Genomic DNA, 57,671 nt, shown 5'->3' with positions numbered 1-57,671 from the left:
TCCCACTTAATCGTTTTAATTCTTTTTTATCGTTTTCAATCATTCGTTTCAGAAAGTTTGCCATTCGTTTATCTTACTCCTTTATTTCTTTTCATTTTCTATTTTTTGATAGAAACCCGCTAGTATATTTTATCATTAGTCCTTGAGAAAAGAAACTTCTCATAGCGAATAAAGGGCGACTTATACAATGATTAATCTTTTTCAGAGACTTTCCTTTACAACAAGGCATACAGAGGTTCTTTTCATTAGAAAAATCTGGCTTATTCTAAAACTTAATTTTCAATGAAAATAAAAAACCTTCCAGCATCAGCTGGAAGGCAATAAATTTCTGTTAATCAGTTTCAATCAAACCATATTTACCATCTTTACGACGGTATACAATACTTGTACCATTTGTTTCAGCATCTTCAAAGATAAAGAAATTATGTCCAAGCATGTTCATTTGTAGGACTGCTTCTTCGCTGCCCATTGGTTTTAGTGATAGACGTTTTGTACGAACAATTTCTAATTCAGATTCCTCTGATGAATCTTCTGCATTCACTAATACTTCTACTTCGCGTTCAGGGACACCCTTTTCACGAGCTTTGCGGTTAATTTTTGTTTTAAATTTGCGGATCTGACGTTCTAATTTATCCACAACCAAATCAATACTTGCATATAAATCTGGTGAAGTTTCTTCCGCCCGAAGAACTAAGTAAGGTAATGGAATCGTTACTTCAACTTTTGCTGTTTTTTCTGTGTATACTTTCAAATTGACATAAGCAGTTGCGTCCGGAACATCAGTGAAGTAGCGTTCTAACTTTCCTACTTTCTTTTCAACGTAATTGCGGATAGCTTCTGTAACTTCGATGTTTTCCCCACGAACATTATATTTGAACATACGTATTGCCCCTTTCGTCTTGCCAACTGAAGATAGGAGGAAGGACCACTCTTACCTCTTCTTCTTAACTCTATTATATCGAAATCTAATCCTTTTGCAAAGTAAATCGCTATCAATTTCAAAAGCAAAATGGATGCATTTTAGCGAGCAAAAGTCAAGCTTTTCACCGTTTCTGCACCATTTTTATAAAGTAATTCTGCCGCATGGAACAGTGTACGTCCAGTGGTATAAACATCATCTACTAATAAAACTCTTTGATTTCTAATTTTTTCTTTTGATACTTTCAATTCAAAAGGTTGGGTCATTTGCAAACGCTCTTCACGTGATTTTTCTGATTGAGGCGCCAACTCAACTCGCTTCAGCAAAGCTTCATAAGAACATCTTGTCAAATCCAAGCAGCCACAAACTTGATTGAAGCCTCTTTGCTCGAAACGTTCTTTTGAAAGAGGAAGCGGACAGATTAAATATCCACGAAAAAATTGGAGTGTTTGTGTCAATTCTACTAAAAAGGCGCCTCTCAACCGGTAATCTCCTATAAATTTATAGCGCTCGATCCATTGTCGAAAGCCCTCATCGTAATGGAATAAGCTTATATTATTCATAACAAAGCCAAGTTTTTGCTCCCACAAATAGCAATCTTGGCACAACTCTAGTGAGTTAGAACGACCGCAACCTGGGCATGCCGTTTCTTGATCAATTTTAGAAAACAATTTTTCACAATAATAGCAGCGTCGATTACTTGAAAAAAACAGTTCCCGTAACGTTAAATTGTTAACCAATTCTTCTTGACAACAACTACAACGCATCAATTAGTCCCTCCTTGAACGCCTGACGATTATTTTCTTCGATTTCGACGATTGCCTTTCTAATCGATATAGTTACTTCACTGCTGATAAAAAGGACTTCAGCTTTCGTATAATGCCCCTTACGGTCCGCCCTTCCAGCAATTTGAACCAATGCCGATTTATTAAAGACACGATGTGATGCCTGTAAAACGATAACTGAAACTTTTTCAAAAGTTACACCTCGTTCTAAAATCGTCGTTGTCAGCAACAATTGATACTTTCCGTCTCTCATATTTTCAACTTTAATCAATCGTTCCTTATCTTGTGAGTAAACCGTCGTTAGTTTTATATTCGAAAATGTATTTTGAATAAAATTCGCCATTTTCGCTAATAACGGGATGTTCGGGCAGAAAAGCAATACATTATTTTTCTCAAGTAGTTCAGCTATTTTGACCATAATATTTTTAGGTAACTTTCCCTTGCTTAAATATTTTTCTAAGCGCCAAGAAAAAAATAATTTTGGAACCGGCAACTTACGACGATGATAACGTGCTGGCAAATAATAGAAATGATCGACCTCTTTCTTTAATTGTTCATCTGGCGTTGCACTTAAATAAATGCGGTTGCCCTCTTTTTTTTGTGCATTATTTACCGCTCGTTTTAGTAAGGGATCTGATGAATAAGGAAATGCATCTACTTCATCTACAATGACTAAATCAAAATAATCATGATAACGTAAAAGTTGGTGAACTGTGCATACAACAAAAGCATCCCCATTATCTTTGCGATCTTCTCCATGAAAAAGACTGATCTTTTCTTTTGGAAATGCATGGCAGAAACGTATGTAAAGCTCGTTACAAACATCAATTCTTGGTGATGCCACAGCAACTCTTTTTCCTTGTTCAAGTGAGGCTTTTAATAGAAGAAATAAAATTTCAGTTTTTCCTGCACCAGTCACTGCCCAAAGAAGAAAAGTATTTGCTGAAGTCTTGTCTTCTAGAAGCTTCTCCGCAATTTTTCTTTGTGCAGAAGAAAGCTCCCCTGTCCAAACAAGCATTATTTTCCTTGCAGGCAGCTTTTTAACTGGAAAGTAATAAAGAAAACTTCTGCTATCAACACGACCTAAAACTAAGCAATGAGGGCAATAAAAGAAATTAGCAGGCGTTTTTTCCCGTGACACTTCTCCACAGCGTTGACACATCCAACCTTCTTCATTCTCTTTCATTGCCGGTCTTTTTTCGGCAGCTTTCAAATTTATATTAGGATAAAAAGCTTCCCATTCTCTTCGCAGCAAATGCTGACCAGTAATCACCATACACACTCTCCTTTTTCAAAAGTACGCAATCAACACTTCCAAGCTTTAGGTTTAGCTTCTTTCTATAGTACAAAAAAGGAGGCACAGCAATTGAATGCTGCACCTCCTTTTTATGTATTTTTCAGTTTTTCATGAGCCAACTTGATTTTACTAGTTTATTGAAAACCACATATTCTTTGTCTAGATTTACTTGTACTACTTCATAGTTTGCATTTAACCAGCCGTAAGCTCCCTTTTCTGGATGACGGTAATCATTCGCCCACCAATCAAGATCCTGTCGAGCAGTGTGCGGCAGACCACTGCGAGGGAACAACAGCTCATCAAATTGTGTAAAGGTTAGCGTCACCTGTGAGCCATTATTACTTTTTAAATAATGTGTTATGCCATCGTATTTTTTTACTCGTGTCATTCTCATCCCTCACCTTTAAACAAAAAATAGTTTGTCAAATAACCAATAGTTGAAACCCACACCATATATCTCCTATACTATAATAGAGAAAATTAAAGTGAGGCAAAATTATGCTGCAAAATTATCGAACCATCAAAGAAGACAATCAACATGAAATCGAAATAAAAAAATCTCGCTTCATTTGCTTTTTAAAGCGTATTGAATCAGAAGACGAAGCGAAAAACTTTATTCAACAGATCAAAAAAGAACATTGGAAAGCCAATCATAATTGTAGTGCGTTTGTTTTAGGCGAACACAACGAAATTCAACGCTCATCAGACGATGGTGAGCCTAGTGGAACTGCTGGTGTTCCAATGTTAGAAGTGCTGAAAAAAAATAATCTAATAAATGTTTGCGCTGTGGTTACTCGCTATTTTGGCGGAACTAAACTCGGTGCTGGTGGTCTAATTCGTGCATATTCAGGTGCCGTCGCTCAAGCAATAGCCTCTACCGGCATTGTAGAAGGACGTCTACAGCAAGAGGTTTTTGTCCAATTAGACTATCCAAATTGGGGAAAAATGGAGAACTTTATCACCAACGAACAAGTAGTGGTAAAAGATACCCAGTTCACCGATCAAGTTATTGTTACCTGCATGGTCGATGAAAACCACGTTGAAACTTTCGAATCTAAAGTTATAGATTTATTAAATGGACAAGTTCACTTCAAAACTGGAGAAACTACTTATTTCGAGCAAATGATCCAAGAGGCATAGACTCTTGGATTATTTTTCTAAATAAAATTCAAAGCGACTGCCAACATATTGCGTTCTCACATATTCAAATGGTCGTTCATCCGCTAAATATGACACCTGACGTAAACGTAAAATCGCATCTCCGCGCTTTACGTCTAAGAACTCAGCAATTTGCTCTGAAGCCAGAATAGCTGACACAGTTTGATTTGCTCGCCCTATTTCGAATCCTTTTTCTTGTAAACTATGATAAAAGGAGTCTGTGATTTCTTCTTTGCTGAAGCCTTCTATTAATTTTGCGGGAATACTGGCCACTTCGAAACAAATGGGCACATCATCTGCATATCGAATTCGTTCCATCCGCAATACCTGCTCACCCTTTTCCAAGCCAAGTTTCTCTGCTTCACTAGAGCTTGCTCGTGAGTGGAAGAAAGAAATTGTTTTACTTGAAGGCACTTTGCCTAACGATTCCATAATATCGGTAAAGCTTGTGGTTCCACTCATTTTTTCTTGGACTTTCTTACTTGCAACATAAGTACCTGATCCAATTTTTCGTTCTAAAATCCCCTCATCCGACAATGTTTGAATCGCCTGACGGAGAGTCATCCGACTTACTCCAAATCTTAACGATAATTCTCGTTCAGAAGGCAAGCGAGCCCCAATCTTCCATACACCCTTTTCAATTTCATGCTTCAATTGATCATGTATTTGAATATAAACTGGCACCTGATTCGCCACGTTCCGTCACCCCGTTCAATTTTTTCTACTTTCATTATAACTGGTATATACCTAATGCACAACAAAAATCCTTTGCTCTTTCTTCTCCTTCATCTTTTCTCTAAAAACAAAAGAGCAGACCTATTTTAATTGGTCTACTCTCGACGTTAATTTTTAACTTCTTCTTTTAATTGTTTATTGGCTGTAGCCATCATCAAACGAATACGATTTAGCTGATTTACGATTGAAACACCTGGGTCATAATCAATAGCCGCAATATTTGATTTTGGATATTGATGACGCAGTTCTTTGATAACACCTTTACCAACGACATGGTTTGGCAAACACCCAAATGGCTGCATACATACAATGTTATTTACCCCTGTTTTCAATAAATCAATCATTTCGCCAGTCAAGAACCATCCTTCACCTGTGTGATTCCCGATGGAAAGAATTTTACTAGCATCTTCAGCTAGTTGATAAATAGAATGGATGCCTGTAAATCGTTTAGAGGCACGCAATGCTTTATCCATTGGTTTTTCCACTACCTCAATCAATTTAATGGCCATTTCAGCAATCGTTTTGTTTTTCTTCGGCATTCCCATGTTGTCGTATTTCCAAATTTGATTATACAAAGAGTAGTTCATAAACCCGATTAAATCTGGAACAACTGCCTCCGCACCTTCTGCTTCCAATAAACGAACGATGTCATTATTGGCTGTTGGGGAATATTTTACTAAAATTTCTCCAACAACGCCGACTTTCGGCTTCACTTCATTTGAGATTGGTACTGTATCAAAATCTTTGATGATTTTTTTCATATTACGATTAAAAATTGTCAGAGAACCATTGCGAACATTGCTCTCCACTTTCTTCAACCATTCATCATGTAGCGCATCAATTTGCCCTTTTTCCAATTCGTAAGGACGTGTCCTATACACTACTCGCTCAAATAGATCTCCATAAAGAATTGCAACGACAATCCGTTTCAACATAGGTAACGTATATTTGAAGCCAGGATTGCTTTCTACCCCTTTATTTCCAAGGGACACGGAAACAACTGGGACTTGCGGGAACCCAGCATCGTTCAATGCTTTGCGTAATAATGGAATATAGTTCGTCGCACGACAGCCTCCACCAGTTTGACTCATCATCACACTTGTATTGTCTAAATCATACTCACCGCTTTGCAAAGCCTCAACTAGTTGACCAATAGAAATAATCGCCGGGTAACAAGAATCATTATTGACAAATTTTAACCCCACATTGATCGCTTCTCGATCCATCGCCGGTAAACAAACCACATTATAGCCTGAAGCCTCCAATGCAATATCAAACAAGCCTGATTGATGAATTGGACTAAGCATTGGCAATAACAAGGTATGCTTTTTGCGCATTTCTTTCGTAAAGACGATCTTTTCAGGCTCTTCAAAACGTCTTACTGGTTCGAAATTAGATTTATCACGTTCGTTAACCGCCGCCTTCAATGAACGCAAACGAATTCTGATAGCACCAAGATTTGATCCTTCATCAATTTTTAAAACGGTATAGATTTTACCGTACTGCTCCATGATTTCTTCAACTTGATCCGTCGTTACAGCATCCAAGCCGCATCCAAAGGAGTTTAGTTGAACAAGTTCTAGACTTTTAGATTTTGCTACTACTCGAGCTGCAGCATACAGACGAGAATGATATACCCATTGATTCACTACGCGAAGATTTCCCACGTCGCTTAAATGAGAGACACTGTCTTCTGTTAATACATGAAATCCTTCTTGGGTAATCACTTCTGCAATACCGTGATTGATTTCTGGGTCCAAATGATACGGGCGGCCAGAAAGAACGACACCGCGTTCCCCTTTTTGATTAAGCATTAATAAGGTTTCTTCCCCTTTTTGGCGAATATCTTCTTTAAATGCTTCTAATTCTTCATAAGCATGATGCAATGCTTGGTTGATTTCTTCTTGTGTAATCCCTATATCTTGGAAGCATCTTCCTAAAACAGCAGCAACAGATGCTTCATTTGCTAGATTTAGATACGGATTACGATAGTCAACTTTTCCTTCACGGATATCATCAACATTGTTCCGTATAACATCAGGATAACTTTGAACAATTGGACAGTTAAAATGATTATCCGCTTCCTTTGACTCTTCCCGTTCAAAAACAACTCCAGGGTAGAAAATCATTGGTATACCATCATCAATCAAGGCTTGGATGTGCCCGTGAGCAATTTTCGCTGGGTAACAAGCAGTATCACTAGGAATTGTTTCCATCCCTTGTTCATACAATTCTTTGTTTGAACGAGGTGATAATTTTACTCGGAAGCCTAAGTCGCTAAAAAATGTATGCCATAATGGATAATTTTCATACATGTTCAGCACACGTGGAATACCAATTTCACCACGAACAGCCTCTTTCTTTCTTAACGGACGGTATTTGAATAGACGACGATATTTGTAATCTACCAAGTTGACTTTTTTATCTTCTCGCTTCACTTTAATCCGAGCACCACGTTCACACCGATTTCCAGTAATGAACTGACGACCATCAGAAAACAGTGTGACAGTCAACATGCAATTGTTTTCACATAATCCGCAATGTGTAAATTCTTTCTCAGCAGTGAAACTATCAATTTCAGCTAAAGATAGCGTTTCGGTTTTTTCACCGACCTCATAATTTTCTAGCGCAATCAATGCCGCTCCAAACGCACCCATTAACCCAGCAATTGATGGTCGGACAACTTCTCGTCCTGTCACCATTTCAAAAGCTCGTAAAACAGCTTCGTTATAGAATGTTCCACCTTGACAGACAATTTTCTTACCAAGTTCCTCTGGTCGACGCACTTTGATTACTTTGTAAATCGCATTCTTGATCACCGAATAAGACAAGCCAGCAGAAATATCGCCAACAGAAGCGCCTTCTTTTTGCACCTGTTTGACTTTAGAGTTCATAAAAACGGTACAACGAGAACCTAAATCAACAGGTGCTTTTGATTTCAATGCGGCTTTTGCAAAATCTTCTACATTATAATTCAATGATTTGGCAAAGGTTTCAATAAACGAACCACAGCCAGACGAACAGGCTTCATTTAATTGAATGGAGGACAACGCACCGTCTTTGATGGTCATCGCCTTCATATCCTGACCGCCGATATCCAAAATGAAATCAACACCTGGTTGGAAATGATTGGCAGCCTTATAATGGGCCATCGTCTCCACTTCACCGATATCAACTTTTAAAGCATTCTTTATTAGCTGCTCTCCATAGCCAGTCACTGCTGCTTTTCCGATAAATACATGCTCAGGTAATTTTGAATAGAGATCTTTCAATACGGTCATAGTCGTTTCCAATGGTTGGCCTTGGTTATTGCCATAAAATGAATACATTAAGTTTCCGCTATCGTCAATCAATGCTACTTTGGTTGTTGTTGAACCGGCATCTATTCCTAAGAATGCCACCCCTTCATGGTCGGTTAAGCTTTTCTCTTGTGCTTGGGCTTGCCCGTGTCGCATTCGAAAATCAGCTAAATCAGTTTCATCAGCAAATAATGGCTCTAACGTGTCTGATGGAGACAAGTGCCCTTCTTCTGCCGTTGTCAAACGGTGCAACAGCTCCTTAAGAGAAGTTGTCTCTGCCTCCTCTGAATAAAAGGCAGCACCCATAGCGACAAAAAGCTGTGGATTTTCTGGAAAAATGACATTCTCTGGCGCGATATTCAAGGTCTCAATAAATCGTTGGCGCAGTTCAGACATAAAGAATAAGGGACCACCAAGAAACGCAATGTTCCCTTTAATTTTACGACCGGCTGCTAAACCAGCAATTGTTTGATTAACCACTGCTTGGAAAATACTCGCAGCAATATCTTCTTTGGCCGCTCCTTCATTAATCAACGGCTGTACATCAGTTTTAGCGAATACGCCACAACGAGAAGCAATTGGATAAATCGTTTTATAATTTTTAGCTAACTCATTTACCCCATTGGCATCTGTTTTTAATAGAACAGCCATTTGATCGATAAAAGCGCCTGTACCTCCTGCACAGCTACCATTCATACGTTGCTCGAGAGCACCTTCAAAAAATGTAATCTTTGCGTCTTCTCCGCCAAGCTCGATTGCTACATCCGTTTCAGGAATAACTTCCTCAACAGTGCGTGTACACGCGATTACCTCTTGCACAAAAGGAATCTCCAAAACATCTGCTAAACCCATCCCACCGGATCCAGTGATGCTCATAGTCATTCCTTGACTACCAATTACTTCTTCAGCTTCTCGCAACACACGTTCTGTGGCAGCTTTCACATCTGAAAAGTGACGTTCATACTTCGCAAATAAACTATCGTTTTGTTCATTCAAAATGACCAACTTGACGGTTGTAGAGCCAACATCAATCCCCGCTCGTAATGTCATAATTATTCCTACCTTCCATTTTTAACAACACATGTTGATTAACTTACAAAGTGTTTGTTATACTACTCACGTATATTCTAAAAACATTTCAAACGTTATGCAATACTCAAAACCATTTCATTCGTGTGATAAGCAACATTCTGAAGCGATCTGTTGTAAAATGAAAGGAATTATTATGGTAAAAAAAATTGACCTGCGTGTAAAGCGAACCAATAAAATGATTATGGAGGCTTTTATCCATCTAGTGGAACAAAAAGGGTATGATAACATCACCGTGCAAGAAATTGCCGATGAAGCAATGATTAATCGAGCGACTTTTTATGCGCATTTTAAAGACAAGCAAGATCTCTATGACCATATTTTTAAACAAGCTATTGATGCTTTTGCCGCAGTGCTTGATCCTGATCAAATTGTTCAAGGCAATCGATTAAAAGTTCGTAAAATTGAAATGGTTCTGAAAAACATTTACGAACAAATTCAAGCAAATCGAAAATTCTTTTTGACTATTATGGATGCTTCTGGAAATGAAATCCTGCGGAAAAAAGTTGCGGAAATTTTAAATGAAAAATATGCCCACGTATTCAAGCGACTGAGGATTACTGAAAATGATATCGAAGTCCCATTAGATTTTATTATTGAATACATGACATCTATTTTTGTAGGCACCTTGCATTGGTGGATCACCAGTGAGACGACAATGGATGCTGACAGCCTTTCTAAATTAGTCATTAAATTAGTTGGCAATGGTCATTTGACTGTTCTAGGCATTGAGATTGACCATTAAAAAGAAGCGCCCAGAAATTCTGAGCGCTTCTTTTTAATCAATGATTTTTTGCCTTCCACTTAATAGTATGGCGAGTTGGACGAACAGAACGTACACGAGGCACCTGTCCTTTTTCTTTTGTTACTTCTAATGAACTGTCTTTAATCGTACTATAAATTTTTGCCACAGTCTCTGTTAACATTTCTTTGACTTCTTCTACTTTATTCATTCATTTCTTCTCCCTTCTCATTTAAAAATTCACAGACTTCTAAAGGTAGTTTTTAACATAGCCTACCACTTGCAATTCTGTTTGATTCTCTCTTTGCTTCTTCCATTTAAATGTAGCGTATATTTTAAAGGGCTTCAAGTGAGAAACCTTTTACTTCACTATTTTTTTGTAAAAGCTTGATTTGACAAGACTCTACGCAAAGTAGAATGGCTATTTCATCAAATTCCCTATTCATTTCCTTAACAATTCGCTATGCTTAATTTATCAACAAGAAAGAGGAAATCAAATGGACAATTTTTTAGGGACGCAATTAAGAAATTATCGTCAACGAAACGAACTAACACAAAAACAACTCGCAAATATCTTATATGTATCCGATCGAACGGTTTCTAAATGGGAGCGCGGGGCTGGGTACCCTGATATTGATACGCTAAAACAGATCGCGCAATTATTGGATATTTCGTTAGACAACTTGCTAAATGAACGAGAGCCGACGTTGTATTTTGAATATCGTTCAGAAATTATATTGTTTCATCTGCCCTTGCTGCATATAATTATTCCAAATCTTTCAGAACTGTTGTGGCATAATCGTAGATTCGCACTCAGTACAATGAGGCATAAGAAACAATTAATTCCCGTTGCTCGAGGGATTTTTAGTGTAGGTTTCTTCTCATCAGGAGTTTTTTCATTAGGGATTTTCACGAAAGGGATCTTCTCGCTCGGGCTGCTTTCTCTGGGGATATTTTCAGCAGGAATTTTGACATTGGGCTTTTTCAGTGCTGGAAACCTTGCATTAGGAGCTGTTGCTTTTGGAAATCTTGGTATCGGCTTATTGGCTTTAGGCAACTTGGCCCTTGGCGGTGTAAGTATAGGTAATTTTACATTAGGTTACCTATCTATCGGCAACAAAGCGTTCGGAAGTTATACCAGTATTTTACCAGAGCATAGTAATCTACCAGAAATATCACAAGCTTTTAGTCTTTTACGCCATGAAGTCCAACAAGTCATAGACAAGTGGATCATTGGTCCATTTCTAACAGTGACCAATACTTCAATATTTCTCTATGCCGCAATATCTTTATTGCTTTTTATAGTTTTCTTGCTTTGTGTTGTATGCCTGTGGGGACTTATGAAGCTAAGACGACTTACGGTCAACCATTAGTTACTAATGAGCAGCTGAGAAGATCAGCGGCTCTAAATAATTGTTATATAAAAACAAAAAAAGTGAGCTGCTTTTGCAACTCACTTAACAACTGGGGTAGCTGGATTCGAACCAACGCATGAGGGAGTCAAAGTCCCTTGCCTTACCGCTTGGCTATACCCCAATGGTGGAGGAGAGTGGATTCGAACCACTGAACCCTAAGGAACGGATTTACAGTCCGTCGCGTTTAGCCACTTCGCTACTCCTCCAAATAGGTTTTTTTATTATTTAAAAACCCGACTCAGTTATAATACCTAATCTTCAAAAAAAATGCAAGTACTTTTTTCAAAAATTATTCATGTAAGTTCCAGTTACGAATTAAGGCTTCGATCCCATCATCTAATGACTTGTAATTCCCTAAAAGATGTCCATCATTATAGGCTTGAAAATTTTTGTTTTCTGGAATAATTTCACCAATAACTTTTTTACCAATCATTAATTGAGTAATTGCTTGTTTCTTTCCATCAATAACACGCTCTTCTTCAGTAACCTGAACTTGGATATCTTTGTTCTTTTTAGACATATATTCCCCTCCGTCCAAAACATTTTATCATACAATAAAAGAAAAGGACAACTGATCACTCAGTCGTCCTTTCATTTAAGGTTGTGTGATTATGGCTTTCAACACTTCATAACCATTATCCGTCAATAGCTGCTTAATTTCTTCAGTTTCTTTGCTAGCTAGCTGAATTTCTAAAATTGTCGCATTGACTTGATGATCTACGATAACAGTCAGGATACTGAAATCATGATCAGCCAAAATCTTCGCTACTCTTGCTAGCACACCTTTTTTGTCTTCTAAGATTTTTAGTTGAACCCGAGTCCCACCTTCATAATACCCTGTGAGTTTTAAGAACGCATCAAATATATCATTATTAGTAATAATCCCAACTAATTTCGTCCCATCAAGGACAGGCAATACATTAATTTTGTTTTGACGCATCAGATAGATGCCATCTTCTAATTCCGCATCTGGGGAAATTGTTTTAACATCCTTGATCATCACATCTGAGACAACTGTTTTATTTAATAAGTAATTGACTTCATGAACACTTAAGCTGGTAGCTTTTGAAGGAAGTGCTTCTTGAATTGTTCCTTCAGTAATCAAACCTACCAATTGTTCCTCCTCCATAACCGGTAAACGATGAATATCATATTTCTTCATTAAATCGACCGCATCAAATATTTTTGTCTTTGGTGTGACCGTCACCAAATCTTCTGTCATAAAATCCTTTACACTCATGTTTTATCCTCCTAGATAAGCTTTCTTCACTTCTTCACTCTCTAGCAATTCTTGACCAGTCCCTGACAAGACTACTTTACCTGTTTCCAACACATAGCCACGGTCAGCAATTGACAATGCCATCTTAGCATTTTGTTCAATCAATAAAACGGTCGTTCCTTGTTTTTGAATCTCTTGTATGATGTTAAAAATTTCTTGAATAAAAATTGGTGCCAATCCCATTGAAGGCTCATCGAGCAATAATAAACGCGGTTTAGACATCAAAGCCCGTCCCATTGCTAACATTTGCTGTTCACCACCGGATAAGGTGGACGCGTCTTGATTCAAACGCTCTTTCAAGATAGGAAACTTTTCATAAACATGTTCATAATCTTGTTGAATATCTCCATCTTTGCGTAAATATGCCCCCATCTCTAAATTTTCCAAAACAGTTAATCCAGGAAAAACATGTCTTCCTTCTGGAACCTGTGAAATCCCTTGAGCAACAATTCGCCTTGGAGCTTTCTTTTGGATAGGAGAACCTTCAAAAGTAATAGTCCCTTTAGAGGGTTGATTTAAACCAGAGATCGTTCGTAAAATGGTCGTTTTCCCTGCACCATTTGCTCCGATCAGAGAAACGATTTCTCCCTGATTTACTTCAAAGCTAACATCCCGTACAGCCTGGATCATGCCGTAATGAACCGAAAGATTATCAATTTTCAGCATTATAGCTCACCTCCAAGATAGGCTTTGATAACCTCAGGATTATTTTTAATTTCTTCTGGAATACCTTCTGCTAAAATACGACCATATTCTAAAACATAAATTCTTTCGCAGACGTCCATGACCAAACTCATGTCGTGCTCAATCAGCAAAATCGTAATTTGAAATTCCTTTTGGATCTTTCGGATCAGCAATGTTAATGCCGCTGTTTCCTGTGGATTCATTCCAGCCGCAGGTTCATCCAAGAAGAGAATTTTTGGTTTTGTAGCTAATGCACGAACAATTTCCAAGCGTCGTTGTTCACCATAAGGCAAATTACGAGCCAAATTTTCTGCTTTGTCTTGTAAATCAAAAATCGTCAATAATTTCAATGCTTCTTCTTTTAACTTATCCTCTTTGTTATAAAACGCTGGTAAACGCAAAACACTAGAGAAAAAGCTTTCTTTATTTTTACTGTTCATAGCGATTAAAACATTGTCTAAAACCGTTAAATCCTTAAACAAACGAATATTCTGAAAGGTTCGACTTAAACCAAGATCAGCAATAGCGTATGGCTTTTGACCATTCAATCGATGAGTTTTTCCATCCGCCTCTAGTAAAACGTCTCCTTCACTTGGTTCGTAAACACCTGTAATCAAATTAAACAGAGTTGTTTTCCCTGCACCATTCGGCCCAATCAATCCCACTAATTGATTTTCTTCTAACGCGATATTGACATTGGAGACCGCCGCCAAACCGCCAAAGTTTTTAGTTAAATCTTTAATTTCCAACAGAGGCATTCTGGTCATCTCCCTTTTTAAACTTATCTAAAATCTTCTTCACAGACAATTCTTTTGTGCCTAACAATCCGCCAGGTTTGAAAATCATCAAGATAATTAATGCTAACGCGTAAATAATCATCCGTAATGTCCCAAAATCCTGAAGATACATATTAATAATGCCTAAAAGAACTGCTGCGATAAATGTTCCTGTCACACTACCAATTCCACCTAATACGACTAAAATTAAAATATCAACGGACTTTGTAAAGGCAAAATCCTTTGGTGCAATTGATTGTAAATATCCAGCGTACAAAGAACCAGCAATACTTGCCGTCATCGCGCCAAAAGCAAAAGCCATTACCTTGTATTTCGTAGTATTGACCCCCATCGCTTCCGCCGCAATCTCATCTTCACGAATTGCCATCGTCGCACGGCCAGCACCTGAACGTATATAGTTAACAATAAATAATGTAGTGATCGCCATGAAGCCATAAACCATTTGCCAATCAACAAAAGGTTCGATACCAAATAAACCAGAAGGACCATTCGTAATCTCTTTAAAGTTAATTAATAAAATACGAATAATCTCCGCTACACCTAGTGTGGCAATCGCTAGATAATCACCGCTCAAACGCAATGTTGGAATTCCAACTGCTACAGCAACAAGACCGGCTAAGATCACACCAACAGCCATTCCTAAGAAAAAACCGCCATAAGTCGGTGTGTTCATTGAAATCAATGCAGCCGCATAGGCTCCGATCGCCATGAAGCCAGCATGTCCTAAAGAGAACTGACCCGAAAATCCAATAATAAGGTTCAAACCAACTGCTAAAATGATATTAATACCGATTTGAACGAGAATATTGTCTAAGAACAAGTTGACCATTCCAGCAGAATAAGCTACGTATAAAACTACGTATCCAATTACGATCAAAGCTAGCCAAATCAAATTGTATTTCAAATTCTTTTTCATTTGATCCACCTACACTTTCTCTTTCACATGTTTGCCTAAAATACCGGCTGGACGAATTAACAAAATCAAAATCAATACTGCATATACGACTGCGTCTTTAAAATCTGAAAATCCCAATGCTGTTGTCAATGTTTCTATTAAACCGATGACAAATCCACCAATTGCAGCACCTGGAATAATACCAATTCCACCTAAAACTGCGGCGATAAATGACTTCAGACCAGGAATATATCCCATCATAGGATCAATGGAGTTGTAATACAACCCAATCATCATCCCTCCAGCAGCTGCTAACGCTGAACCTAAAGCAAAAGTAAAGGAGATCGTACGGTTTACGTCAATTCCCATCAACTGTGCGGCATCTGTATCAACACTCACTGCACGCATCGCCTTCCCCATCTTGGTTTTCTGAACAATCAGGTTTAAGGCAATCATTAAAAATAAAGACAAGCCTAAAATCAACAATTGAATATTTGAAATACTCAGAAATCCAAGTTTGTAAACTTGTAGTTTAATCGCCTGTGGAAATGGACGAGTTGTTGAACTGAAAAAATAAATCATCGTATTTTGCAATAGGTAGGAAACACCGATTGCAGTAATCAAAGCAGCAATTCGAGTAGAATTTCTTAATGGACGATAAGCCAAAAATTCAATAACGACTCCTAAAATTGCACTTCCTGCCATTGATAATACCAAGGCGGGAAAGAAGCCCATATTAAACTGATTGATTAAAAAGTAGCCAATAAACGACCCAATCATATATATTTCGCCATGGGCAAAGTTGATTAATTTAATAATCCCATAGACCATAGTATAGCCAAGCGCCATCAGCGCATAGACACTACCTAGGAATAGCCCATTGACGATTTGCTGAATAAATACTTCCATCTTTATCACTTCACTTTTCAAAAAAATAGAGTAGCCGATCCGATTACGACCTTAATTTTTAAAAGGGAGTGTGCCAACAACCATCGGCACACTCCCTTGTCTGCATTCACCGAGTAATTATGGATTAACGGTTTCGGCAGAAGTTTCTTTCCCATCTGTCAGACCAAGAACTACTGCTGATTTTACAGGATTATGTTCCTTGTCCATTGAAATCTTACCAGTAACACCTTCAAAATCTTTCAAATTCGCAAGTCCTTTGTCGATTGCTTCTGGTGTCGCTTTTCCTTCATCCTCAATTGCTTGTTTGATCATGTAAACAGAATCGTAAGCTAAAGCATTGAATGAAGATGGCTGTTTGTTATACTTTTTCTCGAAAGCTTCTACAAATGGTTCCACTTTATCAGTTGCTGGTGCTTTTGTTGAGAAGTGCCCTGTATAATAAACATTTTTGACATTGCTTGCGCCAGCTGTTTCAACTAATTTTTCATCACCAAAGCCGTCAGCCCCGATAATAGGTTGTTCAATTCCCATTTCACGAGCTTGTTTGATGATTAGACCCGCTTCTGTGTAATAGCCTGGGATATAGATAACATTGAAGTCTTTATCTTTGATTTTTGTCAGCATTGCTTGGAAATCTTTATCTCCTGCAGTAAAGTTCTCCTCAGCTACGATTTTACCTTTGTAAGTATCCTTAAAGGCCTTCTTCAAGCCATTTGCATAATCACTTGAGTTATCACCTAAGATTACTGCTTTGTCAGCTTTCAAGTTATCATCCGCATATTTCGCTAAGACAATTCCTTGGAAGCTATCTTGGAAACAAGAACGATAAATATAATCTTGAACCTTACCTTTTTGTACAGTAATTGCATCATCTGTTCCTGATGGTGTAACAGCAGGAACTTTAGCTTTTGATAAGTTTGGTAACGTTGCTTTTGTCGCACCTGAAGTTGCTGGACCAATAATTGCTACTACTTCATCTTTTGTTGTTAAGTTTGCTGCAACAGATGCTGCTTCATTATTATCAGACTTATTATCTTTTGAGATATACTCAATTTTCTTTCCATCAATTCCGCCATCTTTATTAATTTCTTCAACGGCTAATTTAGCTCCTTCATTTTCCGCTTCACCATAAGCTGCTACAGCTCCTGATAATTCGAAGTTCCCGCCGATTTTGATTGTCTTGGCATCTTCTCCACCACTGCTATCGTTAGCTTTAGGCGAACCACACGCGCCAAATAGAAACAACCCTGCTGCTAGAGCAACTACTGTTCTTTTCTTCATCCTGTTTCCCCCTAATAAAATAATGATAAATCGTTAAGATAATAAAGAATATATAGGAAAAAACTCTCACTGTCAATTAAATTTTCTGAATATTTTAATAATTCAGCAATAATCAAACAATTTATAGCGCTTACACTATTTCCTACAGCTCATACAATAACAAAAAAAAGACCTGATTAACTTACGAAAAGTTAATCAGGTCTACATAAAATAACTTATTTAATTTAAAAGCAAACGATTTTTACGATTAATTATGAAACTTACATTCACCATAGTAAAAGATGCTTTTACTTATTTTAGAGCTATTTGGCTATTTAACTTATCTAAATACTTAAAGATACTATCTTGTCTTACAATAACCTCAATCACATACCTTTTAATCGTATTCTTTATTGTTTAACTCACTATTTTACCTAAAAAAATAAATGGACCTCCCAAATTTCTTCAGAATTTTAACTTTTCTACTTTTTCTTCTGCTCTTGGTAATTTGGTTCTTCTCTATCTTTCAAATTTTTCCGTAATGAAAACCTTATCGGCACGTAATCCAACCCTGCTTTGGCAAATGGATGACATCTCAATATCCTTGAAATACCCATTAAGCTTCCTTTAAAAGCGCCATGAACTTCAATCGCTTTAATCATGTAACTAGAACAAGATGGATAATATCGACAAGATGGTTGTGTTAACGGAGAGATAAAGCGCTGATAGCCTCGTACTAAGAAAACTAGACCTCTACCTATAATATTCATTCTCTCACTCCAAACTATCCTATATCAACATTGATCTATTTATACATTTCTTTTTTTAAAGCTGCAAATTATTTGCTTGTCTCTTTCCTATAATAAGACGAATAAAAAAGAGATCGCACCATAAATTGGAACAACCTCTTCTTCAATAATCAACAAAGATTTTGCTACAGACATTAATGAACAAAATCTAAAATATGGCGCCAAACATCTGGCAATAGTACTTTAAATGGATTCCCTCCACCCATTGCACCATAACCAATCATACTACCGATAATAAATAGCAAGACACCCGCAAGTAATATCGCTACAATCCGAATCAAGCTTCGTAAGATATGTTCGCCTGAACTCATATACTCACTCCTTATGCTAAAACAGTTGTTGCATCAATTGCTTTTTTGCTTTCATTATCTACGCGTTCTACATCAGCACCCAATTGTTGTAATTTTTTATGAAATTGATAATAACCGCGATCCAAATATTTCAAGTTACGCACACGAGTGATACCGTTTGCCCGTAGTCCAGCTAAAACCAACGCTGCTGCTGCACGTAAATCCGTGGCATAAACTTCTGCACCTTGTAATTCTGTCGCGCCCTTAATTAAGGCAACATTATTATCAATTTTGACTTGTGCATTCATTCTGCGCATTTCTTCTAAATGTTGGAAACGATTTTCAAAAACAGTTTCTGTCGTCGTACTGATTCCGTTAGCAACTAATTGGATAGCAGTCATCTGAGCTTGCATATCTGTTGGGAAGCCAGGATGAGGCATTGTCTTAATATCCGTTGCTTTCAAATTCTTAGGACCAATCACACGTAAACCATCGTTTTCTTCCGTTACCTTAACACCCATCTCAATCAATTTAGAAATCAACGGACGATTATGTTCTGGAATTGCACCATCAATCAGAACATTTCCTTCAGTCATCGCAGCGGCAACCATAAATGTACCAGCTTCAATCCGGTCTTGGACAATTGGATGAGAAACAGCATGAAGATGGTCTACCCCTTCAATACGCATCGTTTCTGTCCCAGCACCATGAATACTAGCACCCATTTTATTCAAGAAATTAGCCAAATCAACAATTTCAGGCTCGCGAGCAACGTTTTCGATCACTGTTGTTCCTTTAGCCTTTACAGCAGCCATCATAATGTTTTGAGTTGCACCGACACTTGGGAAATCCAAATAAATGGTATCACCAATCAATTCATCTGCAATTGCTTCAATGTAGCCATTTTTTTGGATAATTTTCGCTCCTAAAGCTTGGAAACCTTTCAAATGCAAGTCAATTGGACGTTTACCAATAGCACACCCGCCAGGCATTGCAACCTTCGCATGGCCATTTCTCGCTAATAAAGGTCCCATTACAACGATTGATGCGCGCATCTTGCTTACATATTCATAAGGAGCTTCCACATTTAATTGACGTGTAGCATCCACTGTAACTTCTTTCGTTTCTTCATTGAACTCAACATCTGTATTCAAATAACGAATCACTTGATTCATGGTAAAAACATCAGATAAAATCGGAACATTGCTTAACGTTGATGTTCCTTCTTCTGCCAATAAAGTCGCAGCAAGAATCGGCAATACGGCATTTTTTGCCCCTTCAATATGTACAGTTCCTTTTAATTGTTTACCACCACGAACGATGATCTCTTCCATCTGTATTCCCTCCAAAAAGCTAATCGATTGCTTCGTATATGTACCTTAGTTAAATGTCAAAAATATATTTTTACATAAAAGAATGATTTCTAAGAAGAATGTACTGCAAGCAAATCCTAAAGCAATTGCTAACATCAAGATCACAAGACGTACCTGCGTCTCCTTAAATGCTTTAAAAAGATTTTCTATGCGTAATGACCTCAAAGCCCAAAAAGCTAAATAGATGAAGGAAAAATGCGAGACGATTCTAACGATTGCATCAATTCCATATACTTGCATAATTCATATCCTTTCAAAAAAAATCAACAGTTGGATTATATCACAGTTTCAGATAAAGAAGAATACTTTGCTCACCCAAAGTACTGTAGAGAAACTTTTAAAAAACTTAATATTTGTTTTCTTTCTCAAAAAGTTCTTTAAAAATTTTTATCCTTCTCTTTTCGTCAAAATACTCAAAATTCTTCTTATTATTTTGGTAGTAATAACTTTTAAGAAGAGGGAGTATTCATCTTTTGTTTCCAAATTTTAAAATTGATTTAAAAAAAAGATTGCACCAAGATAATTTGGCACAATCCTTTCAATCTAGTAAACTTAACGGTGTTTTGAAACTTTAATACGATTCATAGCACGATGCAAGGCAACTTCAGCACGACTCAATTGGTCAGTGTCTTGTTTTTCACGCGCTTCTTGAATTCGCGCTTCCGCACGTTGTTTTGCTCTTTCCGCACGAGAAACATCGATATCGCGTTCACGTTCTGCCGTATCAGCGATGATCGTCAACACATTGTCTCGAACCTCCATGATTCCACCATTAACCGCAATCCAGTCAACATGGGTATCCGAATCTGTTCGGCGAACACGGACCTCATCAATTGCAAGAGGGGCTATGATTGGTGCGTGATTGGGCAAAATACCTATTTCACCAGCCACGGTCTTCGCGACTACAATCGTTGCATTGTGATCATAGACATTACCATCTGGAGTAACAACGTTCACTTGCAGAACTTTGTTTTTTTCTTGTTCCATCGGGCACCTCTTTCTAGTAGCCTAAAGTTTTCGCTTTTTCTACTACGTCTTCGATCGGACCTACACTGCGGAATGCTTCTTCAGGAAGATCATCATATTTCCCTTCAAGGATTTCTTTAAACCCTTCAACAGTTTTCTCAACAGGTACATAAGAACCTGGTAAACCAGTAAATTGTTCTGCCACATTAAAGTTTTGTGACAAGAAAAATTGAATTCTACGAGCACGAGATACAATTACTTTTTCTTGATCAGATAATTCATCCATCCCTAAAATTGCAATGATATCTTGTAATTCACGATAACGTTGTAAAACACGTTGAACTTCTGTAGCAACACGGTAATGTTCTTCACCTACAATTTCAGGCGCTAAAGCACTAGAAGAGGACGCTAATGGATCAACTGCGGGATAGATCCCTTGTTCGGTTAATTTCCGTTCCAAGTTGGTCGTTGCATCTAAATGGGCGAAGGCTGTTGCTGGCGCAGGGTCAGTATAGTCATCCGCAGGTACGTAGATGGCTTGAATCGAGGTGATTGAACCTTTTTTCGTTGACGTAATACGTTCTTGCAGTTGTCCCATTTCAGTTGCTAAAGTCGGTTGGTAACCAACTGCTGACGGCATACGGCCAAGTAAGGCAGAAACTTCTGATCCGGCTTGAGTGAAACGGAAAATGTTGTCGATAAATAGCAACACATCTTGTCCTTCTTCATCACGGAAGTATTCGGCTAAGGTTAAACCAGTTAAAGCAACACGCATACGTGCACCTGGCGGCTCGTTCATTTGACCGAACACCATAGCAGTTTTCTCAATAACACCAGAATCTTTCATTTCATAATAAAGGTCGTTCCCTTCACGAGTACGTTCACCAACACCGGTAAATACAGAAATACCACCGTGTTCTTGCGCAATATTATGAATCAATTCTTGGATCAAGACAGTTTTACCAACTCCGGCACCACCAAATAATCCGACTTTACCACCCTTTAAGTAAGGGGCTAACAGATCAATGACTTTAATCCCTGTTTCTAAAATTTCATTACTAGTGCTAAGTTCTTCAAAAGTTGGTGCTTTCTTGTGAATACCACTTTTTTCTGCATCTTCTGGAAAAGGAGCTTCTTTGTCGATTGTTTCACCTAATACATTAAATACACGACCTAGAGTTTCTTTCCCTACTGGAACAGAAATAGGCTTGCCAGTATCGACAACTTCCATTCCACGTTGTAATCCATCCGTTGATTCCATGGCGATTGTGCGAATAACACCATCACCAAGTTCCAAAGCAGCTTCAAGAACAACTTTTGTTTTATCTTTTTTATAAACAATCAACGCATTGTTGATGTCTGGTAAGGATTGATCTAAAGAAAATTCCACGTCGACAACGGGACCAATAACTTGAACAATCTTGCCTGAACTCATGTTTTTTCCTCCAATCTCGAAATTATTCTAATGCGGAAGCCCCGCCGACAATTTCAGTAATCTCTTGAGTAATCGCCGCTTGACGAGCGCGGTTGTATGAAATCGTTAAATCGCCAATGATCGCGCTGGCGTTATCAGTCGCTGTCTTCATTGCTGTCATTCCGGCCGCATGCTCTGCCGTTTTGGCATCAACGATTGCACCGTAGATCAGACTTTCAGCATATTGTGGAAGTAATTGATCAAGAATGGCTTCTTTTGAAGGTTCGAATAGATACTCTTCCCGATATGTTTGTGCTTCGCTTGGATCTAAGTCAGAAATCGGCAGCATTTTTTCCACTCGGAACTGACTAGATAACGAATTGACATGATGGTTATAGCATACATATAATTCGTCGAAGACTTGATTTTCATACATACTAGTCGTCATCGAAACGATTTTTCGTACTTCATCAAAGCTCGGTTGGTCCGATAAATTGCGTAATTCGTAGGCTAATTTTACACCGCGAGCTTTGAAAAAGTCCGCACCGGTTCCACCAATGGCTAACAAAACATATTCATCAGCAGAATCATGATCATCTTCTAGCATCGTCATGGTTTGTTTTAAAATCGAGCTGTTATAACCACCGACTAATCCACCGTCTGAAGTAATCACGATATAACCAGTTTTCTTGACTGGACGGTTCAACAACATACTGTGATAATTGATGCCGCCTAATTCACGACCAGAATTAGCTAACTCCGTTAATTCACTTGCTGTTAAGTGAGTTAACACTTCACGTACTTTTGACGCGTAAAGCTGAAATTTTGCTGAGTAAGCCTCTGATTTCGTTAATTTAGATGCTGATACCATTTGCATAGCGTTGGTGATTTGACTCGTTTTCTTCGTCGATGCAATCCGTGTTTTGATTTCATTTAAGGATGCCATGTTTTATTCTCACCTCGATTATGCTTTTTCTTGGTTCGCTGCGGAAGCATCAAAAATATCTTTGAATTCTTGGATCGCTCCATCTAGCTTGTCCGCATCTGGCAAATCTTTCGTATCACGAATTGTCGCAAATAAATCTGAATGATTTGTTTCAAGATATTCAAATAATTGTGCTTCAAAATCTAAAATACTATTAACTGGAATACTATCAAGTACGCCATGAGTCAAGGCATATAATATGACCACTTGTTTTTCAACTGGAAGCGGATCATGTAATTTTTGTTTTAGAACTTCAACAGTTCGGCGTCCACGATTTAATTTCGCTTGCGTAGCAGCATCTAAATCTGAACCAAATTGTGTGAAGGCTTCTAATTCACGATAACTGGCTAAGTCCAAACGAAGCGTACCAGCAACTTTTTTCATTGCTTTAATTTGTGCTGAACCACCTACACGTGACACAGATAAACCAGCATCAACAGCTGGCCGAATACCAGCATAGAACAAATCATTTTCTAAGAAAATTTGTCCATCAGTGATTGAAATTACGTTTGTTGGAATATAAGCAGAAATATCTCCAGCCTGTGTTTCAACAAATGGTAAGGCAGTAAGTGATCCTCCGCCTAATTCATCTGAAAGTTTTGCAGCACGTTCTAGCAAACGTGAGTGTAAGTAAAAAACATCCCCTGGATAAGCTTCACGACCTGGCGGACGACGTAATAACAATGAAAGTTCACGATAAGCAACTGCCTGTTTTGATAAATCATCAAATACAACAAGTACATGCTTGCCGTTATACATGAACTCTTCACCCATCGCTGTTCCAGCATAAGGCGCAATAAATAATAGCGGTGCAGGTTGTGACGCACCAGCCGTTACGACAATAGTGTAATCCATAGCACCGAACTTACGAAGTGTCTCCACTTGTGAGCGTACCGTAGATTCTTTTTGACCAATAGCGACGTAGATACAAATCATATCTTGACCTTTTTGGTTAATAATTGTATCAATGGCGATTGAAGTTTTCCCTGTTTTACGGTCTCCAATAACCAGTTCCCGTTGACCACGACCAATTGGAACTAGCGCATCAATGGCTTTTAACCCCGTTTGCATTGGTTCTGAAACTGATTTACGTTGCATAACGCCAGGAGCCATTGCTTCTACAGGACGAGTTTTACTTGTTTCGATTGGGCCCATACCATCAATTGGCTGACCTAATGGATTTACTACCCGCCCAATCATGTTATCACCAACAGGCACTTCCATGATTTTACCGGTACGTTTTACTTTATCTCCTTCACGAATGGACTCAAATTCACCTAGAACGATGATACCGACATCATTGCTTTCTAAGTTTTGTGCCATTCCGTAAGAGCCATTAGAAAACTCTAGAAGCTCTCCACTCATTGCATTTTCTAACCCGTGGGCACGGGCGATTCCATCCCCAACGTAAGTGACTGTTCCGATTTCTTCAACAGACAGCTTATTATCATAATTTTGAATCTGTTCTTTGATTAAAGCACTGATTTCTTCTGCTTTGATGGCCATTCATTTCACCTCTTCTTCTCTACTTTTTACTAAGTGCTGCTCGTAGACCATTTAATTGGCTGGCGAGGCTGCCGTCGATCACTTGATGATCGGCTTCAACAATGACACCGCCGAGAATTGATTCATCAACTATCGGGGTTAACGTGGCCTTCTGGTAGCCAAAAACATCAGCGACTTTCGCTTCAAGTTCGTGTTTCTTTTCTTCAGAGAGCGGCACAGCTGTAGTTACCGTTCCGTGTGCAATTTTGTTTTGTTCATCATAACGACGTTCAAATTCCTCTATCATAAATGGAAGATCATCACTACGATTGTACTCAAAAACAACTAATAAGAAATTCTTGACAATTCCGTCGAAATTACTAGTAAAAGCATTCATGATCGCTTTTTTCTCAGCACCTTCTAAACGAACATCCGTCAATATATTCCCTAAATCTGGGATTTCTTTACAGATTTCCCGAATCGTCAATAACTCTTGATAAACGGCATCGGCGGCTTCATTTTCGATCGCCAATTCAAACAAAGCTTTTCCATATCGTTTACCAACAGTATACTTATCAAGCTTCATGTTTCGTATTACCTAACTTATCCATATAGTCATTAATTAAATCTTGATGGGCATCTTGTGAAAGCTCTTTGCTCAAGATTTTTTCTGCGATTTGTAGAGAAAGTGTTGCCACATCATCTTTAACAGAAGTCAACGCGTTTTCACGTTCATCTTTGATTTCCGCTTGTGCGCGATCTTTTAGACGAGTAACTTCTTCCTTAGTATCTTTGATGATATTTTGGCGGCTTAATTCGCCACTTTCTTTCGCATTTTTGATGATATCTGCCGCATCACTACGGGAACTTGCCAACTGAGCTTCACGTTCTTTTTCCAACTCAGCAGCTTTGATCCGAGATTGTTCGGCAGAATCTAGATCATTGGCGATCTTATCTTCACGTTTTTTTAGAATGTCTTGGACGGCACCCCACGCGAATTTTTTCAATAATGCCATTAGGATTACGAATGCACCCGTAACGGCGATTAAATTACCGAGTGTTGTGTTGACAGCCTCAGCAATAACTAGATTCAGCATACTCGGTCTTCCTTTCTGTTCTTTCTCATTAAAAGAACCGTTAAACGGTTCTTTTGCTCATCTCTGAGATGAGCCGTAACAAAAAACATCAATTATTAACCTTGGAAAACCATCAACATACCTAAAACTACCCCTAGAATTGGCACAGCTTCGATCAAACCAACACCGATAAACATTGTTGAACGAATTTGTCCTGACATTTCTGGTTGACGTGCCATTGATTCAATTGCTTTTGAGATTACTTGTCCATTACCATAACCAGCCCCAATTGCGGCTCCCATGATTGCGATTCCTGCACCGATAAAGTTCATAATAAATTTCCTCCTAAAAGTGTGTTAATTTTTTATTATTCTACCTCGATTTTATGACTGATATAAACCATAGATAGAGTTGTGAAAACAAATGCTTGGATACTTCCGATAAATAATGAGAATGCGATCCAAATCATCTCAAGCGGGATTGCAAATGGCAATGTCCACCATCCTGTACTTGTAACCATGCTTGCGATAAGAGAAAGCAATACCTCACCAGCAAAAATGTTACCGTAAAGACGAAGGCCCAACGTTATTACGTTGGTAAATTCTTCCATCAACTTAATAGGAAATAATCCTGCGGGTGTAAAGAAAGAATTTTTAATGTATCCACCTAAGCCTAATTTTTCTGTGCCTAAGTAATTGGCTAATACCAACACCAGTAAGGCTAATCCCATTGTTACAAACGGGTTTGCAGTGGGACTTTTCCAATAAGTCACGTCGTCACCTGTGACGATTTTTGTGACCAATCCGATTTGGTTCGCTACAAAAATAAATAAGAACAACGTAAATGAGAACAAACTAAAATTTCTGACTTCTTTACGAGGCATGTTGTCGCCAACAATATTCGTTGTAAAATCAATGACCCACTCAATTGCGTTTTGCTTTCCTTTGGGCTTCAATGACAGGTTGCGTGTAAACGCAAAAACAAGGAAGAAGACAATCACACATGTCACAATTATCATTGTCGTCACCGTACCATCGAACCATATGGGACCAATATGGAAAACCCAAGATTTTTCATCCAATTCAGTTCACCTCTCTTCCCAGCGACTCGCGTCAGCTCGTGCCTGCTTAGCGCTGCTCCTCAAAATACTATCGTATGTTACCACCAGAGAAAGAAAATTTCAAAGAATTTTCCTAAAAATTTTCGAATAACTCAAAGATATTTTCTTCGTCGTTATTTTATCTCTGTCTATACGCCTTAAATAGCTGTTCTTGACCGCAATATAGCTAGTATAGATTGTAACCAATCGTATCAAAATCTAATGTGAAGTAAAGTAATTCTCACCAAATATGCGAAAAAGAATATTTTGCTATCGAGAATAATTTTTTAACGTACGACTAATTTGACGATCAACATCTTTACGCTTCAAACTTTCTCTTTTATCGTACTGATGTTTCCCTTTAGCAACGCCAATTAGTACTTTTGCATAGCCATCCTTTAAATAGACTTTTAAGGGAACTAATGTAATTCCAGTATTTTTTACTTCACCCGCCAAACGAGCGATTTGTTTTTTGTGCATCAACAATTTACGTGTTCGAACAGGGTCATGATTAAAAATATTTCCTTGCTCATAAGGGCTGATATGCACATTGTATAAGAAAGCCTCGCCATTTCTAATCCGAGCAAAACCATCCTTTAAGTTGATTCGGCTATTTCGGATTGATTTGATTTCTGTTCCCTGCAAAACAATTCCTGCTTCAATCGTATCGATGATCGTATAATCATGACGAGCTTTTTTATTTTGTGCCACTAGCTTGCCTTCGCCTTTTGGCATACTACCCCTTCTTTCTTCCAGACTTTTTCTTCTTAGCTACTGATTTATAAAAAGGCTTCTTACCCTTTTTCTTTTTCTTATCTTTACCGCTTTTTGTTCGGTCAACATTTTTCCCATAATATTTATCGGACTTCTTGTTGTTTTTTCTTCCACCTGTCGACTGACGTCTTTGACGACTTCCCCCTTTAGGAACCTCCAACGAAGGAATTTCTTCCGCTTCTAGCAGCTCAAAATCAATTTCTCGTGTCTCAGGATCTGATTTAACTACTTTGATCCGGACTTTTTGACCAATCTTAAAGGTTTGGCGTGTCCTTTCTCCCACTAATGCTAATTGATTTTCAACGAAGTGGAAATAATCTTGTTTCAACTCATTTACATGGATCATTCCTTCTACTGTATTTGGTAATTCTATAAAAATACCAAACTTTGTTACTGAACTGATAATACCGTCAAACTCCTCACCAATTTTATCAGCCATATATTCTGCCTTCTTCATACTATCGACTTCACGTTCTGCTTCCACAGAACGACGTTCCATTTTTGAACTATGGTCCGCAATTTCAGGCAATGCCTCTGCCCATTTCTCTTTCGTTTCATCACTTTGATCTTGGCTGTAGGTCCGAATCAAACGATGAACAATCAAATCAGGGTAACGTCGAATCGGTGACGTAAAATGCGTATAGTATTCAGCTGCTAATCCATAATGACCATAATTGTCTTCAGAATAACGAGCTTGCTGCATGCTGCGTAATAGCATTGTATTAATCACTGCTGCTTCTGGTTTCGTTCCTACCTCTTCTATCACTTTCTGCAAATCTTTTGGCGTAATTGTGTTCTTTGTACCTTTTACTAAGATACCTAACGCAGCCGCAAAATCGAAGAATCGCTGCATCTTTTCTTCTTTAGGCTGCTCGTGAATTCGATAAATGAATGGTAGTTTTTGACGATTAAAATGTTCTGCCACGGTTTCGTTTGCCGCTAACATGAAGGATTCAATTAATCGTTCACCAACACCTCGTTCACGCAATTCAATATCCATTGGATGACCTTCAGAATCTACTAAAATTTTTGCTTCTCGGTCCTCAAAGTTAATTGCTCCACGATGGTTTCGATGTACTTCCAAAATTTGATGAAGTTCTTTCATCAAACGAAACATTGGTACTAAATCATGATACCTCTCGATTGATTCGGAATCCTCTTCCTCCAAAATAGCATTGACTGCCGAATAAGTCATTCGTTCGCTTGTTTGAATGACACTTTGAAAAATTTCATGACTTAAGATTTTTCCAGTAGAATCAATCTCCATTTCACAGCTCATTGTTAAGCGAGGTACTTGTGGATTTAAAGAACAAATTCCATTAGATAATCGTTGAGGGATCATTGGAATGACACGATCAGTCAAATAGAAACTCGTTCCACGTTCAAAGGCTTCCTTATCCAAAATACTATTTTCAGTTACGTAATATGAAACGTCGGCGATATGAACACCTAAAAAATAATTTCCATTATCTAATTTTCGTACAGTCACTGCATCATCTAAATCCTTAGCACCTGCACCATCAATCGTAACAATTTGTTGGTCACGTAAATCACGGCGACCAACTAGATCTGAATCCATGACTTTATCAGGTATTTGTTCAGATGCAGTCTGTACTTCCTCTGGAAATTGAGTAGGAATACCTTGAGCAATAACAATTGATAGTATATCCATCCCAGGATCATTTTTGTGTCCGATAACCTTAGTAATCAAGCCTTCTAAACTAGTAGCGTACCCCTTTTCTGGATAATGGGTAATTTCAACGATAACGATACTTCCATCTACAGGTTGAATTCCTTCTGCTGCAATAAAAACTTTAAATTGTGCACTTTTTTTATCTTTTGGTGTTACGTATCCATACAAATCTGATTCTGCGATTTCGTCTACATCAAAAGCAGTAAACTCCCCAACAATTTGTTGAATCTTTCTTTCTTTAATAGAAACAACTTGTCCTTCTGCTCCGCGATCGGAAAAAAGGTCCGCTGTCTTTTGAATATCAATCATGACGATGTCACCATCCATCGCGAAGTTCGTCGCGTCTTTCGGAATGAAAACATCTGGTTCTTCAGGATCAATTGTTACAAATCCAAATCCTCTTTCATTACGGCGGAAAATGCCTTCTACCTCAATTGGTTGAAAAGGTAGCTTGATCCGACCCTTTTTATTAAATTCTACTGTTTTTTCTCGCTCCATTTGTGCAATCGTTTTAACCAATAATTTATAATCGACACTTTTACGCATGTCTAGAACTTCTGCCAACTCTTCCATAGAAAGGCTTTTTTTATTAGCTGCTTTCAATCCAGCTAGTATCTCACTTTTAATTGTTTGTCTCTCCATTATCTTCACTCCAGCCAAGACCTGCCAAAAAATCAGCCACGTCTTGTTCAAATTGTCTTCTCTCAGGCCCTACAGTGATCACATGACCACTATTTGGATACCATTTCAAGGTAAATGTGGTCTGCTTTAGCTGTTCTGCGGTTCGAAAAACACCATCAGCCTCAATCATTTCATCCTGTCCGGACTGAGCCATAAAAAAAGGATGAGTAATGTTTGCTAGATGACTATTCGCATTGCGAGCCTGTTCTTCGATTGCCTCTAATTGTTGTTCCACTAAGGGACGGTAATTTTCAATTACATCTTTTCTAGGCTCTACACCGTTTCTTTTTAACACTTGTTGAGCATAGATTAAAAAGTTTTCTGTTACGTTTGTTTTTACTGGTGAGATAGGCGAACAAAAGAAACCGCCACCGATAAACTTTTCTGGCATCGTGCCCAACAACCGAGTCGCAAAAATCCCACCCATTGAAAGACCAAATACAGCAATTTCCTGATATCCCTTAGATCTTAAAAACTCCACACTCTGTTGGCTATCTTGCCACCAACGACTAGATGCTACTTGCAGAATATCAAGTGGATCTGATGTTCCATGACCGGTATATAGCGGAGCATAAATTGTATAATTCAACTTCTCTAAATAGCGTGTCAACATCCGCACATCATTGGGACTACCAGAATAAGCATGTAAAAGTAGAACCGCTCGTTTCCCGTGAGGTAAAAACAGCGACTCGGGTACTTGAATCATTTTCTTCACTCCTTGTTCATCACTCAATTGAACCTACAATATCGAAATCCTTCGTATGCAGTGATGACTTCTCAGTCATTATCACTGTATATAATTTTCATTAAAATACATTCAATGAAGCACTCTTCTTTGTTCTATCTTAAAGTGTACTTGATTTATTGCAAATACAAAATAAAAAAGACCTCTCAATCGAGAGGCCGGTTTTATTTGCTTGATAAAAACATTAATACGAAGAGCAATATCATCCAGATCGCACCTAAAACGGCGGTCGATCGTTGCATCACGGCTTCGAAGCCGCGAGCTTTTTGCTTTCCGAATAATTGATCCGCGCCACCAGTAAAAGCACTTGCAGCACTATTTTGTTTGCTAGGTTGCATCATAATCGTTATAACAATGATCACTGACAAAACCAAGATAACACCCAAAATAAAATTATACAAAAGATGACCCTCCTTATTCCAAACTACCTCATTTTTACTTTAGCACAATTGAAGTCGTTTGACTAGAGAAGTCCTAAACTTATTTTCTTAAAACATCTGCATATTCTGATTTTTCCTCAAATTCTTTTTTAGCAAACGGGCATAGTGGAATAATCTTTTTCCCTTCATTTCGAGCCTTCTCTACACCTGCAGCAACTAGTTTTTCTGCTAATCCCTGACCACGATATGTCGGATCTACAAATGTATGATCAATAATCATAATTTCTGACCCAGCATTTGACCAAGTCATTTCGCCAGCTTCTTCATTCGCATCATTCAATAAAACAAAGCGTTCTTTTTCTTCTTTAATTTCCATCGTAATTCCCCTTACTCTAATTTACTTACTTTTTAATGACATATTTTAAGGCTCCGCTTGGACAGGTATCCACAACATAGCTGGCATTTTCAACACTGCCATTATCAGGAATAATCCATGGTCTACGCCCTACCTCAAAAATGTCTGGATTGCCTCGTACACAATTTCCTATATGCGCGCAAATATCTTTATTGTAATAAATGTCAATGCCTTCACCATGATATTTGCGGTACCCTTGAGCTAATAATTCTTCTTCATTTACTGGCTCTTGATCAAATTTACTTCCATCCATTTTTATCACTTCCTTTAAGTAAGATTATAATAGGAATCAAGAAAAAATTACACTAAAGCGTCTTATTGGTCCAAGAGCTCAATAAGTGTTTGCAATGCATGATGTGCCTCACCTTGATCTGGAAAAGCTATTACAAAATTTTTTCCGCCCATTGTTGTCACGATCAATTCAAAGACTCCTGCCTGTTGTCTGATCGAGAATGGTTTCAAACTATCCATTGTATAGTAAACATTCCGTGGGGCCTTTGTTAATTCATCCTCTTCTAGTACGTGAAGACCACGATTAGAAAAGATTAGAAAATGCTCTTCTTGATCCTCATAAATGGCTAATTGATTCAATCCATCATCAGGAAACAAGGCTCTTAGTTGCGCTTGCAACAACAAAAAACTAGTCTCCCTCATGATAGGCTTCCTTTGTTCGAACTGGATGAATTTCATTCTTTAAATACGTTTGACCTAATTCATAATAATGTTCAGCATTGGCTCGGTTCTTTTTGATTTCTTCAAAAGTCAATTGACGAATGACACGTGCTGGCGATCCAAAAGCTAGAGAATTTTTAGGAATAATAGTTCCTTCCGTTACTAACGAACCCGCTCCGATCAGACTATTTTCTCCAATTTCAGCATGATTCAGAACAGTTGCGCCCATCCCGACTAACGCCCCCGAGCGTATTGTACAGCCGTGAATAATGCAAGCATGCCCAATCGTTACGTAATCTTCAATAACTGTTGGCGCATCATGATCAACATGAATAATAGTACCATCTTGCACATTGCTCATTTTACCGATTGATATTTTGTTGCTATCCCCGCGTAAAACACTTTGAAACCATACCGTTGAACCCTCATCTAATATCACATCGCCATAAACATCTGCGCTTTGAGCAATAAAATTTGACATTCGATTTCCTCCACTCAACTGTGCTTTTTTCTATGCTTTGATAAACTTCTTTTCTAGACAAGTATAGCATTTATTCACTGTCACTTCCTTAACTGTCAAGTCATAATTGAAAGAAATATTTCTAAAAAAGGACAGCACTGTAGATTGCTGTCCTTAAAAAATTATTCTGCTTCTTCCATAAACTGACTATTGTAAAGTTGCTCATAAAAACCGCCTTGAGCCAATAATTCGTTGTGTGTACCGTGTTCAATAATTTGTCCATCACGCATCACTAAGATATGATCAGCGTCGCGAATAGTGGACAATCTATGAGCAATGACAAAGCTCGTACGGCCTTCCATTACCCGATCCATTGCCTTTTGAATCAACCCTTCCAAACGCGTATCTACTGAACTAGTTGCTTCATCTAAAATTAAAATTTTAGGATCAGAAATAATCGCTCGTGCAATTGTCAACAGCTGCTTTTGACCGAGGGAAACATTATTCCCTTCAGAATTAATTTCCATTTCATAACCGCCTGGCATTGTTCGAATAAAGTGATCGACGTTAGCCGTTTTCGCAGCATCAACAACCTCATAATCTGTCGCCTCTAAGCGGCCAAAGCGGATATTGTCCCCAATTGTCCCTTCATACAACCATGCGTCCTGCAAAACCATGCCGAACAGCGAGCGAACATCCGAGCGATTCATCTCTTGGGTATTCACACCATCAATCAAAATCTTTCCACTATTGATATCATAAAAGCGCATCAATAAATTAATTAATGTCGTTTTTCCAGCACCAGTTGGCCCCACAATTGCTACCGTTTCACCTGCTTTCACTTCAAAGCTTAGATCCTCAATTAACGGTTTCTTTGGATCATAGCTAAATCGAACGTGGTCGAAAACAACATTCCCTTGTACTGGTTCTGGTAATGGCAGATCATGATCATTTAGTTCTTCCTCTGGTTCATCTAAAATCTCAAAAACACGTTTAGCTGAAGCTGAAGCACTTTGAATCATAGAAGATAATTGAGTAATTTCTCCCATTGGCTGACTGACTTGCCAAATGTACTGAATGAATGCTTGAAGTTGTCCGACCAAAATCACCCCATGAATAACGTTCCAGCTACCTAAAATCGCCATTGCAATATAAGTAGCATAAGCTGTCAATTGAACCAAAGGCTGCATTAAACTGGAAACAAACGCTGCCCGAAACCCAAACCGCCGTAGCTTATGGTTTACTTCGCTGAAGCCTGCTAGAGTTTCTTGTTCACGTCCATAAAGCTTCAAGACACTAAAACCTGTCATGTTTTCCTGTACAAAACCATTTAGCTCACCTAAAGAATTTTGCATTCCTTGGAAATCTTTTTGTGACACTTGAACGATTTTTCTCGAAATAATAAGTGACAAAGGAATCATAATCATGGATATAACGGCCATCATAGGATTGATATAAAACATCATTGCAACAGCCAATAAGATTCCTAAAACTGCATTGATTGATTTAATAATCGCTTGTTGCATCGCATTACTTACAGCATCTACATCATTCGTCACACGCGACAAAATATTTCCTTGTTGGTTGCGATCAAAATAAGAAACTGGTAGACGATTAATTTTTGCTTCGATATCTTCACGAAGATCGCGCATAGCCGATTGAACAACATTCGCCATTAACCATCCTGTTCCTAATTGAGTACCACAATAGGCGATACCCACAATAACAATTACGACAAGCCATTTAAAGACGTAATCAAAATTAATTGATTCTCCTTGTGCAATATTTTTACTTACCTCTGTAGTTGGTAAACCAGTCAAATAGGGCATCCATGTTCCTAAAAGTAACGTCCCAATAGCCAACACTAAAACTAAAATAAACGTTTTTTTATATGGATTAATATAATGCATCAAACGTTTTAAAGAAGAAGTATATTTTCTCATGCCAATTCCTCCTTCGATAACTGTGAGGCAGCAATATCGTAATAAATTGGACAGTTTTCCAACAACTCCCGATGTGTGCCAATTCCGACAACATCTCCCTCGTTTAATACGACAATTTTATCCGCATGCATAATTGTTCCAACACGTTGTGCGACAATTAGCACCGCTGATTCGGTAGTTTCCTTTTTTAAACGTGCTCGAAGTTTCGCATCCGTTTGATAATCCAATGCGGAAAAACTATCGTCAAAAATATAAATTTCTGGACGGCGAATTACTGCACGGGCAATCGCTAATCGTTGCTTCTGTCCACCTGAGAAATTACTACCGCCTTCTGCTAACTCTTCCTGATAGCCGTTTGGTTTTTGTGCGATAAAATCTGCGGCTTGAGCAATCTCTGCGGCCTCTTCCATTTCCTCTTGCGTTGCGTCCTTTTTCCCGTAACGCAAGTTGTCTGCAATCGTTCCCGTAAATAATTGTGCTTTTTGTGGAATGTAGCCGATTTTTTCTCTCAAGTCTTTCAAACTATAATTTCGGACATCTTGACCATCGACCAGTACTTGTCCTTCTGTCACATCATAAAAACGCGGAATCAATTGGATCAGTGTCGACTTTCCAGAACCAGTACTACCAATAAATGCAACTGTTTCCCCAGGTTTTGCTGTAAAACTAACATTACGAATCACAGGACTTTCTGAATGACCTGGGTAAGCAAATGTCACGTCTTTAAACTCTAATGAACTTTTTTCCAATGGTTGTACCATTTTTTCTGGATTATCCTTAATCAACGGATCCATATCAAAAATTTCTTGTATCCGTTGTGCAGAAACATTGGCTCGAGGATACATCATGAAGACAGTCGCAAAAAGCATAAATGAAAATAACGCATGAAAAATATATTCAATAAACGCAATTAGCGTTCCAACAGCTAAAGAACCTTGGCTAATTTGTACGGTTCCATTCCAAATGATCAACACCATGACAATATTAAATAGAAAGAAAAATCCTGGCTGAGCTACCGCCATCAAATGAAATAAACTTTTTGAACTATTTGTATACGCATCATTGACTAAGCGAAACCGCATTTCCTCGAATTTTTCGTTAACAAAAGCACGAATTACCCGTAGACCCGAAAGATTTTCCCGAAGAATGCCATTAATATTATCTAAGTTCTTTTGTTGCTTCGTTGATAATGGCTCTGAATATTTTGCAATCAAAATAACCGCTAATAATAGAATAGGCAATGATAACAATACATAAACGCCTAAGCCAGGACTCGTACGCATAATCAAGTACAAACTCATCCCAAACATCATCGGAGTCATAAAGCCTGTAGTCAAAATATTTTGCATAAACAACATGATTTGATAGGCATCGTTGGTTGCTCTTGTAATCAATGATGGGACACCAATTTGTTCATATTCTGAATGGGAGAAAGTTTGGACCTTCTCAAAAAGATCATCACGAATGGCTGCTACCATTCTCGAGGTAATCTGAGAACTAAAGTAGCGTAATGAGATACTCATGATGATGCCGACAACTGTAATCGCAATCATTATGAGCCCCATCTTCTGTACATAAGTAAAATCGTTATTTCCAATCCCCTTGTCAATCATCATCGCTAGAATCGTCGGTAACCCTAACTCAATTAAGATAAATCCGAAAACACTGATGAAATCAAATAATAATAGCTTTTTGTAGCGTAAGGTATACCGCAACATCAACTTCATTTTTCTCGCCTCTTTCTATACCGTAATGACTCCAATATAGCATAAATAAAAGACCTCTGTCTGCTCAGTAATTTGTTTTTTTATATTTGCTTTTTAAACTTTCTGAAATTTTCTAAGGAATACTCATTTCACTTCCTAGTTTCTATACTTCTTATTTATTCTGTGATAAACTACAAGTAATTGTTGTAAGAACGGTGAAATTGTTTTTTCAAGCAGGAAGCAAAGACGAGGCTTCTTCTCAACGCTTTAGTCCCTACTAAAACGTTGAGCATAAAAAAATAGGAGGCAGCCGCCCCTCATTTTGTCGTGGAAAAAATTGCTATTAAGCAAATAAAGGAGATAGATTCATGATTTACAAAGTTTATTATCAAGAAACCAAAGAGCGCAACCCAAAACGTGAACAAACACAATCATTGTACGTGGAAGCTGAAAATGAAGAAATGGTTCACAACTTATTACGTGAAAACACCCCATATAACGTGGAATACATCCAACTTTTAGAAGGCAATCATTTAGAATACGAAAAAGAAAATGCCGACTTTAAGTTAATGGAGTTTTAGCATGAAACTTTCGCTAAAAAACAATGAAACTGGTGTCTTTGCCATTGGTGGATTGGGCGAAATCGGAAAAAATATGTATGGGGTCCAATTCCAAGATGAAATTATTATCATTGATGCTGGAATAAAATTTCCAGAAGATGATTTATTAGGAATTGATTATGTCATTCCCGATTTTAGTTATGTGGTCCAGAACATCAATAAAGTAAAAGCACTTGTCATTACTCATGGTCACGAAGATCATATTGGCGGTGTTCCTTATCTTCTAAAACAAGCCAACATTCCAATTTACGCAGGTGCCTTAGCGCTGGCATTGATTAAAAACAAGCTAGATGAGCACGGGTTATTACGAGATGCAGAATTACACGAAATCGATGAGGATTCAGTGATTCGTTTCCGAAAAACATCGGTAAGTTTTTTCCGCACTACCCATAGTATTCCTGATCCGTTAGGCGTAGTAGTTAAAACACCTTCTGGAAACATTGTGGAAACAGGTGACTTCAAATTTGACTTCACTCCAGTTGGTCAACCAGCTAACTTGCATCGAATGGCCAAACTTGGTGAAGAGGGCGTGTTGTGTTTGCTTTCTGATAGTACCAACGCAGAAGTTCCTACTTTCACTAAATCGGAACAAACAATCGGTCAATCAATCTTACGGATTATGGAAAAAATTGAAGGACGAATTATCTTCGCTACCTTCGCTTCAAATATTTCTCGTCTACAGCAAGCTGCTTCAGCTGCTGTTGCTACTGGACGCAAAATTGCAGTGTTTGGACGCAGTATGGAGAATGCCATTGTCAATGGACAAAAATTAGGCTATATTTCTGTGCCTGATGGTACTTTTGTAGATGCTCATGAAATCAATCATCTACCAGCTAACGAATTGATGATTTTATGTACTGGTTCTCAAGGTGAACCGATGGCCGCCCTTTCACGTATCGCAAATGGTACGCATCGGCAAATACAGATCCAACCAGATGATACTGTAATTTTCTCAAGTTCACCAATACCTGGAAACACAACGAGCGTCAACCATCTAATCAATTTGCTTTCTGAAGCTGGTGCTGAAGTTATTCACGGAAAAGTAAATAATATCCATACTTCTGGACATGGTAGTCAACAAGAACAGAAATTAATGTTGCGTTTAATGAAACCAAAATACTTTGTTCCCATTCATGGTGAATTTCGTATGTTGAAAATCCACACAGGATTGGCTCAAGACACTGGTGTTCCAGAAGAAAATTGCTTTATTATGGAAAATGGCGACATGCTTGCCTTAACAGCGGACAGCGCTCGTCGTGCCGGACACTTTAATGCTAGCGATGTTTATGTTGATGGAAGTGGCATTGGTGATATCGGTAATGTCGTTCTACGTGATCGTCGAATCCTCTCTGAAGAAGGGTTAGTACTAGCTGTTGCCACAGTAGATATTGAGAAAAAAGAAATTTTAGCTGGTCCAGACATTTTATCTCGTGGATTTGTTTACATGAGAGAATCAGGCGAAATGATTAATGAAGGCCAACGAATTTTATTCCATGCCTTACGTGAAGTCTTAAATGAACCTGGATGTACAGAAACAAAATTAAAAAATGCAATGGTCGCTGCGTTGCAACCTTTTCTGTTTGATCAAACAGAACGTCATCCAATGATTCTACCGATGATTATGACTCCTGATAATTAACAAAAACATCTATCTGATAATCAGATAGATGTTTTTTTATTTTCATAGAGATTTTTGAGCATTTGCTCTCATTTCTTAATTTTTCATTTTTTGTGCAAAAAAATTGATTATTTTCCTGAAATTACAAAAAAATCAATTGACAAACAACTAGATTATTTGCACAATGAAAGTTAGTTAGAAAAAGCTAATAACTATCAGCAGTTATTTTAAAATTTCTTGAATTTAAGATAAAGGAAGAGAAACTATGGTTAGAACACAACGCGTGCAACGGAGTCATATCATTGATGGAGCGTATCAATTGATTATCAATGAAGGCTTCAAAAAGTTCCATGCTCGGAATATCGCAAAACATATTGCTTGCTCGACACAACCTATCTATCGTGAGTTTACCAATTTGGCTGAGTTGAAATCCGTTTTGACGAATCGTATTATTGTAAAATATAAAGATTTTATAGAAGATCAAGAACCAAAAACGCTAAAAGCTTTGTCGACAGCCATCATGAACTATGCTACAGATTATCCAGATGAGTTCCATCGTTTTTTTCTACAAGATTCTGACACGATTCAAATGGTTAAACAAGTAACAAAAGAGACTTTTTCCTCTCTTCAACCCAATAGGAGCGATTCTCTCTTTTTTGAATTTTTTTGGCAGTATTGTATCGGAAAAGCAGCATTAGCAACCAATGATGCGAATCATACTGAAGATTTAGAAGAAGATCAATTTTTTCAATACTCCTTAGAGAATTCGCATTAAGTAGGTCCCTTTAATTATCAAATATGCTCGATAACTCAGACAAAAAAGAGTATAAGAAAACCTCAGGAGTAAATCGCTCCTGAGGTCCCTTTGACTAGCCGTTCTCTTTATTTCCGATCACTGATTCTAAATTCGTAGCCAAATGCATTTTTATAATATTCTGGATACATCTCTCCACCACATTTTTCACACTCAAATTGCGGCGCGTTCTCTGGATCATCTCCTACATTTCCTGCATCCAAAAATTGAACCACATCTTTTGGTATTTTTTCTTTTACTCCACAATTAAGACAACTATAATTAATGGTTCTAATGGAGTCGAAGCTTTTTAAAAGCTGCTTCTTTTTCTTTTTCATACTGACGTTTGAACGTTTCTTTCCCAATTTTTTTATTCTCCTCTCGCATGAATCGTTCCGATTCTCTATTCTTCGCATATTTCACTACCAATCGACCATTTTTGGACACACTGACTCCACAGAATTCATAATATTCGCCACATCTGGTACATTCCAATGGATCTATTCCAAATTCTTCGGTTATTCGTTCACGCCAAGTTTTCGGCTTGAACGCTTTTTTGACATTCACTAACATTCTTCGAATTACTTTTTGATAACAACCTAGTATTTTTTTCATGACTGACTTGATTCGACGACTATAAATGCCATATCTACGAATGGTTTTAAACTGATGATCTGGAATGTGACGAATCAGTGCGCCAATAAATTCCTCTGCAGACATTGTTTTTATCTTGTCTGTATTCGTTTTTTTATCATGATATTGAAACATAACCATTGCCCCATCATAAACAAGGATACGATCTAAAGCGATTGGGCCGCGTTTCATATAGCGACTGATATATTCCAATATCTTTTTGAGAGAAGTATGGCTCCTTTTAGGAGCATTGACATAAAATCCCTCCGCATTTTTCATATACGCCGCTTGTAGAAGCGGCTGAACGCGCGCCTTATCCCAGTGGGATAAGGTTTTTCGAATGAGTTTCAATACCGCATTCTGCCAAAACTTTCTTAACATGGGGAACGGAAAATAATCATAGTCCTTCCATTTCCCGTCCTTCGTAATTCCACCCATAGTGACGACCAAATGGACATGGGGATTGAATTCTAGTTGAGAGCCAAAGGTATGGAGCGTTGCCACAATTCCAGCTTGCAAGTGATGTTTTCTAAAAAAATCTAATAAAATTCGTGCAGCTTCATCCATTAATCCCTTTAACAGTTCTTTGCGGTAGTTCTTCATCAGAAAAATCTCTCGCAATCCTTCATCGATCGTGAAGACAACATGACGATGTGTCACGGTAAACAGATCGTTTGCCATCATCTCTGCCCAACGTTGACTTTCACCAGTCGCACACGTTGGGCAGAATTTTCCTTTACAACGAAAAGCAACCATCTTTACGGCATGGCACCCTTCACAGACAAATAAACGATAGCCTTTCCTAAGATCACCACAATCACGAAACTTATTGATTTCCCTCTTTACAACTGGTCGAATTCTTCTTTTCGCTCTTTGATAGAAATTGTTCCAATTTTGATAGTTATCAAAGAAAATAGCGTGTAAAATATTCGGCTTCATGTATTCATTTTAAAGAGAAAAAGACCAAATGAAAAGTGCCCAAAAGATTGATTTCATCAACCTTTGGACACCCATTCATTTTATACTTTCTTTATCTTAAAAATAGCATAAAAATCTAGTTATCCGCATAAAAACTGGACTTATCACACTTTATCAAGGTCAAAACCACTCAATTTACTACTAATTTACTACTTATGAATGAGCTTTGATACGACGATTTATCCTTGAAAAGTGAAGATATAAAGATACTTCCAATAAAATTTGAATATTTAATAGGTAGACACTTCAAAAAATGAGGTGTCTATTTTTTTACCCGATTTTGAAAGGAAGTGAACTTATGAAAACAAAAAATCAAGAATCAAAAGGTCGTTCCCCACTCTTTAAGACCATCAAACATTCATTCAGCCAATAAAAAAGAAAGGATAGGTAAAAATATGGAACTTAAATTTGTGATTCCCAACATGGAAAAAACATTCGGCAATTTAGAATTTGCTGGCGAGGATAAAGTCGTTCAGCGAAGAATCAACGGACGGCTAACTGTCTTATCAAGAAGCTATAATCTCTATTCTGATGTTCAAAGAGCAGATGATATTGTGGTGGTGCTTCCTGCTGAAGCTGGCGAAAAACATTTCGGCTTTGAGGAACGTGTGAAGTTAGTCAATCCACGTATTACCGCAGAGGGCTACAAAATCGGCACTCGTGGTTTTACAAATTACCTTTTACATGCTGACGACATGATAAAAGAATAAAGAAAGAGAGGAAAAATGATGAGATTAGCAAATGGCATTGTATTAGATAAAGACACGACTTTTGGAGAATTGAAATTCTCTGCTCTACGTCGTGAAGTGAGAATCCAAAATGAAGACGGGTCGGTTTCAGATGAAATCAAGGAACGTACCTATGACTTAAAATCCAAAGGACAAGGACGCATGATTCAAGTAAGTATTCCTGCCAGCGTGCCTTTGAAAGAGTTTGATTATAACGCACGGGTGGAACTTATCAATCCCATTGCGGACACCGTTGCTACTGCCACCTATCAAGGAGCAGATGTTGACTGGTATATCAAGGCAGACGATATTGTGCTGACAAAGGATTCTAGTTCATTCAAAGCTCAACCACAAGCAAAGAAAGAACCGACACAAGACAAATAGTCGCTAGGTAGAAAGGAGACTTTTTCGCATGAAACAGCGTGGTAAAAGGATTCGCCCATCTGGTAAAGATTTAGTCTTTCATTTTACGATAGCGTCACTCCTGCCTGTTTTCCTGCTGGTTGTCGGACTGTTTCATGTGAAGACAATCCAGCAGATCAACTGGCAGGATTTTAACCTATCACAAGCAGATAAGATTGACATTCCCTATTTAATTATCAGTTTCAGTGTCGCAATTCTTATCTGCTTGCTGGTAGCGTTTGTATTCAAACGGGTTCGCTATGATACGGTTAAACAACTTTACCACCGTCAAAAACTGGCAAAGATGATACTTGAAAACAAGTGGTATGAATCTGAACAGGTCAAAACAGAGGGTTTCTTTAAAGATAGTGCTGGTCGTACAAAGGAAAAGATAACCTACTTCCCTAAAATGTATTATCGACTTAAAAATGGCTTGATACAGATACGGGTGGAAATCACGCTGGGAAAATATCAAGACCAACTCTTACACTTGGAAAAGAAATTAGAGAGTGGCTTGTACTGTGAGCTGACGGATAAAGAGTTAAAGGATTCCTATGTGGAATATACTTTGCTCTATGACACCATAGCCAGTCGTATTTCTATTGATGAAGTAGAAGCTAAAGATGGTAAACTTCGCTTAATGAAAAACGTATGGTGGGAATATGATAAGCTCCCTCATATGTTGATTGCTGGTGGTACAGGTGGCGGTAAAACTTACTTTATACTGACACTGATTGAAGCCTTGCTTCATACAGATTCAAAACTGTATATTCTTGACCCGAAAAATGCTGATCTTGCGGACTTAGGTTCTGTGATGGCAAATGTCTACTATAGAAAAGAAGACTTGCTTTCTTGCATTGAAACATTCTATGAAGAAATGATGAAACGTAGTGAGGAAATGAAGCAGATGAAGAACTATAAGACTGGCAAAAATTATGCTTACTTAGGTCTCCCGGCACACTTCTTAATCTTTGATGAATACGTCGCTTTCATGGGTGCGAATCGTTTTCCTACAAGCATCGAATAGATGTGAAATGGAAGCCTATTGAGATTATCAATAGTGACAACTAATGTTTTGAGAGATGGAATGAAAGCCTTCAAGTTGAGCTGAAACATCCCCGCTAATACTCCTACATGCTCTAATCAATGAAGTAGATTGGTTTTGGTATGAAGCTAGGTGAAGTCGTCTGAAATCTGCCTAAGTGCTTGAGCATAAGGCTGACTATAGGGCGGGCGGCTGAAAAAGATAACTATGGTAAGAATGTCTGAAAATGACTGACGAATCTGCGAATGTACGGGTCTAAAAGGCTGATCTTATTGAAAGATAGGAACATACGGACGTATGGTGAGATACCGACAAGTAAGGTTCCATGATATGAAAATCGGGATAGCTAACGAAGAAGCTATAATTTCACAGGCTCATAGTAGATACCTAAGGTTATACATGATAGCTAAAAACATTGGAACGATGTAAGCAGAAAACTATCAATTAAATGACTACTTCTAGATAGGTGCATATAAGTAATAACGAAATTGCTTTGTTTCTGTGAAAGTAAGGGCACAGTACCGATGAAGCGTCTAACAAATGTGGAGGGATAGCCCTAAGTCTATTTAATAACAATGAATGTTGAAACAGATGAAGTTCAAGGATCTGGTAAGAACGTGGGAAAATCCGTTATGGAGGTGCCACGCTTGAACACAAAAATACGTTACTGGGAATATTATGATCTACAAGAAACATTCGATCAGCTATTTACTCAAAGTAGAAACGGGAAAAAGTTTTATCAATTATATGAGTTAATCATTTCTGAAAATAATATTCTTTTAGCATACCGTACTATCAAGGCAAACAAGGGGTCTTCGACACCAGGAACGGATTCCTTCACAATTGATAACTATAAGGAAATGAACCAAGCAGAGTTTATCCATCTTATTCTCAGTCATTTAGAAAATTACAAACCAAAATCCATAAAGCGAGTAATGATACCTAAACCCAATGGTGAGAAACGCCCATTAGGAATTCCATGCATGATTGATCGAATGATCCAACAGATGTTCAAGCAGATACTGGAGCCAATATGTGAAGCTAAGTTTTATGAACATAGCTACGGTTTCAGACCATTGAGAAGTGCAAAGCATGCTCTAGGTCGCATTATGTATCTCATAAACATCAGTAAAATGCACTATGCAGTAGACATTGATATCAAAGGTTTCTTTGATAATGTAAACCACCGTTTACTGATAAAACAATTATGGAATATAGGAATTTGTGACAAACAAGTCTTAGCTATTCTTTCAAAATCTCTGAAATCACCCATTCAAGGAGAAGGTATCCCGAGCAAAGGAACGATCCAAGGAGGTATCATTTCTCCACTATTATCTAATGTTGTTCTAAACGACTTAGACCATTGGGTCTCAAAGCAGTGGCATACCTTTGAAACAAAGTATCCCTATACTAAAGGTTACAATAAATTTCGTGCTCTAAGAGATACAAATCTAAAGCAAGGCTATATTGTCAGGTACGCAGATGACTTTAAAATCATGACTAATGATTATCCGACAGCATTAAAATGGTTCCACGCTGTCAAGCTTTACCTAAAAGACAGACTTAAATTAGATATTTCCAATGAGAAGTCTAAAATCGTCAATTTGCGTAAATGTAAGTCGGAATTTTTAGGATTCGCTATTTGCGTGAAACAAAAAGGGAAAAAATGGGTTTGTAATTCACGTATTTCTAACAAAAAAAAGGATCAGATTAAAGAAGAGATTAAACAAAGAATCAAAGATATTCAAAAGAGTCCTACAGCACAAAATGCTCTCCTGTTTAATGCTCTCGTGCTCGGTGTTCATAATTATTTCAGGTATGCCACTCATATTAATTTAGATTTGAATAGGATGAACTACGTTCTTTCATTCACTACTTACAACCGATTATCAAATTGTAGTACAAGATGTTACCCCAACAAAGCTTCCCCAACTTACAAAAAGTTTTACTCAACAACGATGAAAACTTATAAAGTAGCTGGAGTCTATTTGTACCCTCTTTGCGACGTATCTACAAAAACAATTTACGGATTTAATACGGAGGATACACCGTTTACTCCGTTTGGTCGTCAAAGATTGGAGCACAAAAGCCTACAGTCTCTTGTGTTCCAAGAATTAAGAAAATTGATGGAATCGAAAATACCGAATAGAACGGTTGAGTATTTAGATAGTAGAATATCTCGTTACTCAATGAAATCAGGCAAGTGTGAGATTACAAAACAATTTTTGCCAGCAAAAGCCGTTCACTGTCATCACTATTTGCCAAAAAGTCTTGGTGGAGACGACAAATTCGATAACTTGAGAATTATTCATAAGGATATCCATCTTCTGATCCATACAACAAATAAAATGATAATCGATCACTACGTGCATGAACTGAAACTGGTGCCAGAGCAAATAGCAAAAATCAACCTTTATCGAAAGATGTGTAATCTGCAAAACATTCAATAGAAAATAAATAGATGGAACGCCGTATGAGGTGAAAGTCTCACGTACGGTGTGGAGCGGGGGAAAAGATGGAGATTATATCAAATTCTTACCTATCGCTATAAATGCTGGGAACAAAAGAAAACACCGCAGTTATGAATAAGCTGAAACAGATTGTCATGTTAGGTCGTCAAGCTGGCTTCTTTCTAATACTGGCTTGTCAACGTCCAGACGCAAAATATTTAGGCGACGGAATCCGTGATCAGTTTAATTTCAGAGTGGCTTTAGGTCGTATGTCTGAAATGGGCTATGGCATGATGTTTGGCAGTGACGTACAAAAGGATTTCTTCTTAAAGCGAATCAAAGGTCGTGGCTATGTTGATGTAGGAACAAGTGTCATATCAGAGTTTTATACTCCCCTTGTACCAAAAGGATATGATTTCTTGGAGGAAATTAAAAAGTTATCCAACAGCAGACAGTCCACGCAGGCGACGTGCGAAGCGGAAGTCGCAGGTGTGGACTGATCTTGCTGGCTGGTGTGGCAATAGCCACGCCAGCACTTAACCCCCCGTATCTAACAGGGGGGTACAAATCGACAGGAAACAGTCAAAAAAACATTAGAAAATCCTTTGGTTACAAGGGATTTACAAAATTTCAGCGTATGTCAAATGGGCTTTAAAAGTTGACATACGCCTTTTTGATTGGAGGGATTTTTACTGAATGAACAAACTTGGTTACAGCATTTAAAAGAAAAACGCTTGGCTTATGGACTATCTCAAAACCGTTTAGCTGTTGCGACTGGTATTACAAGGCAGTATCTAAGCGATATTGAAACAGGAAAAGTCAAGCCATCAGAGGATTTACAGCAGTCCCTTTGGGAAGCTCTGGAACGCTTCAATCCCGACGCTCCCCTTGAAATGCTGTTTGATTATGTAAGAATTCGCTTTCCGACAACAGACGTACAGCAGGTGGTCGAAAACATCTTACAACTGAAACTGTCCTATTTTCTTCATGAGGACTATGGTTTCTATTCTTATTCAGAGCATTATGCTTTAGGCGACATATTCGTCCTTTGCTCCCATGAACTGGACAAAGGAGTTCTGGTGGAATTGAAAGGTCGTGGGTGCAGACAATTTGAAAGCTATCTTCTGGCACAACAAAGAAGCTGGTATGAGTTCTTTATGGACGTTTTGGTGGCTGGCGGTGTGATGAAACGCCTTGACCTTGCCATTAACGATAAGACAGGGATTTTAAATATCCCTGTACTCACTGAAAAGTGCCAACAGGAAGAATGTATCTCCGTCTTCCGCAGTTTTAAAAGCTATCGCAGTGGCGAACTGGTACGCAAAGAGGAAAAGGAATGTATGGGAAACACCCTCTATATCGGTTCATTACAAAGTGAAGTTTATTTCTGTATCTATGAAAAGGACTACGAGCAGTACAAGAAAAATGATATTCCCATTGAAGACGCAGAAGTAAAAAACCGTTTTGAGATTCGATTGAAAAATGAGCGTGCCTATTATGCAGTCCGTGATTTACTCGTCTATGACAATCCAGAGCATACCGCCTTTAAAATTATCAATCGGTATATCCGTTTTGTAGATAAAGACGATTCCAAACCTCGTTCTGATTGGAAACTGAATGAAGAATGGGCTTGGTTTATTGGGAACAATCGTGAACGATTAAAACTAACCACAAAACCAGAGCCTTACTCCTTCCAAAGGACGCTGAACTGGCTATCTCATCAAGTTGCCCCGACCTTAAAGGTTGCGATTAAACTTGATGAAATCAACCAGACGCAGGTTGTAAAAGACATTCTCGACCATGCGAAACTGACAGACCGACACAAGCAGATTTTGAAGCAACAGTCAGTAAAAGAACAGGACGTGATAACAACAAAAAAATAACTCAAATACAAATTCATTGAATATAGAGAGGAGAACATTTTTATGAATTTTGGACAAAACCTTTATAACTGGTTTCTATCAAACGCTCAATCACTGGTGCTTTTAGCAATCGTTGTGATTGGCTTGTATCTTGGCTTCAAGCGTGAGTTTAGCAAACTGATTGGCTTTTTAATTATTGCGATTATTGCGGTTGGCTTAGTCTTCAACGCTGCTGGAGTAAAAGACATTTTACTAGAGCTATTCAATCGCATTATTGGTGCTTAAATAAAACCGTTCTTTTGTGGAATATAAGTGGTTTTCTTATGTTCCGCAAAGGAATGGTACACCAAACGAAGTGCGGTAGGGATTTTTGAATCTCTACAAAGAAAGGACGTGAATATATGGACGATATGCAAGTCTATATTGCGAATTTAGGCAAATACAATGAGGGCGAATTGGTCGGTGCGTGGTTTACCTTTCCCATTGACTTTGAGGAAGTCAAAGAGAAAATCGGCTTGAATGATGAATATGAGGAATACGCCATTCATGACTACGAGTTACCCTTTACGGTTGACGAATACACTTCCATTGGCGAACTCAATCGACTATGGGAAATGGTATCGGAATTACCCGAAGAATTACAATCGGAGCTATCTGCTCTGCTCACTCATTTTTCAAGCATTGAAGAACTAAGCGAACATCAAGAGGATATTATCATTCATTCCGATTGTGATGATATGTATGACGTGGCACGCTACTACATTGAAGAAACGGGTGCTTTAGGCGAAGTACCAGCTAGTCTTCAAAACTATATTGATTATCAAGCCTATGGTCGGGATTTAGACCTTTCAGGAACGTTTATCTCAACCAATCATGGGATTTTTGAAATCGTCTATTAAATCTGTCGGTACATTACTACTGGCAGATTTTCTATTTTACGGGGTGGCTCAATCAGCTACCCCTATTTTTTATGAAAGGATTGATTACATGAAGAAAATACGAAGCTATACCAGTATCTGGTCTGTGGAAAAGGTACTGTATTCTATCAATGATTTTAGACTTCCGTTTCCCATAACCTTTACGCAAATGACATGGTTTGTCGTGTCACTCTTTGCAGTGATGATACTTGGCAACTTGCCCCCTCTTTCCATGATAGAGGGAGCATTTCTCAAATACTTTGGGATTCCTGTGGCTTTCACATGGTTTATGTCTACAAAAACTTTTGATGGTAAAAAGCCTTATGGATTTTTGAAGTCTGTCATTGCTTATGCACTGCGACCAAAGCTGACCTATGCAGGAAAAAAAGTAACGCTTGGCAGAAACCAGCCACAAGAAGCCATTACAGCAGTTAGGAGTGAATTTTATGGCATATCCAATTAAATACATTGAAAACAATCTCGTCTGGAATAAAGACGGGGAATGTTATGCTTACTATGAGCTTGTTCCTTACAATTACTCATTTCTAAGTCCAGAACAGAAAATACAAGTGCATGATTCTTTCAGACAGCTTATCGCACAAAATCGTGATGGCAAAATTCATGCTTTACAAATCAGTACAGAATCCAGCATACGTTCTGCACAAGAGCGTTCCAAAAATGAAGTCACTGGCAAGCTCAAAGCGGTTGCCTATGACAAAATCGACCAACAGACAGACGCTTTAATATCCATGATTGGCGAAAATCAAGTGAACTACCGTTTCTTTATCGGCTTTAAGTTGCTTCTCAACGATCAGGAGTTTTCTATGAAAAGTCTTACCGTTGAAGCAAAAAATGCTTTGTCTGATTTTGTCTATGATGTGAACCATAAGCTGATGGGCGATTTTGTTAGTATGAGTAATGATGAAATCCTGCGTTTTCAGAAGATGGAAAAGCTCTTAGAAAATAAAATCTCTCGTCGTTTCAAAATCCGCAGGTTAGATAAGGACGACTTCGGCTATCTGATTGAACACCTTTACGGACAGACAGGCACTGCCTATGAAGAGTATGAGTACCATCTATCAAAGAAAAAGCTGGATAATGAAACGCTGATTAAATACTATGACTTGATTAAGCCTACTCGCTGTTTGGTGGAAGAAAAACAGCGATATTTGAAAATCCAGCAGGAAGATGAAACCGTCTATGTAGCTTACTTTACCATTAACAGCATTGTCGGAGAACTGGACTTCCCGTCCTCTGAAATCTTCTACTACCAGCAACAGCAATTTACATTCCCGATTGATACGTCAATGAATGTGGAAATTGTAGCGAATCGTAAAGCCCTATCTACTGTCCGCAATAAAAAGAAAGAACTGAAAGACTTGGATAACCACGCTTGGCAAAGTGATAATGAAACCAGCTCCAATGTGGCGGAAGCTCTGGAAAGTGTGAATGAGCTGGAAACCAATTTAGACCAAAGCAAGGAATCTATGTACAAGCTGTCTTATGTGGTAAGGGTATCAGCAAATGATCTTGACGAACTCAAACGTCGTTGTAATGAAGTGAAAGATTTTTATGACGATTTAAGCGTAAAACTGGTACGACCATTTGGGGATATGCTCGGCTTACATGAAGAATTTTTACCTGCCAGCAAGCGTTATATGAATGATTATATTCAATACGTGACCTCTGATTTCCTCGCTGGTTTAGGTTTTGGTGCTACTCAAATGCTGGGGGAAAATGAGGGGATTTATGTTGGCTACAGCTTAGATACTGGACGCAATGTCTATCTGAAACCTGCTCTTGCCAGTCAAGGGGTTAAGGGTTCAGTAACCAATGCGTTAGCGTCGGCTTTTGTTGGTTCGCTGGGTGGTGGTAAATCCTTTGCGAATAACCTTATCGTCTATTATGCGGTGCTTTATGGGGCACAAGCAGTGATTGTAGACCCAAAAGCAGAACGTGGCAGATGGAAAGAAACCTTGCCAGAGATTTCCCATGAAATCAATATCGTCACTCTGACTTCTGATGAGAAAAACAAAGGCTTACTTGACCCTTATGTGATTATGAAAAATCCCAAAGATTCTGAATCACTGGCTATTGATATTCTGACATTCCTTACGGGGATTTCCTCTCGTGATGGGGAACGCTTCCCAATCCTTAGAAAAGCCATTCGTGCAGTAACCAATAGTGAAGTACGAGGGTTGATGAAAGTGATTGAGGAATTACGGGTTGAGAATACGCCACTAAGTACCAGTATAGCCGACCATATCGAAAGTTTTACAGACTATGACTTTGCACATTTATTATTCAGTAATGGTTATGTGGAGCAGTCTATCAGCTTAGAAAAACAACTGAACATTATACAGGTTGCGGACTTGGTACTTCCCGACAAGGAAACTTCCTTTGAGGAATATACCACTATGGAGCTTTTATCCGTTGCTATGCTGATTGTCATTAGTACCTTTGCTTTAGACTTTATCCATACAGACCGAAGCATTTTCAAGATTGTAGATTTAGACGAAGCATGGAGCTTTTTACAGGTAGCACAAGGAAAAACACTATCTATGAAGCTGGTTCGGGCTGGTCGTGCTATGAACGCTGGGGTATATTTCGTGACCCAAAATACAGACGACCTCTTAGATGAAAAACTGAAAAATAACCTCGGCTTAAAATTTGCATTTCGTTCCACTGACCTTAACGAGATTAAAAAGACCTTAGCCTTTTTTGGTGTAGACCCAGAGGACGAAAACAATCAGAAGCGATTGCGTGATTTGGAAAACGGGCAATGCCTTATCAGTGATTTATATGGTCGTGTCGGTGTGATACAGTTCCACCCTGTATTTGAAGAACTGCTCCATGCCTTTGATACCAGACCACCTGTGCGAAAAGAGGTGTAAATGTGAAACCATCAATAGTAAACAGAATAAAATCAAACTGGACGCTGAAACGTCTAGGTAAAGTGGCAATGACAGTGGCTTTCACACTTGTGATTGCCATTTTTCTTTTAGCCATGCTGGGAACGGTGGTTCAAGCTGCGGGCTTGGTAGATGATACGGTCAATGTGGCAAATGAATACAGCCGATACCCACTTGAAAACTATCAACTGGATTTTTATGTGGATAATAGCTGGGGCTGGCTTCCGTGGAACTGGTCGGACGGGATTGGAAAACAGGTCATGTATGGACTATATGCCATTACCAATTTTATTTGGACAATCAGTTTGTATGTTTCCAATGCGACAGGTTACTTAGTACAGGAAGCCTATTCCTTAGACTTCATTTCCGCTACAGCAGATTCCATTGGTAAGAATATGCAGACCTTAGCTGGTGTGAGTGCAAACGGATTTTCAACAGAGGGTTTCTATGTTGGATTCCTCTTACTCTTGATTTTGGTTCTTGGGGTTTATGTTGCCTATACGGGACTGATAAAGAGAGAAACCACAAAGGCAATTCATGCCATTATGAATTTTGTGCTGGTGTTTATCCTATCGGCTTCCTTTATTGCCTACGCTCCCGACTACATTAAAAAAATCAATGACTTTTCATCAGACATCAGTAATGCCAGTTTATCACTTGGCACGAAGATTGTCATGCCCCATTCCGATAGTCAAGGCAAGGACAGCGTGGACTTAATCAGAGATAGCCTGTTTTCCATACAGGTTCAGCAACCGTGGCTACTGCTTCAATACAACAGTTCAGACATTGAAAGTATCGGTATTGACCGTGTGGAAAGCCTGCTCTCCACCAGCCCAGATTCCAACAATGGCGAAGACAGAGAAAAAATTGTTGCGGAAGAAATTGAAGACAGAAGCAATACCAATCTAACCATTACAAAGACCATTAACCGTTTAGGTACAGTCTTCTTCCTATTTGTCTTCAATATTGGGATTTCCATATTTGTATTCCTATTAACAGGAATCATGATTTTCTCGCAGGTACTTTTTATCATCTATGCTATGTTTCTGCCTGTGAGCTTTATTTTAAGCATGATTCCATCATTTGATGGTATGTCAAAACGAGCCATAACAAAGCTCTTTAATACCATTTTGACACGAGCTGGAATCACATTGATTATTACGACAGCATTTAGTATTTCAACCATGCTCTATACCTTATCGGCTGGTTATCCGTTCTTTTTGATTGCTTTTCTACAGATTGTGACCTTTGCAGGAATCTACTTCAAGCTGGGCGATTTAATGAGTATGTTTTCTCTACAGAGTAACGATTCTCAAAGTGTGGGAAGTCGTGTGATGAGAAAACCTCGTATGCTTATGCACGCTCACATGCACCGTCTACAGCGGAAACTTGGACGTTCCATGACTACTCTAGGGGCTGGGTCTGCCATTGTTACAGGTAAAAAAGGACAGTCGGGTTCGGGGAGTTCTGCAAGGACACAAGCAGATCACTCCCGACCAGACGGAAAGGAAAAATCAACACTTGGAAAACGTATCGGTCAAACCATCGGTACAGTAGCTGATACCAAAGACAGAATGGTAGACACTGCTAGTGGTTTGAAAGAACAGGTTAAAGATTTGCCGACCAATGCAAGATATGCAGTATATCAAGGAAAATCCAAAGTAAAAGAGAATGTCCGTGATTTAACCAGTAGTATTTCTCAAACCAAAGCGGACAGAGCCAGTGGACGCAAGGAACAGCAGGAACAAAGGCGAAAAACCATTGCGAAGCGTCGCTCTGAAATGGAACAGGTCAAACAGAAAAAACAGCCTGCTTCTTCTGTTCATGAAAGACCGACTACAAGACAAGAACAATATCATGATGAACAGACCTCAAAACAGTCTAATATTCAGACTTCATATAAGGAATCTCAACAAGCCAAACAAGAGCGTCCAGCAGTTAAGTCCGATTTTTCAAGTCCAAAAGTGGAACGCCAAGGCAATACCGTTCAAGAAAAAACCGTTCAAAAGCCAGCAACTTCAACCACTACAGCAGATAGAACTTCACAACGTCCAATCACAAAAGAACGTCCGTCTACTGTTCAAAGAGTACCACTACAAAATACAAGAAGTAGACCACCAATCAAAACCGCCACCATTAAGAAAGTCGGTAAGAAACCATGAAGTTGAAAACTTTAGTGATTGGTGGTTCTGGATTATTCTTGATGGTCTTCTCACTGCTTCTGTTTGTTGCCATTTTATTTTCAGATGAACAGGACAGCGGAATTTCCAATATTCATTATGGAGGTGTGAATGTTTCCGCAGAAGTGCTGGCTCATAAGCCTATGGTAGAAAAATATGCCAAAGAATATGGCGTTGAAGAATATGTCAACATACTTCTTGCGATTATACAGGTGGAATCGGGCGGTACTGCGGAAGATGTTATGCAGTCCTCGGAATCCCTCGGTCTTCCACCTAATTCATTGAGTACAGAAGAATCCATTAAGCAAGGTGTGAAGTATTTCAGTGAATTATTAGCCAGTAGCGAAAGGCTCAGTGTAGATTTAGAATCGGTTATCCAGTCCTACAATTATGGTGGTGGTTTCTTAGGGTATGTGGCTAATCGTGGAAATAAATATACCTTTGAACTGGCTCAAAGTTTCTCAAAAGAGTATTCAGGTGGCGAAAAAGTGTCTTACCCCAATCCCATAGCCATACCTATCAATGGGGGCTGGCGATACAACTATGGCAATATGTTTTATGTGCAACTGGTAACGCAGTATCTTGTCACAACAGAGTTTGATGATGATACGGTACAAGCCATCATGGACGAAGCACTGAAATATGAGGGCTGGCGATACGTTTACGGTGGAGCTTCCCCGACTACTTCTTTTGATTGTAGCGGACTGACACAATGGACGTATGGAAAAGCTGGAATTAACTTACCACGAACCGCACAACAGCAATATGATGTGACCCAGCATATCCCACTATCGGAAGCACAAGCTGGCGATTTGGTTTTCTTTCATTCTACCTATAACGCTGGCTCTTATATTACTCATGTTGGGATATACCTTGGCAATAACCGTATGTTTCATGCAGGCGACCCAATCGGTTATGCCGACTTAACAAGCCCCTACTGGCAACAGCATTTAGTGGGAGCAGGACGAATCAAACAATGAGAAAGGAAGATTTAATGATGAAATTTAGAAAAAATCAGAATAAAGAAAAACAGATACCAAAGGAAAAGAAACCTCGTGTCTATAAGGTCAATCCTCATAAAAAGGTTGTGATTGCCTTGTGGGTACTTTTAGGGCTTAGTTTCAGCTTTGCGATATTCAAGCACTTTACAGCTATAGATACTCATACTATTCACGAAACAACTATCATAGAAAAGGAATACGTTGATACTCATCATGTAGAAAATTTTGTAGAGAACTTTGCGAAAGTCTACTATTCATGGGAGCAATCCGATAAGTCCATTGATAATCGAATGGAAAGTCTAAAAGGCTATCTGACAGATGAACTTCAAGCTCTCAATGTTGATACAGTACGCAAAGATATTCCTGTATCGTCTTCTGTAAGAGGATTTCAGATATGGACGGTAGAGCCAACTGGCGACAATGAGTTTAATGTAACCTACAGTGTAGACCAGCTCATTACAGAGGGAGAAAATACAAAGACCGTCCACTCTGCTTATATAGTGAGTGTCTATGTAGATGGTTCTGGAAATATGGTACTGGTTAAGAATCCGACCATTACCAACATACCTAAGAAATCAAGTTATAAACCAAAAGCCATTGAAAGTGAGGGGACGGTTGATTCCATTACAACCAATGAAATCAATGAGTTTTTAACGACGTTCTTCAAGCTCTATCCTACAGCGACAGCCAGTGAACTTTCCTACTATGTGAATGACGGGATATTAAAACCAATCGGAAAAGAGTACATCTTTCAAGAACTGGTAAATCCTATTCACAATCGTAAGGATAATCAAGTCACGGTATCGCTGACAGTGGAGTATATCGACCAGCAGACCAAAGCAACGCAGGTATCTCAATTTGATTTGGTACTTGAAAAGAACGGGAGTAATTGGAAGATTATAGAATAACAAATATTGGTACATTATTACAGCTATTTTGTAATCACGTACTCTCTTTGATAAAAAATTGGAGATTCCTTTACAAATATGCTCTTACGTGCTATTATTTAAGTATCTATTTAAAAGGAGTTAATAAATATGCGGCAAGGTATTCTTAAATAAACTGTCAATTTGATAGTGGGAACAAATAATTGGATGTCCTTTTTTAGGAGGGCTTAGTTTTTTGTACCCAGTTTAAGAATACCTTTATCATGTGATTCTAAAGTATCCGGAGAATATCTGTATGCTTTGTATGCCTATGGTTATGCATAAAAATCCCAGTGATAAAAGTATTTATCACTGGGATTTTTATGCCCTTTTGGGTTTTTGAATGGAGGAAAATCACATGAAAATTATTAATATTGGAGTTTTAGCTCATGTTGATGCAGGAAAAACTACCTTAACAGAAAGCTTATTATATAACAGTGGAGCGATTACAGAATTAGGAAGCGTGGACAAAGGTACAACGAGGACGGATAATACGCTTTTAGAACGTCAGAGAGGAATTACAATTCAGACAGGAATAACCTCTTTTCAGTGGGAAAATACGAAGGTGAACATCATAGACACGCCAGGACATATGGATTTCTTAGCAGAAGTATATCGTTCATTATCAGTTTTAGATGGGGCAATTCTACTGATTTCTGCAAAAGATGGCGTACAAGCACAAACTCGTATATTATTTCATGCACTTAGGAAAATGGGGATTCCCACAATCTTTTTTATCAATAAGATTGACCAAAATGGAATTGATTTATCAACGGTTTATCAGGATATTAAAGAGAAACTTTCTGCCGAAATTGTAATCAAACAGAAGGTAGAACTGTATCCTAATATGTGTGTGACGAACTTTACCGAATCTGAACAATGGGATACGGTAATAGAGGGAAACGATGACCTTTTAGAGAAATATATGTCCGGTAAATCATTAGAAGCATTGGAACTCGAACAAGAGGAAAGCATAAGATTTCAGAATTGTTCTCTGTTCCCTCTTTATCATGGAAGTGCAAAAAGTAATATAGGGATTGATAACCTTATAGAAGTTATTACTAATAAATTTTATTCATCAACACATCGAGGTCCGTCTGAACTTTGCGGAAATGTTTTCAAAATTGAATATACAAAAAAAAGACAACGTCTTGCATATATACGCCTTTATAGTGGAGTACTACATTTACGAGATTCGGTTAGAGTATCAGAAAAAGAAAAAATAAAAGTTACAGAAATGTATACTTCAATAAATGGTGAATTATGTAAGATTGATAGAGCTTATTCTGGAGAAATTGTTATTTTGCAAAATGAGTTTTTGAAGTTAAATAGTGTTCTTGGAGATACAAAACTATTGCCACAGAGAAAAAAGATTGAAAATCCGCACCCTCTACTACAAACAACTGTTGAACCGAGTAAACCTGAACAGAGAGAAATGTTGCTTGATGCCCTTTTGGAAATCTCAGATAGTGATCCGCTTCTACGATATTACGTGGATTCTACGACACATGAAATTATACTTTCTTTCTTAGGGAAAGTACAAATGGAAGTGATTAGTGCACTGTTGCAAGAAAAGTATCATGTGGAGATAGAACTAAAAGAGCCTACAGTCATTTATATGGAGAGACCGTTAAAAAATGCAGAATATACCATTCACATCGAAGTGCCGCCAAATCCTTTCTGGGCTTCCATTGGTTTATCTGTATCACCGCTTCCGTTGGGAAGTGGAATGCAGTATGAGAGCTCGGTTTCTCTTGGATACTTAAATCAATCGTTTCAAAATGCAGTTATGGAGGGGATACGCTATGGCTGTGAACAAGGATTGTATGGTTGGAATGTGACGGACTGTAAAATCTGTTTTAAGTATGGCTTATACTATAGCCCTGTTAGTACCCCAGCAGATTTTCGGATGCTTGCTCCTATTGTATTGGAACAAGTCTTAAAAAAAGCTGGAACAGAATTGTTAGAGCCATATCTTAGTTTTAAAATTTATGCGCCACAGGAATATCTTTCACGAGCATACAACGATGCTCCTAAATATTGTGCGAACATCGTAGACACTCAATTGAAAAATAATGAGGTCATTCTTAGTGGAGAAATCCCTGCTCGGTGTATTCAAGAATATCGTAGTGATTTAACTTTCTTTACAAATGGACGTAGTGTTTGTTTAACAGAGTTAAAAGGGTACCATGTTACTACCGGTGAACCTGTTTGCCAGCCCCGTCGTCCAAATAGTCGGATAGATAAAGTACGATATATGTTCAATAAAATAACTTAGTGTATTTTATGTTGTTATATAAATATGGTTTCTTGTTAAATAAGATGAAATATTTTTTAATAAAGATTTGAATTAAAGTGTAAAGGAGGAGATAGTTAT

Annotated in this window: 57 protein-coding genes, 2 tRNA genes and 3 pseudogenes (1 of these 62 cut by a window edge); 21 read left to right on the top strand and 41 right to left on the bottom strand. The window is 38.3% G+C overall.

The window, feature by feature from the left end:
• The 5 genes from secA to J9537_RS03685 form a co-directional block, all read right to left on the bottom strand.
• Nucleotides 1-64 carry the start of a preprotein translocase subunit SecA gene (gene secA / locus J9537_RS03705; RefSeq protein WP_218256768.1) on the bottom strand. Its footprint begins 2,468 nt before the window's first position, so only the first 64 of its 2,532 coding nucleotides appear in the window; the start codon lies at nucleotides 62-64; its stop codon lies off the left edge, out of view.
• Between the two features lie 267 nt (nucleotides 65-331).
• Nucleotides 332-880: a ribosome hibernation-promoting factor, HPF/YfiA family gene (gene hpf, locus J9537_RS03700; protein WP_218256767.1), complete on the bottom strand. Its 549-nt coding sequence runs from the start codon at nucleotides 878-880 to the stop codon at nucleotides 332-334.
• Nucleotides 881-1,020: 140 nt separating this feature from the next.
• Nucleotides 1,021-1,686 (bottom strand): ComF family protein, encoded by a 666-nt coding sequence (locus J9537_RS03695; RefSeq protein ID WP_218256766.1) that lies wholly within the window; start codon nucleotides 1,684-1,686, stop codon nucleotides 1,021-1,023.
• Complete coding sequence (locus J9537_RS03690; protein WP_218256765.1) at nucleotides 1,676-2,980, bottom strand: DEAD/DEAH box helicase family protein; 1,305 nt, start codon at nucleotides 2,978-2,980, stop codon at nucleotides 1,676-1,678. The genes J9537_RS03695 and J9537_RS03690 overlap by 11 nt, the downstream gene beginning before the upstream one ends.
• Before the next feature lie 121 nt (nucleotides 2,981-3,101).
• Nucleotides 3,102-3,389, bottom strand: coding sequence for a DUF7662 domain-containing protein (locus J9537_RS03685; RefSeq protein ID WP_376713198.1), 288 nt, complete (start codon nucleotides 3,387-3,389; stop codon nucleotides 3,102-3,104).
• 110 nt (nucleotides 3,390-3,499) lie between these two features.
• Here J9537_RS03685 and J9537_RS03680 point away from each other — a divergent pair, with 110 nt between their 5' ends.
• Nucleotides 3,500-4,141: a YigZ family protein gene (locus tag J9537_RS03680; protein WP_218256763.1), complete on the top strand. Its 642-nt coding sequence runs from the start codon at nucleotides 3,500-3,502 to the stop codon at nucleotides 4,139-4,141.
• A 9-nt stretch (nucleotides 4,142-4,150) separates the two neighbouring features.
• Here J9537_RS03680 and J9537_RS03675 read toward each other — a convergent pair whose 3' ends face one another.
• Both J9537_RS03675 and J9537_RS03670 read right to left on the bottom strand, forming a co-directional pair.
• A complete protein-coding gene (locus J9537_RS03675) occupies nucleotides 4,151-4,855 on the bottom strand; it encodes a GntR family transcriptional regulator (RefSeq protein ID WP_218256762.1) in 705 nt (234 codons plus the stop codon).
• Between the two features lie 146 nt (nucleotides 4,856-5,001).
• Entirely contained in the window at nucleotides 5,002-9,243 is a 4,242-nt protein-coding gene (locus tag J9537_RS03670) for a 2-hydroxyacyl-CoA dehydratase (protein ID WP_218256761.1), read from the bottom strand.
• 175 nt (nucleotides 9,244-9,418) lie between these two features.
• Here J9537_RS03670 and J9537_RS03665 point away from each other — a divergent pair, with 175 nt between their 5' ends.
• Nucleotides 9,419-10,027 (top strand): TetR/AcrR family transcriptional regulator, encoded by a 609-nt coding sequence (locus J9537_RS03665; protein WP_218256760.1) that lies wholly within the window; start codon nucleotides 9,419-9,421, stop codon nucleotides 10,025-10,027.
• A gap of 37 nt (nucleotides 10,028-10,064) precedes the next feature.
• On the opposite strand, the gene J9537_RS03660 is transcribed toward J9537_RS03665, so the two are convergent.
• Entirely contained in the window at nucleotides 10,065-10,235 is a 171-nt protein-coding gene (locus J9537_RS03660; protein WP_218256759.1) for a hypothetical protein, read from the bottom strand.
• Between the two features lie 286 nt (nucleotides 10,236-10,521).
• On the opposite strand from J9537_RS03660, the gene J9537_RS03655 reads away from it, so the two are divergent.
• On the top strand, nucleotides 10,522-11,397 hold the full coding sequence (locus J9537_RS03655; protein WP_218256758.1) for a helix-turn-helix domain-containing protein: 876 nt from the start codon (nucleotides 10,522-10,524) through the stop codon (nucleotides 11,395-11,397).
• A gap of 91 nt (nucleotides 11,398-11,488) precedes the next feature.
• On the opposite strand, the gene J9537_RS03650 is transcribed toward J9537_RS03655, so the two are convergent.
• The 31 genes from J9537_RS03650 to J9537_RS03500 form a co-directional block, all read right to left on the bottom strand.
• Nucleotides 11,489-11,560: transfer RNA gene (locus J9537_RS03650), tRNA-Gln, on the bottom strand.
• A 1-nt stretch (nucleotide 11,561) separates the two neighbouring features.
• Nucleotides 11,562-11,645 (bottom strand) — tRNA-Tyr (locus tag J9537_RS03645).
• An 83-nt stretch (nucleotides 11,646-11,728) separates the two neighbouring features.
• Complete coding sequence (locus J9537_RS03640; protein WP_010746736.1) at nucleotides 11,729-11,959, bottom strand: DUF2969 domain-containing protein; 231 nt, start codon at nucleotides 11,957-11,959, stop codon at nucleotides 11,729-11,731.
• Between the two features lie 75 nt (nucleotides 11,960-12,034).
• Nucleotides 12,035-12,679, bottom strand: a complete 645-nt coding sequence (locus J9537_RS03635; RefSeq protein WP_218256757.1) for a CBS and ACT domain-containing protein — start codon at nucleotides 12,677-12,679, stop codon at nucleotides 12,035-12,037.
• A 3-nt stretch (nucleotides 12,680-12,682) separates the two neighbouring features.
• On the bottom strand, nucleotides 12,683-13,384 hold the full coding sequence (locus tag J9537_RS03630) for an ABC transporter ATP-binding protein (protein ID WP_218256756.1): 702 nt from the start codon (nucleotides 13,382-13,384) through the stop codon (nucleotides 12,683-12,685).
• Nucleotides 13,384-14,160, bottom strand: coding sequence for an ABC transporter ATP-binding protein (locus J9537_RS03625; RefSeq protein ID WP_218256755.1), 777 nt, complete (start codon nucleotides 14,158-14,160; stop codon nucleotides 13,384-13,386). The genes J9537_RS03630 and J9537_RS03625 overlap by 1 nt, the downstream gene beginning before the upstream one ends.
• Complete coding sequence (locus J9537_RS03620; protein ID WP_218256754.1) at nucleotides 14,141-15,115, bottom strand: branched-chain amino acid ABC transporter permease; 975 nt, start codon at nucleotides 15,113-15,115, stop codon at nucleotides 14,141-14,143. Before J9537_RS03620 ends, J9537_RS03625 begins: the two co-directional genes overlap by 20 nt.
• Nucleotides 15,116-15,124: 9 nt before the next feature.
• The gene (locus J9537_RS03615; RefSeq protein WP_010746741.1) at nucleotides 15,125-16,003 is read right to left on the bottom strand and encodes a branched-chain amino acid ABC transporter permease; all 879 of its coding nucleotides are present in this window, start codon (nucleotides 16,001-16,003) and stop codon (nucleotides 15,125-15,127) included.
• A gap of 117 nt (nucleotides 16,004-16,120) precedes the next feature.
• The gene (locus J9537_RS03610) at nucleotides 16,121-17,284 is read right to left on the bottom strand and encodes an ABC transporter substrate-binding protein (protein WP_218256753.1); all 1,164 of its coding nucleotides are present in this window, start codon (nucleotides 17,282-17,284) and stop codon (nucleotides 16,121-16,123) included.
• 461 nt (nucleotides 17,285-17,745) lie between these two features.
• Nucleotides 17,746-18,033, bottom strand: coding sequence for a membrane protein insertion efficiency factor YidD (yidD, locus tag J9537_RS03605; RefSeq protein ID WP_425333175.1), 288 nt, complete (start codon nucleotides 18,031-18,033; stop codon nucleotides 17,746-17,748).
• A 173-nt stretch (nucleotides 18,034-18,206) separates the two neighbouring features.
• The gene (locus J9537_RS03600; protein WP_010746744.1) at nucleotides 18,207-18,383 is read right to left on the bottom strand and encodes a DNA-directed RNA polymerase subunit beta; all 177 of its coding nucleotides are present in this window, start codon (nucleotides 18,381-18,383) and stop codon (nucleotides 18,207-18,209) included.
• An 11-nt stretch (nucleotides 18,384-18,394) separates the two neighbouring features.
• Nucleotides 18,395-19,696, bottom strand: a complete 1,302-nt coding sequence (gene murA, locus J9537_RS03595) for a UDP-N-acetylglucosamine 1-carboxyvinyltransferase (RefSeq protein WP_218256752.1) — start codon at nucleotides 19,694-19,696, stop codon at nucleotides 18,395-18,397.
• Between the two features lie 45 nt (nucleotides 19,697-19,741).
• On the bottom strand, nucleotides 19,742-19,975 hold the full coding sequence (locus tag J9537_RS03590; protein WP_010746746.1) for a DUF1146 family protein: 234 nt from the start codon (nucleotides 19,973-19,975) through the stop codon (nucleotides 19,742-19,744).
• Nucleotides 19,976-20,287: 312 nt separating this feature from the next.
• Nucleotides 20,288-20,722, bottom strand: a complete 435-nt coding sequence (locus tag J9537_RS03585) for a F0F1 ATP synthase subunit epsilon (RefSeq protein ID WP_010746747.1) — start codon at nucleotides 20,720-20,722, stop codon at nucleotides 20,288-20,290.
• A gap of 13 nt (nucleotides 20,723-20,735) precedes the next feature.
• The gene (atpD, locus tag J9537_RS03580) at nucleotides 20,736-22,136 is read right to left on the bottom strand and encodes a F0F1 ATP synthase subunit beta (protein WP_010746748.1); all 1,401 of its coding nucleotides are present in this window, start codon (nucleotides 22,134-22,136) and stop codon (nucleotides 20,736-20,738) included.
• Between the two features lie 22 nt (nucleotides 22,137-22,158).
• Nucleotides 22,159-23,061, bottom strand: a complete 903-nt coding sequence (locus tag J9537_RS03575) for a F0F1 ATP synthase subunit gamma (protein WP_010746749.1) — start codon at nucleotides 23,059-23,061, stop codon at nucleotides 22,159-22,161.
• An 18-nt stretch (nucleotides 23,062-23,079) separates the two neighbouring features.
• A complete protein-coding gene (gene atpA, locus J9537_RS03570; protein ID WP_218256751.1) occupies nucleotides 23,080-24,606 on the bottom strand; it encodes a F0F1 ATP synthase subunit alpha in 1,527 nt (508 codons plus the stop codon).
• 19 nt (nucleotides 24,607-24,625) lie between these two features.
• Nucleotides 24,626-25,171, bottom strand: coding sequence for an ATP synthase F1 subunit delta (gene atpH / locus J9537_RS03565; RefSeq protein WP_010746751.1), 546 nt, complete (start codon nucleotides 25,169-25,171; stop codon nucleotides 24,626-24,628).
• Nucleotides 25,161-25,682 (bottom strand): F0F1 ATP synthase subunit B, encoded by a 522-nt coding sequence (atpF, locus tag J9537_RS03560; protein WP_010746752.1) that lies wholly within the window; start codon nucleotides 25,680-25,682, stop codon nucleotides 25,161-25,163. The genes atpH and atpF overlap by 11 nt, the downstream gene beginning before the upstream one ends.
• A gap of 95 nt (nucleotides 25,683-25,777) precedes the next feature.
• The gene (gene atpE / locus J9537_RS03555; RefSeq protein WP_010746753.1) at nucleotides 25,778-25,993 is read right to left on the bottom strand and encodes an ATP synthase F0 subunit C; all 216 of its coding nucleotides are present in this window, start codon (nucleotides 25,991-25,993) and stop codon (nucleotides 25,778-25,780) included.
• A gap of 35 nt (nucleotides 25,994-26,028) precedes the next feature.
• On the bottom strand, nucleotides 26,029-26,742 hold the full coding sequence (atpB, locus tag J9537_RS03550; RefSeq protein WP_218256750.1) for a F0F1 ATP synthase subunit A: 714 nt from the start codon (nucleotides 26,740-26,742) through the stop codon (nucleotides 26,029-26,031).
• A gap of 288 nt (nucleotides 26,743-27,030) precedes the next feature.
• Entirely contained in the window at nucleotides 27,031-27,495 is a 465-nt protein-coding gene (gene smpB / locus J9537_RS03545) for an SsrA-binding protein SmpB (RefSeq protein WP_010746755.1), read from the bottom strand.
• 1 nt (nucleotide 27,496) lies between these two features.
• Nucleotides 27,497-29,869: a ribonuclease R gene (rnr, locus tag J9537_RS03540; RefSeq protein WP_218256749.1), complete on the bottom strand. Its 2,373-nt coding sequence runs from the start codon at nucleotides 29,867-29,869 to the stop codon at nucleotides 27,497-27,499.
• The gene (locus J9537_RS03535) at nucleotides 29,850-30,614 is read right to left on the bottom strand and encodes an alpha/beta hydrolase (RefSeq protein ID WP_218256748.1); all 765 of its coding nucleotides are present in this window, start codon (nucleotides 30,612-30,614) and stop codon (nucleotides 29,850-29,852) included. The genes rnr and J9537_RS03535 overlap by 20 nt, the downstream gene beginning before the upstream one ends.
• A gap of 203 nt (nucleotides 30,615-30,817) precedes the next feature.
• Complete coding sequence (secG, locus tag J9537_RS03530; protein ID WP_010746758.1) at nucleotides 30,818-31,054, bottom strand: preprotein translocase subunit SecG; 237 nt, start codon at nucleotides 31,052-31,054, stop codon at nucleotides 30,818-30,820.
• Between the two features lie 79 nt (nucleotides 31,055-31,133).
• Entirely contained in the window at nucleotides 31,134-31,409 is a 276-nt protein-coding gene (locus tag J9537_RS03525; protein WP_010746759.1) for a GNAT family N-acetyltransferase, read from the bottom strand.
• Nucleotides 31,410-31,434: 25 nt separating this feature from the next.
• Nucleotides 31,435-31,701, bottom strand: a complete 267-nt coding sequence (locus tag J9537_RS03520; RefSeq protein ID WP_218256747.1) for a (4Fe-4S)-binding protein — start codon at nucleotides 31,699-31,701, stop codon at nucleotides 31,435-31,437.
• A gap of 62 nt (nucleotides 31,702-31,763) precedes the next feature.
• Nucleotides 31,764-32,102 carry a hypothetical protein gene (locus J9537_RS03515; protein WP_218256746.1) on the bottom strand — a complete coding sequence of 113 codons (339 nt, stop codon included), beginning with the start codon at nucleotides 32,100-32,102 and terminating at the stop codon, nucleotides 31,764-31,766.
• Complete coding sequence (locus J9537_RS03510) at nucleotides 32,089-32,601, bottom strand: gamma carbonic anhydrase family protein (RefSeq protein ID WP_218256745.1); 513 nt, start codon at nucleotides 32,599-32,601, stop codon at nucleotides 32,089-32,091. Before J9537_RS03510 ends, J9537_RS03515 begins: the two co-directional genes overlap by 14 nt.
• A gap of 161 nt (nucleotides 32,602-32,762) precedes the next feature.
• Nucleotides 32,763-34,523, bottom strand: coding sequence for an ABC transporter ATP-binding protein (locus tag J9537_RS03505; protein WP_010746763.1), 1,761 nt, complete (start codon nucleotides 34,521-34,523; stop codon nucleotides 32,763-32,765).
• Nucleotides 34,520-36,250, bottom strand: coding sequence for an ABC transporter ATP-binding protein (locus J9537_RS03500; RefSeq protein ID WP_218256744.1), 1,731 nt, complete (start codon nucleotides 36,248-36,250; stop codon nucleotides 34,520-34,522). Before J9537_RS03500 ends, J9537_RS03505 begins: the two co-directional genes overlap by 4 nt.
• 347 nt (nucleotides 36,251-36,597) lie before the next feature.
• Between J9537_RS03500 and J9537_RS03495 the strand changes: the two genes are divergently transcribed.
• From J9537_RS03495 to J9537_RS03485, 3 genes are all read left to right on the top strand, one after another.
• A complete protein-coding gene (locus J9537_RS03495; protein WP_010746765.1) occupies nucleotides 36,598-36,810 on the top strand; it encodes a DNA-directed RNA polymerase subunit epsilon in 213 nt (70 codons plus the stop codon).
• A 1-nt stretch (nucleotide 36,811) separates the two neighbouring features.
• Nucleotides 36,812-38,488, top strand: coding sequence for a ribonuclease J1 (gene rnjA / locus J9537_RS03490; RefSeq protein WP_218256743.1), 1,677 nt, complete (start codon nucleotides 36,812-36,814; stop codon nucleotides 38,486-38,488).
• A gap of 244 nt (nucleotides 38,489-38,732) precedes the next feature.
• A complete protein-coding gene (locus J9537_RS03485; protein ID WP_218256742.1) occupies nucleotides 38,733-39,242 on the top strand; it encodes a TetR/AcrR family transcriptional regulator in 510 nt (169 codons plus the stop codon).
• Nucleotides 39,243-39,349: 107 nt separating this feature from the next.
• On the opposite strand, the gene J9537_RS20775 is transcribed toward J9537_RS03485, so the two are convergent.
• Together J9537_RS20775 and J9537_RS03475 are read right to left on the bottom strand one after the other, a co-directional pair.
• Nucleotides 39,350-39,484, bottom strand: coding sequence for a hypothetical protein (locus J9537_RS20775; RefSeq protein WP_280640434.1), 135 nt, complete (start codon nucleotides 39,482-39,484; stop codon nucleotides 39,350-39,352).
• 67 nt (nucleotides 39,485-39,551) lie between these two features.
• On the bottom strand, nucleotides 39,552-40,832 hold the full coding sequence (locus tag J9537_RS03475; RefSeq protein WP_218256741.1) for an IS91 family transposase: 1,281 nt from the start codon (nucleotides 40,830-40,832) through the stop codon (nucleotides 39,552-39,554).
• A gap of 434 nt (nucleotides 40,833-41,266) precedes the next feature.
• On the opposite strand from J9537_RS03475, the gene J9537_RS03470 reads away from it, so the two are divergent.
• The 15 genes and pseudogenes from J9537_RS03470 to tet(M) all read left to right on the top strand — a co-directional run bounded on the left by J9537_RS03470 (nucleotide 41,267) and on the right by tet(M) (nucleotide 57,572).
• Nucleotides 41,267-41,581: a YdcP family protein gene (locus J9537_RS03470; protein ID WP_000420682.1), complete on the top strand. Its 315-nt coding sequence runs from the start codon at nucleotides 41,267-41,269 to the stop codon at nucleotides 41,579-41,581.
• A 15-nt stretch (nucleotides 41,582-41,596) separates the two neighbouring features.
• A complete protein-coding gene (locus J9537_RS03465; protein ID WP_000985015.1) occupies nucleotides 41,597-41,983 on the top strand; it encodes a YdcP family protein in 387 nt (128 codons plus the stop codon).
• 28 nt (nucleotides 41,984-42,011) lie between these two features.
• Nucleotides 42,012-42,995: pseudogene (locus tag J9537_RS03460) on the top strand (FtsK/SpoIIIE domain-containing protein); the annotation flags it as partial.
• A gap of 689 nt (nucleotides 42,996-43,684) precedes the next feature.
• Complete coding sequence (ltrA, locus tag J9537_RS03455) at nucleotides 43,685-45,496, top strand: group II intron reverse transcriptase/maturase (RefSeq protein WP_224453673.1); 1,812 nt, start codon at nucleotides 43,685-43,687, stop codon at nucleotides 45,494-45,496.
• Between the two features lie 101 nt (nucleotides 45,497-45,597).
• A pseudogene (locus J9537_RS03450) lies at nucleotides 45,598-45,996 on the top strand (ATP-binding protein); the annotation flags it as partial.
• 177 nt (nucleotides 45,997-46,173) lie between these two features.
• Entirely contained in the window at nucleotides 46,174-47,379 is a 1,206-nt protein-coding gene (gene mobT / locus J9537_RS03440; RefSeq protein WP_000398284.1) for a MobT family relaxase, read from the top strand.
• 42 nt (nucleotides 47,380-47,421) lie between these two features.
• On the top strand, nucleotides 47,422-47,643 hold the full coding sequence (locus J9537_RS03435; protein ID WP_001009056.1) for a hypothetical protein: 222 nt from the start codon (nucleotides 47,422-47,424) through the stop codon (nucleotides 47,641-47,643).
• Nucleotides 47,644-47,759: 116 nt separating this feature from the next.
• Nucleotides 47,760-48,257 carry an antirestriction protein ArdA gene (locus J9537_RS03430; RefSeq protein WP_000342539.1) on the top strand — a complete coding sequence of 166 codons (498 nt, stop codon included), beginning with the start codon at nucleotides 47,760-47,762 and terminating at the stop codon, nucleotides 48,255-48,257.
• An 88-nt stretch (nucleotides 48,258-48,345) separates the two neighbouring features.
• Nucleotides 48,346-48,738: a conjugal transfer protein gene (locus J9537_RS03425; RefSeq protein WP_000723888.1), complete on the top strand. Its 393-nt coding sequence runs from the start codon at nucleotides 48,346-48,348 to the stop codon at nucleotides 48,736-48,738.
• Nucleotides 48,722-51,169: a conjugal transfer ATPase TcpF gene (gene tcpF / locus J9537_RS03420; RefSeq protein ID WP_000331160.1), complete on the top strand. Its 2,448-nt coding sequence runs from the start codon at nucleotides 48,722-48,724 to the stop codon at nucleotides 51,167-51,169. The genes J9537_RS03425 and tcpF overlap by 17 nt, the downstream gene beginning before the upstream one ends.
• Nucleotides 51,170-51,171: 2 nt before the next feature.
• Nucleotides 51,172-53,349: a CD3337/EF1877 family mobilome membrane protein gene (locus J9537_RS03415; RefSeq protein WP_000804748.1), complete on the top strand. Its 2,178-nt coding sequence runs from the start codon at nucleotides 51,172-51,174 to the stop codon at nucleotides 53,347-53,349.
• A complete protein-coding gene (locus J9537_RS03410; RefSeq protein WP_000769868.1) occupies nucleotides 53,346-54,347 on the top strand; it encodes a bifunctional lytic transglycosylase/C40 family peptidase in 1,002 nt (333 codons plus the stop codon). Before J9537_RS03415 ends, J9537_RS03410 begins: the two co-directional genes overlap by 4 nt.
• Nucleotides 54,344-55,276 (top strand): conjugal transfer protein, encoded by a 933-nt coding sequence (locus J9537_RS03405; protein ID WP_001224318.1) that lies wholly within the window; start codon nucleotides 54,344-54,346, stop codon nucleotides 55,274-55,276. The genes J9537_RS03410 and J9537_RS03405 overlap by 4 nt, the downstream gene beginning before the upstream one ends.
• 313 nt (nucleotides 55,277-55,589) lie before the next feature.
• Nucleotides 55,590-55,637: pseudogene (locus J9537_RS20865) on the top strand (hypothetical protein); the annotation flags it as partial.
• Between the two features lie 15 nt (nucleotides 55,638-55,652).
• A complete protein-coding gene (gene tet(M), locus J9537_RS03395; RefSeq protein ID WP_000691736.1) occupies nucleotides 55,653-57,572 on the top strand; it encodes a tetracycline resistance ribosomal protection protein Tet(M) in 1,920 nt (639 codons plus the stop codon).
• Nucleotides 57,573-57,671 lie beyond the last annotated feature (99 nt).

Origin of the sequence: Enterococcus raffinosus (assembly GCF_019175485.1) — a bacterium.
Taxonomy (GTDB): Bacteria; Bacillota; Bacilli; order Lactobacillales; family Enterococcaceae; genus Enterococcus_A; species Enterococcus_A raffinosus.
This window is presented reverse-complemented; position numbering and strand designations above follow the sequence as displayed.

Bases quoted from the DNA above. Each gene is read 5' to 3' on its own strand.
- hpf (WP_218256767.1), bottom strand. From the start codon at position 880: ATGTTCAAATATAATGTTCGTGGGGAAAACATCGAAGTTACAGAAGCT.
- J9537_RS03695 (WP_218256766.1), bottom strand. From the start codon at position 1,686: ATGCGTTGTAGTTGTTGTCAAGAAGAATTGGTTAACAATTTAACGTTA.
- J9537_RS03690 (WP_218256765.1), bottom strand. From the start codon at position 2,980: ATGGTGATTACTGGTCAGCATTTGCTGCGAAGAGAATGGGAAGCTTTT.
- J9537_RS03685 (WP_376713198.1), bottom strand. From the start codon at position 3,389: ATGACACGAGTAAAAAAATACGATGGCATAACACATTATTTAAAAAGT.
- J9537_RS03680 (WP_218256763.1), top strand. From the start codon at position 3,500: ATGCTGCAAAATTATCGAACCATCAAAGAAGACAATCAACATGAAATC.
- J9537_RS03670 (WP_218256761.1), bottom strand. From the start codon at position 9,243: ATGACATTACGAGCGGGGATTGATGTTGGCTCTACAACCGTCAAGTTG.
- J9537_RS03665 (WP_218256760.1), top strand. From the start codon at position 9,419: ATGGTAAAAAAAATTGACCTGCGTGTAAAGCGAACCAATAAAATGATT.
- J9537_RS03660 (WP_218256759.1), bottom strand. From the start codon at position 10,235: ATGAATAAAGTAGAAGAAGTCAAAGAAATGTTAACAGAGACTGTGGCA.
- J9537_RS03655 (WP_218256758.1), top strand. From the start codon at position 10,522: ATGGACAATTTTTTAGGGACGCAATTAAGAAATTATCGTCAACGAAAC.
- J9537_RS03640 (WP_010746736.1), bottom strand. From the start codon at position 11,959: ATGTCTAAAAAGAACAAAGATATCCAAGTTCAGGTTACTGAAGAAGAG.
- J9537_RS03635 (WP_218256757.1), bottom strand. From the start codon at position 12,679: ATGAGTGTAAAGGATTTTATGACAGAAGATTTGGTGACGGTCACACCA.
- J9537_RS03630 (WP_218256756.1), bottom strand. From the start codon at position 13,384: ATGCTGAAAATTGATAATCTTTCGGTTCATTACGGCATGATCCAGGCT.
- J9537_RS03625 (WP_218256755.1), bottom strand. From the start codon at position 14,160: ATGCCTCTGTTGGAAATTAAAGATTTAACTAAAAACTTTGGCGGTTTG.
- J9537_RS03620 (WP_218256754.1), bottom strand. From the start codon at position 15,115: ATGAAAAAGAATTTGAAATACAATTTGATTTGGCTAGCTTTGATCGTA.
- J9537_RS03615 (WP_010746741.1), bottom strand. From the start codon at position 16,003: ATGGAAGTATTTATTCAGCAAATCGTCAATGGGCTATTCCTAGGTAGT.
- J9537_RS03610 (WP_218256753.1), bottom strand. From the start codon at position 17,284: ATGAAGAAAAGAACAGTAGTTGCTCTAGCAGCAGGGTTGTTTCTATTT.
- yidD (WP_425333175.1), bottom strand. From the start codon at position 18,033: ATGAATATTATAGGTAGAGGTCTAGTTTTCTTAGTACGAGGCTATCAG.
- J9537_RS03600 (WP_010746744.1), bottom strand. From the start codon at position 18,383: ATGAGTTCAGGCGAACATATCTTACGAAGCTTGATTCGGATTGTAGCG.
- murA (WP_218256752.1), bottom strand. From the start codon at position 19,696: ATGGAAGAGATCATCGTTCGTGGTGGTAAACAATTAAAAGGAACTGTA.
- J9537_RS03590 (WP_010746746.1), bottom strand. From the start codon at position 19,975: ATGCAAGTATATGGAATTGATGCAATCGTTAGAATCGTCTCGCATTTT.
- J9537_RS03585 (WP_010746747.1), bottom strand. From the start codon at position 20,722: ATGGAACAAGAAAAAAACAAAGTTCTGCAAGTGAACGTTGTTACTCCA.
- atpD (WP_010746748.1), bottom strand. From the start codon at position 22,136: ATGAGTTCAGGCAAGATTGTTCAAGTTATTGGTCCCGTTGTCGACGTG.
- J9537_RS03575 (WP_010746749.1), bottom strand. From the start codon at position 23,061: ATGGCATCCTTAAATGAAATCAAAACACGGATTGCATCGACGAAGAAA.
- atpA (WP_218256751.1), bottom strand. From the start codon at position 24,606: ATGGCCATCAAAGCAGAAGAAATCAGTGCTTTAATCAAAGAACAGATT.
- atpH (WP_010746751.1), bottom strand. From the start codon at position 25,171: ATGAAGCTTGATAAGTATACTGTTGGTAAACGATATGGAAAAGCTTTG.
- atpF (WP_010746752.1), bottom strand. From the start codon at position 25,682: ATGCTGAATCTAGTTATTGCTGAGGCTGTCAACACAACACTCGGTAAT.
- atpE (WP_010746753.1), bottom strand. From the start codon at position 25,993: ATGAACTTTATCGGTGCAGGAATCGCAATCATGGGAGCCGCAATTGGG.
- smpB (WP_010746755.1), bottom strand. From the start codon at position 27,495: ATGCCAAAAGGCGAAGGCAAGCTAGTGGCACAAAATAAAAAAGCTCGT.
- rnr (WP_218256749.1), bottom strand. From the start codon at position 29,869: ATGGAGAGACAAACAATTAAAAGTGAGATACTAGCTGGATTGAAAGCA.
- J9537_RS03535 (WP_218256748.1), bottom strand. From the start codon at position 30,614: ATGATTCAAGTACCCGAGTCGCTGTTTTTACCTCACGGGAAACGAGCG.
- J9537_RS03525 (WP_010746759.1), bottom strand. From the start codon at position 31,409: ATGGAAATTAAAGAAGAAAAAGAACGCTTTGTTTTATTGAATGATGCG.
- J9537_RS03520 (WP_218256747.1), bottom strand. From the start codon at position 31,701: ATGGATGGAAGTAAATTTGATCAAGAGCCAGTAAATGAAGAAGAATTA.
- J9537_RS03515 (WP_218256746.1), bottom strand. From the start codon at position 32,102: ATGAGGGAGACTAGTTTTTTGTTGTTGCAAGCGCAACTAAGAGCCTTG.
- J9537_RS03510 (WP_218256745.1), bottom strand. From the start codon at position 32,601: ATGTCAAATTTTATTGCTCAAAGCGCAGATGTTTATGGCGATGTGATA.
- J9537_RS03505 (WP_010746763.1), bottom strand. From the start codon at position 34,523: ATGAGAAAATATACTTCTTCTTTAAAACGTTTGATGCATTATATTAAT.
- J9537_RS03500 (WP_218256744.1), bottom strand. From the start codon at position 36,250: ATGAAGTTGATGTTGCGGTATACCTTACGCTACAAAAAGCTATTATTA.
- J9537_RS03495 (WP_010746765.1), top strand. From the start codon at position 36,598: ATGATTTACAAAGTTTATTATCAAGAAACCAAAGAGCGCAACCCAAAA.
- rnjA (WP_218256743.1), top strand. From the start codon at position 36,812: ATGAAACTTTCGCTAAAAAACAATGAAACTGGTGTCTTTGCCATTGGT.
- J9537_RS03485 (WP_218256742.1), top strand. From the start codon at position 38,733: ATGGTTAGAACACAACGCGTGCAACGGAGTCATATCATTGATGGAGCG.
- J9537_RS03475 (WP_218256741.1), bottom strand. From the start codon at position 40,832: ATGAAGCCGAATATTTTACACGCTATTTTCTTTGATAACTATCAAAAT.
- J9537_RS03470 (WP_000420682.1), top strand. From the start codon at position 41,267: ATGGAACTTAAATTTGTGATTCCCAACATGGAAAAAACATTCGGCAAT.
- J9537_RS03465 (WP_000985015.1), top strand. From the start codon at position 41,597: ATGATGAGATTAGCAAATGGCATTGTATTAGATAAAGACACGACTTTT.
- J9537_RS03435 (WP_001009056.1), top strand. From the start codon at position 47,422: ATGAATTTTGGACAAAACCTTTATAACTGGTTTCTATCAAACGCTCAA.
- J9537_RS03430 (WP_000342539.1), top strand. From the start codon at position 47,760: ATGGACGATATGCAAGTCTATATTGCGAATTTAGGCAAATACAATGAG.
- J9537_RS03425 (WP_000723888.1), top strand. From the start codon at position 48,346: ATGAAGAAAATACGAAGCTATACCAGTATCTGGTCTGTGGAAAAGGTA.
- tcpF (WP_000331160.1), top strand. From the start codon at position 48,722: ATGGCATATCCAATTAAATACATTGAAAACAATCTCGTCTGGAATAAA.
- J9537_RS03410 (WP_000769868.1), top strand. From the start codon at position 53,346: ATGAAGTTGAAAACTTTAGTGATTGGTGGTTCTGGATTATTCTTGATG.
- J9537_RS03405 (WP_001224318.1), top strand. From the start codon at position 54,344: ATGAGAAAGGAAGATTTAATGATGAAATTTAGAAAAAATCAGAATAAA.